This is a genomic window from Aliidiomarina taiwanensis, from assembly GCF_003987015.1.
GTDB classification, from domain to species: domain Bacteria; phylum Pseudomonadota; class Gammaproteobacteria; order Enterobacterales; family Alteromonadaceae; genus Aliidiomarina; species Aliidiomarina taiwanensis.
Genome location: NZ_PIPQ01000007.1, coordinates 1 through 57,671, shown reverse-complemented (window position 1 = coordinate 57,671; position 57,671 = coordinate 1). Strand labels below are relative to the sequence as shown.

The window sequence follows — 57,671 nt, the reverse complement described above, 5'->3', positions numbered from 1 at the left end:
AAATAGCTACCGTAGCGCCTTCTTCAACTTTTGCCGTATTGTTCACTGCACCAATACCCGTCGTCACACCACAACCGAGTAAGCATACTTCTTCAAGTGGGGCTTCTTTGTTTACTTTGGCAAGTGAAATTTCTGGAAGCACCGTGTACTCAGAGAAGGTAGAGCAACCCATGTAGTGGTAAATTGGTTTGCCGTCTTTATAGAAACGGGTGGTGCCGTCGGGCATTAAACCTTTACCTTGGGTTTCACGAATTTTCTGGCACAGGTTGGTTTTGCCGGACAAGCAGAACTTACACTCGCCACATTCTGGGGTATAGAGTGGAATAACGTGGTCGCCAACTTCAACGCTGGTGACACCTTCACCGACTTGTTCAACAATACCACCACCTTCGTGGCCTAAAATGGCTGGGAATACACCTTCAGGGTCATCACCAGACAGGGTGAATGCGTCGGTATGACAGACACCGGTAGCGACAATGCGTACTAGCACTTCGCCTTTGCGCGGTAGCATCACGTCGACTTCTTCAATAGACAGTGGCTCACCTGGGCCCCAGGCTACAGCGGCTCTGGACTTAATAAATTTATCGGTCATAAGGGTCTTCCTTCGTTGAGTTGTGCTTCAATGTTTCTAAGCGATGATTTAAGTATAGACCTATTCTTGCAAGAGATAATTTAGCTATAATGCAATACACTTTTACTGTGGAGTAATAATAGTGCAATGGGAAGGTATTTCTGAATTTGTGGCGGTTGCTGAAACCGAAAGCTTTACCCAATCAGGCCGACAGCTTGCTATTTCGACGGCTCAGGTGAGCCGGCAAGTGAGCGCGCTTGAAAAGCGCTTGCGTACCAAGCTGTTTTACCGGACAACCCGTAAAGTGACTTTAACGGAAGAAGGGCGCTTGTTCTATCAGCACTGCCGTAGCGTGCTCGATGGGCTTGATGCAGCGGAACGAGCGATTACCCGTTTGCAGTCTAGGCCTCAAGGGAAAGTAAAACTCACTGCCCCCGTTGCTTACGGAGAAAAACACATACTGCCTTTGGTGAACGACTTTGTTCAAAAGTACAGCGACGTAGAAGTAGAAGCTTACTTGAGTAACCGCCAGATAGACTTAGTGGACGAGGGCTATGATCTTGCCGTTCGCATAGGCCGGCTTGACGACTCTACTATGATGGCCCGCAAACTGAGCAAACGAACCAATTATGTATGTGCCGCGCCGGAGTATTTAAATACTTTTGGTACGCCCCACTCTATAGCCGAGTTGGCGCAGCACAAATGCCTACTTGGAACGCCAGACCATTGGCAGTTTAGTGAAGGGGGGCGTGAGCGGCGTGTGCGTATGACAGGAAGACTGCGTTACAACAATGGTTACAGTTTAACCGACGCAGCTTTAAAAGGGTTAGGGATTGCGCAGCTGCCTGACTATTATGTCGAGCATCATATAGAAACAGGGGCGCTTGTTAGTATACTGGACCATAAGCGGGCAGAAGATGAGCACATTTGGGTGGTTTATCCCCATAATCGGCATCTGTCGCCGAAAATACGAATGTTAGTGGATTTTTTCTTAAGTGCCTTAAAGTGAAGTGTTTGTAACCGCTTGATTACAATAAGAAGTTAAAAGCTCGCAGTGAGCTACAAAGTCATGTATTTTAATAACACTACTTAGCTTGTGTTGCAGCCAAGGAACTCTATGAGTGTATTGCCCTTCGTAACTGAATTTCACGACTTGAGTTTAGCCTACCAAGGCCACCATAAACCTTGGCTGGTGGCCTTGTCTCTGTTTATGGCCATTTTGGCCGCCTTCGCTAGTATGTTTCATACGGATATTATGCGCGCAGCAAAGTCGACTGCGCAGCGTAATTTTTGGCATTTAAGTGGTTCAGTCGCGATGGGGCTTGGCATTTGGGCTATGCACTTTATTGGCATGGTCAGTTATCGTATTGACGTTCCTATTTTTTACACGCCCACATTAACTGCGATTTCTGTTATTCCGGCAGTGCTTGCCGCGTGGGTAACCTTAGCTATTCTATACCGTCGAATAAACTCTTGGTGGTCCACCATTGGCGGTGGCGTGTTGATGGGAGCTGGTATTGGGACCATGCACTACACAGGCATGGCGGCCATGGAAACCGTCGCTGAAATGCGCTACGTACCAAACTGGTTTTTTGCTTCCATTGTTGTGGCTATTGTTATGGCAGTACTGGCCCTTGCTATTCGTTCTGTCCTGAAGCCCTATATTCAGCACCGTCGCTTACGTATTAGCTTAAGTGCTGTGGTCATGGGCTTAGCCGTTGCCAGTATGCATTACACAGCAATGCACGCCACTGTGTTCTTCCCAAATACCAATGCATCCTCTATAGCGGTCAGTGGGGCAAGTTCCAGTGACTTGGTGATGAGCACCTTAATTGTTGCCATGTTTATTGTGGTAATAAGCACCGTAGTGGTGGTTCTGATAAACAAACAAAAATCCCTTGAGCAGACAGCGGAGCAACGCGGGCAGAAGGTACAAGAGCTGACCGATAGGCTGCACCGCATTGCCGACCGAGTTCCTGGTATGGTGTACCAGTTATCGCGGGATGAGCACGGGGTGTTGTCGTTCAATTATATAAGTAGTGCGTCTAAGCAGCTGTTTGGGGTTGCGCCAGAAGACGCCCTTGAAAACCCGAGTGTCATCCTGCAGTTGGTACCAGCGCAGCAGCGGCTAGCTATTTTTGAAAGCTTGAATAAAAGCGCTTTTAACTTAACTCCATGGAAGTATGAATTCCCCGTGGAATTAGAACCTGGCTCTAGGAAGTGGCTTGCTGCCACTGCTCAAGTTCAGCGAGAGCAAGATGGTGTTGTCAGCTGGAGTGGTTTTATTAGTGATGTAACAGATAAGAAGACTAATGAAGAGACTATTCAGCGGCTAGCTTTTTACGATAGCTTAACCCACCTGCCAAACCGACGTATGATCGTTCGTGAGCTGAATGAGCGCATTGCAGGTACTTTGGTGAGTGCACAAGGGGTGCTGCTTTGGAATATTAACCTTGACAACTTTAAGCGCATTAACGATGTGCACGGGCAAGAGCAAGGAGATGAACTGTTAAAAGCAGCGGCAAAGCGAATTCAAGGCTGTCTGATGAACGACATGCTGTTAGGGCGCCTGACTGCAGACGAGTTTATTATTGTGACCAGCATACCGAGCAACCAACAGGAAGATGAAGTTGCAGAGTCTTTAACCCAATGCATATTAGGGGCCTTGTCGGCACCATACAAGCTGCCAAAATTACGCCAGCAAGGGACGGCCAGTATTGGCTTTGTTTCAAGTTATGACAATGAAGTGTCTGCAGAAGAATTGCTACGTCGTTCTGACTTGGCTGTGCATCAAGCCAAGCGCCAGGGCGGGAATAAGTGGCTGAAGTATCATGAAGGAATTGAACAAGAAGTAAGTGAACTGTTCGCTTTAGAAAGTGACTTGCGCGAAGCGATAGGAACGGAAGAGTTGCAACTATACTACCAGTTGCAGGTGAATGATAAGCATGAATACATAGGCGCTGAAGCGCTAACGCGCTGGATTCATCCAGAGCGGGGGCTGGTTTCGCCTGGTGTGTTTATTCCCATTGCGGAAGAAAGCGGCTTGATCATTCCTATTGGCGAGTGGGTAATACGTACGGCATGCCTGCAGCTGGCTGCATGGGAGAAGCACGAAGAAACGAAGCACATTAGCATTTCAGTCAATGTGAGTGCGCGCCAGTTCTATCAGGACAACTTTGTTGATTTGGTATTAGCAGAAGTGGAGCAGGCGGGCATTAACCCGAAAATGTTGATGCTTGAGCTAACGGAAAGCCTAGTGCTTGAAGACATGGAGCTTGTGGTTGAGCAAATGTATGCGCTGAAAAAGCATGGAATTCGCTTTAGTATGGACGACTTCGGTACGGGGTACTCGTCACTTTCTTACCTGTCGACCTTGCCATTTGACGAGGTGAAAATTGACCAAGCCTTTATTCGTCGGGCGGCTTCGCCTGAGCATGTAAAAGACTGGTCTATTGTGGAGGCTATTATTGGCATTACCAAAAAGCTTCACATGGACGTCATTGCGGAAGGCGTAGAAACCACCGCTCAGCAAGAGCGCCTGCTGGCAAGTGGTTGCACCCGTTACCAAGGTTACCTTTTCAGTAAGCCTTCGCCTATTTCAAAACTCCCATTGCCTCGATAAAGCGGCAGTAGGCTAGACTCTTCCTGTTGAGCCTTGGGTGTTTTGCTGCGCGAGCGAATGCCGTGGTAGTAAGGTATCCACTGCTCGCGCTGTAAGCGGGGCAATATGTCGGCCCAAAAAGCCGTGCTGAGCTCGCTGATAACATTGCTTTCCGCGTTCATTAATATCAGCAAGCCTATGTCTTGTTCTGGAGAGTAGGCTATTTCAGCTCGAAAACCTTTCACCCAACCGCCGTGGTAAACAATGGAGTGTTGACCAAGGTCGTACAAACGCCAACCTAAACCATAATGGGCATTGGTGAGCAAGTGTCGCCAATTCCTTCTGCGTAAGTCGCGAGTAGTGCGAATGCGCGGCTGTCTGACGTCGTTTAATACGGGTTCGGGCATGACATCGGGCCTATGGCCTAGCTGTGCTATCACCCACTGGCTTAAGTCGCGGGCCGTAGTGTTAACTCCTGCCGCCGCCGGGAAATGATAGTAATGCTCTGTTACCTGGCGCTCGTACCAGCGATTGCGGCCCTTCACATGGGGGGCCGCACGGTTTTCACTGGCTAAATAGCCGTCGATGCCTACGGACGAATGCTGCATATTCAAAGGCTGGAAAATATAGTCCTGCAGCAACTGTTGGTAGCTGCGGCCTGTTGCGCTGCTTAGTACGTTTTCGATTAAATTAAACAGTACATTTTGGTATCCGTAGCACTGCCCTGGCTCGCACAAGGGGTTGAGCCGTTGGAAGTACGGAATAATTTGTTCTGAGCTGTAATTGGCTTCAATTAAGTTGTCGTAAGCGTTTGGCACAATGCCTACGGAGTGGGCCAGCAGGTGCTGCACTTCCACTTGAGCGCTCATGTCGGGGTTGGCAAAGGCAAACTCAGGGACGTATTGGGTTAGCGGGTCGCTCCAGTTAAACATCCCGTCGTGTTGTAGCCTCGCGGCTAAGCCTGCGGCAAAGGTTTTTGAAACTGAAGCGATGCGAAAAACCGTGTCGGCGGTGACAGGCTCTGTTGAAGACTGAGCACGCACGCCATAGCTATGGATATGCTGAATTTGGTTGCCCCGCACCACAGCAAAAACAGCCCCCGGCACCTTTTCTTCTGCTAAGCGGCGCTCAAACAGCTCGGTAAATTCCGGGTACAAAGGCACAGGGCTGTCGTGAGGGTGAATGTCAGCCACCACAGAGGCACTGAACAAAGTGCTAATGCCGAAAGCTGTCTTAGCGAACCAACTCATAATTTTTCAGCGAGCACACGGTCAATAAGAAGCAGGCTGCTTAAGCTGGCTTCGGCCGCCGCATGAAAGAAGTCTTCGTCTACACGGTCTGCTGTGTCGGTCGGTTGATGATAGTCCGCATGGTCCGCTACGCCAAAGTAAAGAAACGGTATACCCTGAGCATGGAAGGGCCCGTGATCTGAAGAGAAGGTCCAGTCTGGGGTATAGCCAGCTTTACGCGCAGGTCTGTCGTGGGCGAGAATCAGTTTCACCGCACTTTCTTGCTGTACGCGTTGCAGCAATGGGACCAGCCATGGGTTATGGTAGGAACCCACCGCAAACAGTGACTGCTGTGTGTCACGGCTTATCATGTCCATGTTAATGTTGAAGGCGACCTCTTTCGGGTTTAAAAGCTGCGTGGAGAAAAGCGCGCGAGCGCCTTTCAGGCCATTTTCTTCATGGTCTAGGGCCATCAACGCAATAGGGTGACGGTTCGGGTATTGCATCAGAAAACGGGCAAACTCGAGTAAGGCGGCAGTGCCCGAGGCATTGTCGTCGGCACCGTGGTATACCTTGCCGTCACGCACTCCTAAGTGGTCATAATGGGCGGTCACCACAATAGTGCGTAAAGGCTTGCCTTTTTTGTGCTCATTGCCAGGAATAATACCAATGACATTGGCCGTGGTACCAGAACGCTCTGTGCTAAAAGGGTGTAAATAACCTTCTGTACCGCCGGGCTCTAACCCAAGCTCTTGAAAACGCTGTACAATGTATTGTCGTGTGGCGTCGCCTTCAGGGCTGCCGGCCAGTCGGCCTTGGCGTTCAGGAGCGGCTAGCCAGCGCACATCTGCCATAAGCTGCTCTTTGCTTAAGCGTTGTGGGGCGTGCTCGGCAACGTGGCTCGGTGTGATGGCGGCAATACGCTCCGCCTCTTTTTCCGTTAGGTGCTTGTAGTACATAATGCGCCCAGGCCAAGCCACAAGCACCAGCAAAACGACCAAAGTAAACCAATATGCGAAATAACGACGTAACCAAGCCATGAAAAGTCTCTTTTAAGAATACAAAAATGGCATAATACCTTGTTTGAATAGTGATGATAAGTAGTCGGAGTAATTGAAAAAGATGGGTCAGCCTCAGCAAAAGCAACCAAGTTTTTTGGTTGAGTTAGTATTTAACATTGTTATCCCTTCGCTTATTCTTATGAAATTTAGCGGGGAAGGCGTCTTAGGTCCTGTATATGGCCTGATTATCGCCTTGCTGTTTCCTTTGTGTTACGGCTTATGGGACTCGGTAGTAAGGCGCAAACTGAACCTGTTTTCCGTGTTGGGGTTAGTGAGTGTTTTGCTGACTGGCGGAATTGGTTTATTAGAATTAGACCCCAAATATATTGCCATTAAAGAAGCAGCCATACCGGCTATTATTGGTGCGGTGGTGTGGGCCAGCCAATACACCCGCTTCCCCTTGGTGCGTACCCTGCTGTTAAACCCAAAGGTGATGGACACAGAGAAGCTGGAACAACATCTTGCACAGCACCAGCAGACGGACGCTTTTAAACACACGCTGCACCGTGCAGGTATAGGTGTTACCGGCTCTTTCTTTCTCTCGGCTACACTTAACTATGTGTTAGCACGTATGATTGTAGTCAGCCCAGCCGGTACGGAAGCCTTTAACCAAGAAATAGGGCGTATGACAGCGTTAAGTTTTCCTGTCATTGTGTTGCCAACCATGATTATACTGCTAGGGTCTATTTTTTATTTGTTTTGGAAAATTAAACGTTTAACCGGCGAGTCGATCGAATCTTTTATTCGCGATAAAGAATAACACTATGTAATTTGCTAGGAGCCGTCGTTGCTGCATGTTGACCTGAAAGATAGCTTTCACTTACGTATTACGCGTGAGCTAGGTGACTTTCCTGAGCATTCCTTTGATGCTTGTTTGTTTGTGCCTGGGGAACTTGCCCTGACCCCAGAAGTACTTGAAGAGCGTGTGTTTTATCAACAGGGCATACAAATACATAGAACCTACCAAAGTACCGCCACCCTCGAACCTTTGGTGCGTAGCCGACTGATTCGGCGCATGAACCGAGAAAAAGGGCGTCCTGATCCGCAATATCGTTTGAGTATGAGTTTGTATGGTTTCCAGTATGTGACAGCCATGGAACAGGCTGTGCATAAAATTCTACAAGGCGACAAGCAAGATCTTCGGGGTGAACTAGGCGAATTGATTGAGCTGAGTAGCACGATTCTTGGGCGACTGCGCCGTAACCGGCCAGAAGATGGTACCTTGGCCCTGTACTTTACTAATATCGATAACTATGTGTCTTGGCTGACTGAACAGCAGTTTTTAAAGCTGGCTGCCGAGCTTGAGTTTCAAGAAAACGAGCTCGACTTGAAAGAGCTACTTATGCGTATTGCGCGTCGTGAGTCCAAGTATCGCGACGACTTGGAATATAACTCGGCGCGGGTGAGCCAAGACAGTATTCGGATGTCGAATAAAATGCGCTTACTGCGCCGCTTGTTAGAGCACCCTGTGTCGATGCGACGTGTGGGCATAGAGCTGGGTGAGCGAGAGCAAAAGCTTCTGCGGGCTGGTGTGACGGCTGTGGTAATGTCGTGTGTGTCGTTTTTAGTGCTGCGCACCCGCGACGCCTTAGGAGACATTACGGCTATCTTTTTACTTGTGCTGGCGCTGCTGTATGCGGTGCGTGAACTTTTCCGAGAAGACTTGCAGAAGAAGCTTTGGAACTGGCTGCGTAAAGGGCGACCAAAATGGCGCTATCAGTTTATTGATGTGAACTCGGAGCAAACCGTGGGCACGGCATTGGAGTGGTTCGACTATAAAAAATTTGAAGACTTACCCGAGCACATTCGCAGCGCACGACATAGCAGCACACAGCAGCGTGAGGAAACGGTGATTCGTTTTCGCAGTTATTCAAAAATGTTGCCAGCGCGCTTTTTAAGCGGTTATGCAGGTACGCGTGAAACCATTACCTTTGACATGTCGTTACTGCAGCCGCTGATGAACCAAAGCACCTACCCTTTGTATAAGCTGCAAGACGGTCAAGTAGAGCGGGAAGACGTGGAGCGTCGCTATGTATTCAACCTGGTAACCTGCGAGCGGGTGGGCGGGAAAAAAGAAAGCATTCAGCGCTGGAAAGTGACCATGAACTATTCACGTATCATTAGTGTGGAGCCAAGCGACACATAGCAATGTTGTGGCTAAAGCCAGCGGCGCACCTGCGTTTTGTATTGTGCATACACAGCGCCAAACTTTTTCTGCATAAAGCGTTCTTCTGGAATTATTTGAAAACGATTCATATAAAGAACAAAAACCACAAGGAAAGCAGCGGACAAAAGGCTACTTAAAAGTACAGCCCATGCACAGAGCATAAGCAAAAAGCCTAAGTACATTGGATTGCGGCTGACCTGATAAATACCAGAGGTCACCAAATGCGCTGATTGCTCTGGTACGCGTGGGTCGACGGTTGTATCTGCTTGCCGAAATGCGATAACACCAAGAGCCGCGCAAATAACCCCTGCCAACAATAGACCGACAGATAAATAAAGCGCTGCTCCGTGCAATGCGGTGCTAGTAGGCGCAGGGCTGGCAACTGCCCACATAAAAACGGCCGTGAGTACAACGAGCACCAAGGGGGGGACCTTTAACTCCAGAGCTTTCATTGGGTATTCCTTCTTACGCAGTTTATACGAGCGGACTGTAAGAGTATGTTTGTTTTTATTTAATTACAATTGGTTGCTTTTTGGGCGGTATTGGCAAGGCGAGCGTAAAGAAGCTGCAAATAGGAAGAGTTGGCACTGGCACCAATGTTAGCGTTGCTGTAAAGCAGTAGGAAAGGAGACATGCAGTGAAAAAATTATTATTGGTGGTGTTGGTTTCTAGTTTAACTTTAGCCGGATGCGAAAGCATGAGTAATGCCCAGAAAGGTGCCTCGATAGGGGCCGTTGCCGGAGCTGTGATTGGTAAAGGCACCGGAGACCATGACAAAAAGCGTTATGTGTGGGGCGCTGCTGTGGGGGCGTTAGCGGGTGGTGCCATCGGCTCGTATATGGATAAACAAGAGCAAGAGTTCCGTGAAGAGTTGGCAGACAGCGGTGTACGGGTGATTCGGGAAGGCGATAACTTGCGTTTGCAACTGCCAAGCAATATTACCTTTGCCTTTGATAGCGCAACCATTTCACAAAGCTTTGAGCCTGTATTAATTGATGTGGCAAAAGTGTTGAATAAATACGAAAAAACCACCTTGTTGGTGCAGGGGCACACGGACAGCACGGGCGCAGCCTCATACAACCAGCAGTTGTCTTTGCAGCGCGCGAATGCGGTACGTAACCACCTAGCAGGGCGTGGCGTTGACGTGCGCCGAATGACCACCGAGGGATACGGACAGACCATGCCAGTGGCGGACAACAATACGGAAGCGGGCCGCCAGCTAAACCGTCGGGTTGAGCTACGCATTGTGCCGAATAAAAATTAAACCAAAGGACCCCCCATTTATTGGTCGTAGGAACACACCGTTTGATCGTAGTGAGCTAGACATATTCTAGAAACTACTTTAAAACAAATTTATAACTAATAAATGGGGATGTTGTTATGAGTAAGTATGCAAGGTTGCTTCCTGCGCTAGGGCTTGCGGCCCTGGTGTCTGCGCTACCTACAGCCTTGGTCGCTGAAGAGTCTTGGTCGGTTGCAGAGCCGCAAGGCGAATTTAAGTCGGTACAAATTCAAACCACAGAAGGCACTTGGATGAGTGTTGATATTAGCCCCGATGGCCAATATGTGGTGTTCGACATGCTTGGTGATATTTACCGTATGCCTGCTGCAGGCGGCGAGGCTGAGCTGCTTCGCGGGGGTATAGGCTGGCACATGCAACCAACCTATAGCCCGGACGGCGAGTATATTGCGTATACGTCGGATGAAGGCGGTGGCGACAATATTTGGGTGATGAAGGCTGACGGCAGTGAAGCCTGGCAGGTGACGAAAGAAAGCTTCCGTTTATTAAATAGCCCTTCTTGGAGCCCTGATGGCAACTTCATTGTAGCTCGTAAACACTTCACTGCTCGCCGCTCTCTTGGCGCAGGTGAAATTTGGATGTACCACCGCACGGGTGGGCAAGGGGTTATGCTGACAGCCCGTCCGAATGACCAAAAAGACTTAGGCGAGCCGGCTTTCTCGCCAGACGGTCGCTATGTGTACTTCTCGCAAGACAGCACGCCCGGCCCTATTTTTGAGTACAGCAAAGACTCGGGCAGCGGTATTTATTCGATTAAACGCTATGAGCTTGAAACGGGTGAGATTGAAACGGTCCTGTCCGGCTATGGGGGTGCGATTCGTCCGACGCCTTCCCCGGATGGTAAGTATTTAGCATACGTGGCGCGTGACGAGTTCCAAACCAAACTGTATGTATACGACCTGCAAACCGGTGAGCGCACGGAGGTGTACGACAACCTTTCGCGTGATATGCAGGAAACCTGGGCTATTCATGGTGTGTACCCAGCCATGGGGTGGACCGATGACAGCAAAGACATTGTGTTTTATGCCAATGGTGGCCTGCACCGTGTGAACGTGGCCAACCAAGAGGTTGCAGCCATTCCTTTCTCGGTGGAAACCACCAAACAAGTGCAACACACCCTGCGTCAGCAGCAGCCGATAGAAGAAAGCACCTTTGATGTGCGTATGTTACGTAATGTGCAAGTGTCGCCGGCCGGTGACAAAGCTGTGTATGAAGCCCTTGGCCACTTATATGTGCGGAACCTGCCCAATGGTGAGCCTGAGCGGTTAACCCAGCGTGAAGGAAAGTTTGAACAATTCCCTTCATTTTCTCGTGACGGTCGCTACCTGGTGTACACCACTTGGCATGACCAAGAGCAAGGGCAAGTAATTGTCCGCGACTTACGCCGTGGTTCCGAGCGTGTCTTACCCACAGGCAAGGGCAAGTTTATTGAGCCTGTGTTCTCGCCGGATGGTAAGTCCGTCGTGTATCGCAAAATTCGTGGTGGGTATTTAACCAACCCTGTTTATGGGCTAGAAGCTGGGCTTTACCACTTTAACCTAAACAGTGATGCGCCAGAATTTATTGCCAAAAACGGCTCGAAACCACATTTTGGTAGCAGTAACGACCGCGTGTACGTGCAAGGTTGGAGTGCTTCAGGCCCAACGCTGGAAAGCATCGACTTGAACGACCACAGTCGCCGCACCCTATACACTTCGAGCCACGCCACGGAATACAGTGTTTCGCCTGATGGTGAATACCTAGCGTTTGCCGAGCGTTTCCGAGTGCATGTCACGCCTTTTGTTGAGCGCGGCCAACCTATTAGCATTAGCCCAAGCGACAGACAGTTCCCTGTGGAGCAAGTGTCGAAACGTGCCGGCGATAATATTTCTTGGACCCACGACAGCTCTCGTTTGTATTGGTCACTTGGACCAGAACTTTACTCGGCTTCTTTAGAAGGCATGTTCGACATTGGGGCTGGTGAGCATGAGTTAGTGGCTGACGGTACCAATATTAGCTTTAGCCAGGACGTATATGTGCCGGAACAAACCGTTGCTTTTGTAGGCGGCAAGGTGGTCACCATGAATGGTGAGGAAGTCATTGAAAATGGCGTGGTTGTGGTTGAAGGCAATAAAATTGTTGCTGTGGGTGAACGTGGCCGTGTCCGCGTGCCCCAGAATGCTCGGGTGATTGACACCAGTGGCAAAACCATTATGCCTGGCCTTGTCGATACCCACGCACATGGTGCACAGGGTGAACAGCAAATTATTCCTCAGCAAAACTGGGTGATGTATGCGGGATTAACCTTTGGTGTTACCACCATTCATGATCCGTCGAACAACACCGCACAAATATTTACAGCCAGTGAAATGCAACGAGCTGGAAGCATTGTGGGGCCGCGTATTTTCTCCACAGGTACAATTCTTTACGGTGCCAATGGACCTGGGTACACAGCCCATGTGGACAGCTTGGACGATGCTTTATTCCACTTAGAACGGATGAAGAAAGTAGGTGCCTTCTCGGTGAAAAGCTACAACCAACCGCGGCGTGACCAGCGCCAGCAAATTGTGCAGGCTGCGCGTGAGCTAGACATGATGGTGGTGCCAGAAGGTGGCTCTTTATTCCAGCATAATATGAGCATGGTGGTAGACGGGCATTCGTCGATTGAGCACTCGATTCCTGTTGCCAATATGTACAGCGACGTGAAACAGCTGTGGCAAGCAACAGAAACGGCCTACACGCCAACTCTAGTTGTTGCCTACGGGGGTATTTGGGGTGAAAACTACTGGTATGCACACACGAACGTGTGGGAGCACCCGAAACTTTCTAAGTTTGTGCCAAAACGTATTTTGCAGCCGCGCTCGGTGCGTCGTGAAATAGCGCCTGAGTCCCATTACAACCACTTCAACATTGCGCGTGGTGCGAAAGAGTTGCAAGACGAAGGCATTATGGTGACCACGGGTGCTCATGGACAACGTGAAGGTTTAGGTGAACACTGGGAAATTTGGATGTTGGTGCAAGGCGGTATGACGCCGATGCAAGCATTACGTGCGGCAACCATTGATGGGGCTCGCAGCCTGGGTATGGACCATGCCATTGGCTCTCTTGAAGCAGGGAAGCTTGCGGACATTATCGTGATTGACGGCGATGTGCTTGAAGACATTCGTCAGTCGGACCGCGTTACCCACACCATGGTGAATGGCCGCTTGTTTGACGCTGACACCATGAATGAAATGGGCCGCAATGCCAAAGCACGGCAGCCCTTTTATTTTGAAGAGTAATAAGTAAGTGTGAGACCAAAAAGCCAACCTGCGAACGAGTGCAGGTTGGCTTTTTTTATACCTGAGCGTTGCGCTCTGCCACTTCCGCCAATAAGCTGCGAAACCAGCGGTGCCCTTCGTCGTGCTGTAACAAAGGGCTCCAAATCATGCGCAGGTCTATTTCAGGAATCGCAAATGGCGGCTCGCGCAGCACAATGTCTGGGTTGTCTTTATATAAAGTGGCTGCTTGCAGGGGTAAAGTTGCTACGAGGCCTTCAAGAGCTAAGTGCATTGCCACATGGTAATTCCGGGTAAATACTTTGATTTTCCGGGTGTAGCCTAAGCGGGCCAAGGCATTGTCGACCCAGCCGAGTTTTTGCACCGCGTCTGGGGTCATACCTATGCCCACACCAAAGCCTGTTTTACTGACCCAGCTGTGGTCTGCTTTTAAGTACTCTTCCAAGGTGTAATGGCGTAATAGGGAGTGGTCTTTGTGGACCAGACAGGCAAAGCTGTCGTTCCACAAAAGCTTTTGGTGAAACGACTGAGGTAAGTCGTCAAAGCGGTTAATAGCCAGGTCGACTTTGCCGTTCTCTACGTCGTGAAAGTCCACGTCGCTTGGTGTCATTAAGTCGAGGGTAATGTGTGGAGCTTGTTCCCGTAAGGCGCTTAGCAAAGGAGCAATTAAGGTAGAAGCGGCATAGTCTGAGACCATAATACGAAACACCCGCTGGCTTTCTGCGGCCTCAAAGCTGCGCGTAGGCTGAATGACTTCTTCTACGGAGTATAAAATTTGTCGCACTTGCGACTTCATACCCAAAGCCCGCTCTGTGGGAATCATGCCTTCGCTGGTGCGCACTAAAATAGGATCGTTCAATAATTCACGCAGGCGTTTAAGGGCATTGCTCATGGCCGGCTGTGTAATATTTAGCTGTTCGGCGGCCCGAGTGACATTGCGTTCACGCAGAAGAGCGTCGAGGTATGTGAGAAGGTTGAGGTCGATTTGCCGAAAATGATTCATGGCCTTGCTGCCTTGTTTATAATTATCATTACGCTGAATTATAAAGCAGTAAAGGATAGACGCAAACTATACAGCAAGAGAAGCAGGGCTTCTTGTTCACGAAGCCCTGCTGAATGTGTTAGAACTGCTCTTCTTCCGTAGACCCGGTGAGCGCGGTTACGGACGACTGACCTCCTTGAATAACATTGGTCACATCGTCGAAGTAGCCCGTGCCCACTTCTTGCTGATGAGCTACGAAGGTGTAGCCTCTGTCGGCTGAAGCAAACTCTTCTTCTTGAAGCTTCACGTAGGCCGACATGTCGTTGCGAGCATAGTCGTAGGCAAGGTTGAACATGTGATACCACATGTTGTGCACACCCGCTAAGGTGATGAACTGGAACTTGTAGCCCATAGCGGCCAGTTCGCTTTGGAACTTAGCAATGGTGGCGTTATCGAGGTTACGCTTCCAGTTGAACGACGGCGAACAGTTATAGGCTAATAGCTTGCCAGGATATTTAGCATGAATGGCTTCGGCAAACTGGCGCGCTTCTTCTAAGTCTGGCTTTGCCGTTTCACACCACACTAAGTCGGCGTAAGGAGCGTAAGCAAGCCCACGTGAAATAGCTTGTTCAATGCCAGGTTGTACGCGGTAAAACCCTTCGGCTGTGCGCTCGCCTGTTAGGAAAGGCTTGTCGTTGTCATCCACGTCGCTGGTCAGTAAGTCGGCCGCGTTTGCGTCGGTACGAGCAACAATCAGGGTGTTTGTTCCTGCTACATCAGCCGCGAGTCGAGCAGCTATTAGCTTTTGCACCGCCTCTTGGGTAGGCACTAGCACTTTGCCGCCCATGTGCCCACACTTCTTCACCGAGGCAAGCTGGTCTTCAAAGTGAACGCCAGAGGCGCCGGCTTTGATCATGCCAAGCATGAGCTCATAAGCATTGAGCACACCGCCGAAACCGGCTTCAGCGTCGGCTACAATGGGGGCAAAATAGTCAATATAGTCGGGGTGGCCAGGGCCAATGCCTTTGCCCCATTGAATTTGGTCTGCACGCATAAAGGAGTTATTAATACGCTCAATAACTTTGGGGACAGAGTCCACCGGGTAGAGTGATTGGTCGGGGTACATGCTAGCAGCAGAGTTGTTGTCCGCAGCCACTTGCCAACCCGACAAGTAAATGGCTTGAAGGCCTGCTTTCACCTGTTGTACGGCTTGTCCGCCCGTTAACGCCCCGAGTGCATTTACATAGTCTTTGCCAAATTTGTCTTTGGCTTTACCGTTAATTAAACGCCATAGTTTTTCTGCGCCTTGCTCTGCGTGGGTGTAGCTCACTGGGCGCGATCCGCGTAAGCGAATCACGTCTTCAGCACTATAAGTGCGTTCAACGCCGGTCCAGCGTGGGTTTGTGTCCCAGTTTTGTTGTAATAGCTTGACTGCTTCTTGCATGTGCGTTGGTGTGCTCATCGTGGTGTCCTCAATGTAGTTATTTATAAGACTTACAAGTAGTTGTAACCAGGTATGGTAAGAAACTCAGTGAGTTCGTCTGTCGTGGTAATGTCGTCGAGTAGGGCTTTGGCTTGGGTGAAGTGTTCCGCCTGCCAGCGAGCGTCGCCCACTTCCTTGCGTACGACTTCTGATTCCTCGTCAAGCATGGAGCGGAATAGCTCTTTTGTGACTTGCTTACCATTTGCAAGCTGTTTGCCGTGCTGTATCCATTGCCAAATGGACGTACGTGAAATTTCTGCGGTTGCGGCGTCTTCCATTAAGCCATAAATTGGCACGCAGCCATTCCCGGACATCCAAGCAGCGATATATTGCAGTGCCACGCGTATGTTGGTGCGCATGCCTTCTTCGGTGCGCTCGCCTGCACTTGGGGCAAGCAAGGTTTCGGCGGTAATGGACGCGTCTTGCTGGCGCAGAACGTCTAGCTGGTTGGGTTTGTCACCTAAGTAAGTGCTTGCTACTTCACGCACAGTAGCGGCTAAGCCTGGATGGGCAATCCAGGTACCGTCGTGGCCATTGCTAAACTCAAGTTCTTTGTCGGCCTTTACCTTTTCTAAAATAATGTGGTTTTCTTTTGCGTCTTTGGACGGAATGAAAGCGGCCATTCCTCCCATGGCAAAGGCCCCGCGCTGGTGACAGGTTTGTATAAGTAGGCGTGAGTAGGCACTTAAAAAGGGCTGTGTCATGGTGACCACTTGACGGTCGGGGAGTATTCGGTCGCTATGGGCGCGTAAGGTTTTAATGTAACTGAAAATGTAGTCCCACCGACCACAATTTAAACCGACAATATGCTCTTTTAAGGCGTATAGTATTTCATGCATTTGAAACACAGCAGGCAAGGTTTCAATTAACACTGTACTGCGAATAGTGCCGGTGCGGACGTTAAATTTGTTTTCTGTGTAGTGAAAAACGTCACTCCACAATTTAGCTTCTTGGTGGTGCTGTAACTTCGGCAAGTAGAAATAAACGCCACTGCCATTTTGCATGCGGGTTTGGTAGTTATGAAAAAAATACAGGGCAAAGTCGACGAAAGCGCCGGGGACAGGCTGCCCGTCGAGTAAAATATGCTTCTCGGGAAGGTGGAGACCGCGCACACGGGCAATTAATAGGGCCGGGTTTTCTTTTAGCTTGTATTCCTTGTTGCGTTTTGTGTCGTAGTAGTCGATGGTGCCTAGGTTGGCGTCGCGTAAGTTTATTTGCCCCTGCACCATACTGTCCCAGGTGGGTGAAAGAGAGTCTTCAAAGTCAGCCATAAATACGTCCACATCCGCATTTAAAGCGTTGATGATCATTTTGCGCTCGACTGGGCCGGTAATTTCAAGTTGACGCTTCTGCAAGTCCTGTGGAATAGAAGCCACCTGCCACACGCCGTCGCGGATAAATTGGGTGGCAGGGTCAAAGTCAGGAAGTTGCCCTGCGTCATACTGGGCTTGGGCGAGTTCACGCTTTTCCATAAGCGTTGGCACACGGGGGCCAAACTCCTGACAGAGCTCCACAAGGAACTGCTGAGCTTCAGGAGAAAAAATGTCCTGATACTCAGGCTGAAGTGGTTGAGTAAACTGAAGTGTTGATGTGCTCATAATAAACCCCGTCTTGTTAAAATGCTGTTGAGTTCAGTATGGCGGTACCTTTTGTATTCACGCAAGACATGGCTTCTTATCTTCATCATAACCTTGGTGAATAAAGGTGTGGATGCATTTGTTACGTTTAGTTTCCAACGAGCCTATTAGCTAGGCTGCTTCTCTGTAGCGCTATCAACCAATTATCTACACGTTGTGTTATTCTTCGCACGCTCTAAGCGAGAGCCCCTTATAGCGGCTTTCCACAGCCTGTAAGGGTTGCGTTGAAAGTCGTGCTTCCCCCTATTGACGACTGGAGACCTTGTTCAAATGAAACGCAGCATACTTTTGCTCATAGTATGGTTTGCTCTATTCTTAAGCCCGTCGGCATTCGCTGCTGAAGGCGCTCCCCTCGACTTGACACACTCTATGGTTGGCTTTTTGTGTATCGGCATTTTCACTCTTGCATACCTATTGGTGATGGGGGAAGAGCGCCTACATATGCGAAAGTCGAAGCCGGTGCTTGTGGCAGCTGGTCTCATTTGGATCATCATAGGTATTGTGTATGCCCAACAAGGGTTTGATGAGGCTGCAAAAACTGCGTTTCAGCATAATCTAATGGAATTCTCAGAGCTGATGCTGTTCCTTCTAGTGGCTATGACCTACATAAACGCATTGGAAGAGCGACGCTTATTTGATGCTTTAAGGGCCTGGCTCATTCGAAAAGGCTTTACTTATAAGTCGTTATTTTGGATAACAGGTGGCTTGGCCTTCTTTATTTCACCCATAGCCGACAACTTAACCACGGCGCTCCTTATGTGTGCTGTGGTGTTAAAGGTTGCTGAAGGCGATCGCAAGTTTGTCAGCATTAGCTGCGTTAATATCGTGGTCGCCGCAAATGCGGGCGGGGCTTTTAGTCCATTTGGTGACATTACTACGTTAATGGTTTGGCAAGCGGGTGAAGTGGCGTTCCAAGAGTTTTTAGCGTTATTTGTTCCCTCAGTAGTGAACTACTGAGTGCCGGCCATGGTGATGAGCTTTTTTGTAGCCAACAAAAAACCCACCGCGCTAACGGAAGAAGTAGAGTTAAAGCGCGGGGCTTTACGCATTACCACCCTGTTCTTGTTAACTGTTGCGACAGCGGTAGCTTGTCACAGCTTACTTAACCTACCACCGGTGCTTGGCATGATGATGGGCTTAGGTTATTTGCAGTTCTTCGGTTACTTTTTGCGTATGACCCTGCCCGGCTCCCTTGCTAGAAAGCGTGCTATGGCAGAGCGTGCAGGGGATGTGGAGCGCATGAAGCGTCTAGGCAGCGTGGTCCCTTTTGATGTGTTTAGCCGAGTTGCACGAGCCGAATGGGACACTTTATTGTTTTTCTACGGCATTGTGATGTGTGTCGGCGGGTTAGGCTTTCTTGGCTATTTAAGTTTTATGTCAGAGCTCTTGTATACCCAGTGGAACGCAACGGCGGCCAATGTCACCTTAGGGGTTGTTTCTTCGGTTATTGACAATATTCCGGTGATGTTTGCTGTACTGTCCATGTCGCCTGATATGTCTCATGGTCAGTGGTTGCTAATTACTTTAACTGCAGGAACAGGCGGAAGCTTGCTTTCGGTGGGCTCTGCTGCCGGTGTGGCGCTTATGGGAGCTGCGCGCGGTTATTATACGTTTGCTAGCCATTTGAAATGGACGCCGGTTATTTTGCTGGGCTATGTCTTGAGTGTGTTAACTCACTTATGGTTAAACAAAGCCTTGTTTTTAATTTAGCAGGCTAAGGCAGGAAAGGTCGCTGGATAGGCTGCTCTAGCGAGATAAGCGTGTCTGTAGACTGCACTTCCTCGATGACTTGTAGTCGCTCTACCAACAAGCGTTGCAAGTCGTCGATACTGCGTACTAATACCTTAATAAACACACTGTATTGGCCGGTCGTGTAGTGAGCTTCAACTACTTCCGGCAATGCATTCAACTTTTCCAATGCCTTCGGATAGTCGCCTGCTTTACGCAGGGTAATACCAATAAAGCAGCAAATGTCGAAGCCTAGAGCCTTTGGGTCTACCTTCAGTTCAGTACCGGTAATAACACCGGCCTTTTTGAGCTTCTCAACACGGACGTGAATGGTCGCCGGAGAAACCGCTTGCGCTTTGGCTATTTCAGCATAAGAGCCCCGGGCATTCTTTTGTAATGCGTGCAAGATGGCTCGGTCTAAATTATCGATCATTCAGTTTAGCTCCCTTTTTTGCGAGGTTTATTAGTGGTTAGTTAATTATATTTGCTATTTGTTTAAATAAAATAACGCATATGGCTATTTTTTTTAAAGAGTATTGTATCTTCTTATGGAGTGTTTATTAATACGTTAAATGAAGTGTAACGAGGTAAGCATGAAAACAGCATTTATAACACGCCAACAGTCTGTGCGATGGATTAAACAACATTTTAGCCAAGCCTTGTGCGAGCAGCTTGCATTGGTGGAAGTGGAAGCTCCCTTATTAACGGATCCGCAACAAGGGGAACAAGACACCCTGTCGGGTAACGAAAAGGCGGTGCAAGTGCCAATAGCCGCTTTAGCGAAAAACTACGAAGTGGTGCATTCATTGGCGAAGTGGAAGCGACAATTGCTAGCCGACTATCACTTCCCTATTGGACAAGGCATTGTAACCAACATGAAGGCGTTACGGCCAATGGAAGATGTGTATAGCCCCATTCACTCTGTCATGGTTGACCAGTGGGACTGGGAACAAGTAATAGCTGAAAACCAACGTAACGCCGTGACCTTACGATTAGCTGCTGAAAGCATATTTGCAGCCTTAAAAAGCACCGTGGAGAGGTATAACCAAGCCTTTGGTGGAGCCGTAAGCCTGCCGGAAAAACTAGGGTATGTAACCAGCGAAGACTTACTACGTAAATATCCACATAAAACTCCGAAGGAGCGGGAGCATGCGATAGCGAAAGAGTATGGTGTGGTGTTTATTCAAGGCATAGGCGGGCGGTTAAGCAACGGAACCCTGCACGACACGCGAGCACCTGATTATGACGACTGGCAGCTGAACGGTGACTTATTGGTTTGGAGTTCGGTACTGCAGCGTTCCATTGAACTCAGCTCCATGGGGGTGCGGGTGGATAAGCAACGGCTGATGGTCCAGCTCACGGAATTACAGCGGGAGAAGGAAAGCCTTCAGCCTTGGCATCAGCGTTTATTAAGTGGCGAGCTGCCAGCCACAGTAGGGGGCGGCATAGGCCAGTCACGGCTGTGCATGTGGCTCATGCAAGAGCCGCATATTGGTTATGTTCAAGCGAGCGTGTGGCCAGAAGAGGTGAAGCAGCGGTACGGGTTTGTGTAAAGCGCTTGGGTTGTGCGTTATGCAGTGCATGACCTACAAAAAAATTAAAGGCTGAATTCCAAATATAAAAAAACCGCCACAAGGGCGGAGGGGTTGGAGTTGATATTTAAGGTGAGTGTTCGGGCGGCGGAATGCTCGCCCCATCCCTGGGGCTCGGCCTTCGGCCCGCACTGCGTGCGTCCAAAAATGTTCCAGACATTTTTGTCGAACCAATCGGTGGTTCTCATCCAGCCCACTGAATTCCAAATATAAAAAAACCGCCACAAGGGCGGTTTTTTTATATTTGGTGCCCAGAGGCGGAATCGAACCACCGACACGGGGATTTTCAATCCCCTGCTCTACCGACTGAGCTATCTGGGCGTGGGGGCAATTAAACGTTTTTGAGGCCGCAATGTCAAACGGTTTCTGCGAAATACTGACTGAGTGGTCAGGATTTAAACGCTTTGTTGCTTTTTTGGTTAGTTACCGCTACTTAAGTAGGTAGTGCCGGCTAGGCAGCGTTCGTAGAAGTCGGTCCAACGAACGCCTTCGCGTGGTGGTATTTTACCCTGGCGAATTTCTCGGTCGATGGATTTCTTCACTACTTTGGCCATGTAGTCGGTGTTGTACTGCATGGCTTCTAACACTTTCTCAGCGGAATGGCCTGGGACTATTTCTTCAATGTAGAAAGCACCTGGCTCTTCGTCGTGGCTGAATATATGCACTTCCGTTAAACGGCCAAATAGGTTGTGCATATCGCCCATGACGTCTTGGTAGGCGCCGGTTAGGAACATACCTATCGTGTATTCCTCATCCTTTTTTAAGCGATGCATTGGAATGTTTTCACTGATTTGGTTGTGTTCTATGTACTTACCAATTTTTCCGTCGCTGTCACAGGTGATGTCTGCGATAGAACAACGAATATTTGGCTCTTCATTCAGTCGCTGTAAGGGCACAATTGGCAGGAGCTGGCCAATAGCCCAGGTGTCGGCGGCAGACTGAAAAATAGAGAAGTTCGCTAAATACTGGCTGGCGAGCCGGTTTCCAATGTCGTCTAACTCTTGGATTTGGCGGGTGTCCTCGTCGAGGGACTGTTCAATGTCTGTCAAAATTTGCCAGTACATGGTGTCAATTTTTGCCATTTCGACAATGGTTAAAATACCAAGCTTAAAAGCTTCGTAGGTGCTTTGCTTGTAGGCTGCCGCGTCGTTGTAACGCTCTTGCGGGTGCATTTCGGGTGCATTCACCAGCTCGCGCATATTGGTTACAAGTACATGTTCGCCGTCTTCCGGGCTGATATCAAACTCGGTGCCGGTGACACTGACTTCGCCTACCACATTGGTGACCACCATGCTGTGGTGTGCTGTAATAACTCGCCCACTTTCGCTTACCAAGTTAGGGTGTGGCACCTTTTCTAGGTCACAAATTTGCTTCACACTGTAAACAATGTCGGCCACATACTCTTCCGTGGAGTAGTTTCTGGAGGAGTCAGTGGTGCTGCTTGAGCCGTCATAATCAATACCTAAACCGCCGCCGATATCTAAGTACTCCAGAGGTACGCCCATTTGGTGTAGCTTGGCATACAAGCGGGCGCCTTCAATGACGGCTTCTTTGATTTTGCGAATATCAGACAATTGGCTGCCAATATGGAAGTGCAGCAGTTTGGCACAGTGCAGCATGTCATGCTGCTTCAGGTAGTCAATGGCGTTCACAATTTCAGCAATACTCAAGCCGAACTTGGCACGGTCGCCTGACGAGCTTGACCACTTGCCAGTGCTTTTCACCATCATTTTTGAGCGCAAGCCTATCATAGGCTCAACGTTGTACTTTTTGGCTAGGCGCATGAGCATTTCAAGTTCAGAGAACTTTTCGATGACCACGATCATTTTGCGTTGCAGTTGGCGTCCTAGCAAAGCCATGGTGAGGTAGTCTTCGTCTTTATAACCATTCAAAATGGTCAGGGCGTCGGGATTGTCGTTATAAGCCATAACAGCCATCAGCTCAGGCTTAGAACCTGCTTCCAGACCATAGTTGTAGGGTTCGCCTGCGTCCAATATTTCTTCAACGACTTCGCGCATTTGGTTTACCTTAATGGGGTAAACACCAATGTACTGACCTTCATATTCAGCCTCGGCAATGGTGTCGCGAAAGGTTTCGTTTAAAATTTCCACTTGCGAACGCAAAATGTCATGAAAGCGGATAACCGCGGGGAATTGAATGCCTTCCGCCTTCATTTCCGCGAGCACTTCCGCCATATCAATCCCAACTTCGGGCTTACGGTGGTTGGGCGACACCTGGATATTGCCGTTTTCACCAATGCTGAAATACCCAGCACCCCAGCGGTTTACACCGTATAAATCTTCTGAATCTTCAATGGTCCAAGATGAATTCATGACCGACTTCCTTCTAAAGCGAGTATGACCTCGCGGACTACTTTAGCGGCAAATACATTCGAGTTTCCTGTTGGGTCAATTTCAGGAGATAACTCGACCACATCGGCCCCAACGAAGTTACGCGCACGTAATAGTTTTATTAAGGCGACAAACGAATGAAAGTCTTCACCACCTGGCTCTGGTGTACCTGTACCAGGTAAGTAAGACGGATCGAAATAGTCTAAATCGAGGGTTAGATAAATTGGGCGATTGGCCGGAATGTCGGCCACGCTTTGTAAAAAGGCCTCTCGAGAAGTTCGCACTGTTTGGTGCTTGTGCATCCACTGGTACTCGTCGCGGGTTCCTGAGCGAATGCCATACTGAATAAGCTGATGGTCTGGGCCAAAATGGTCGAGGGCTCTACGAATAATAGAGGCATGGGAGTAATGAAAACCATCGAAGCCGTCGCGCAAGTCCGCATGGGCGTCTAAATGCAGCAGCACCAGGTCGGGGTATTGTTGTAAATACTTGGCAATAGGCGCGTAAGATATAGAATGTTCGCCTCCTAATGTCAGTACTTTTATGCCGGACTCGACCAAATTAATAGGCGCAAAAATGCTATTAAAGGTGTCTGTGGCATAGCGCCATTGGCTTTCAACGTCTGTGCTATCACCTAGCTGTAAATTACCTAAGTCATAAAAAGCGTGATCTTCAAGATCTGCGTCTAGGTAAGGTGAATAGGATTCAATGTCTTCTGATACGGCGCGCAGGCCGTCGGGCCCGTAACGTGTTCCCTTACGGAAACAGGCGGTACCGTCAAATCCAAAACCAATTAAATGCGTGCTGTTTGCAGTTAACTCGGTGGCAATATCAGCACCGAAGTAACTACGTACAGGCTCATCTAAAGAAACAGTAGCTGGGATGGCGTAGGTCAAAATCCAATACCTCTCAATGAATAACAGCGCTTTCGTTTGAAGACGCGGCCATATTATCGCAGTTAGCGGCCATTTTCAGAAGTGAAATTTACGCCTTGAAGGCTAAACTGTAAGTCGACAAGGCTTTGGTCTAGGGGCTTGTCTCGTGTGAAGGTACGCGTAATGGGTACTTCCACAACATGTTCATTGGCAAAGCCTATCATCATGTCGCTGCTGCCACTTAATATAGCCGAGATAGCCGACTGGCCCAGCTGGGTCGCTAAAATTCGGTCTTGGGCATTCGGGCGGCCCCCACGCTGTAAATGCCCAAGAGGGCAGGGATGGCAGGTTATTTGAGTCGCCTGGCTTAAGTTTTCAGCTAGGCCGTGGACACCGCCTGGCCAAAGGTTTTCAGATAAAATAACGATGTAGCTGCCGTCGGGAAATTTCTTACGGGCTTGTCGAATATTATCCGCTAAGTCGCCTAGGCTAGGCTGTGGGTCGATTTCTGGCAATATCATGGCTTCTGCAGCGGCTGCTATGGCAGCATGCAAACCGAGAAAACCAGCGCGGCGGCCCATGACTTCAATAATAAATACGCGGGCCATGGCTTCAGCTGTTTCACGAATTTTGTCAATGGCTTCGACGGCATTGTCGACGGCGGTGCTAAAGCCGATGGCAACATCTGTACCGGTTAAGTCGTTGTCGATAGTGCCAGGAATACCGATGACTTGCTTCGACCAAAACTTCGATAAATGATGAGCACCACGAAAAGAGCCGTCACCACCTATCACGATAAGTGCATCGACGCCGTCGGCGTCTAGCTGCTCTGCTGCTTGAATCGCGATATCGTCACGCTGGAACTCGGGGTAGCGTGCACTTTTTAAAAAGGTTCCCCCCCGTTGGCTCACAAGCCGCATGTCGTCGGGGTGAATAGGCTGGGAAAGCCCTTCTACAATGCCTCGAAACCCATGCCGGTAACCAACAATGTCGATGCCTTCCTGCCAAGCTGTATTCACAATAGCGCGAATACAGGCGTTCATCCCTGGTGCGTCACCACCGCTGGTAATTACTGCAATTTTTTTCACATCCTTCCTCCGTTGCTTGGCGTGATCTGATAGCTTAACGAACATCAGGCCGCTGACCAAGCGGCGATTTAACGATACACTGTATTTTTCTTTGTTGGCCGGAGTTTTTATGCAAAATAATGTGCGCATTCAATACCAGGAATTGCGGAGCTGGGCTGAAAAATGCTTAGTGACCGCTGGCGCAGAAACAAAGATGGCCCGGGTGATGGCCGAGTCATTACTGGCGGGAGACCTGCTGGGCTTTCGCACCCATGGTATACGCCGCTTACCCTATAACGTAAAACAATTAGTGACAGGGAACGCCAAGGCTACGGGCACACCCACAGTGGTTAAGTCGCGGGCGGCTGTGGCCCATTGGGATGCAGAGCACTTACCGGGGCTGTATGTGATGCCCCAAGCGGTAAGTGCCGCAATTGACATGGCGCAAACTTGCGGCACAGGCACCTTGGTGGTGCGTCGAATGGAGCATGTGGCGAGCTTGGCGGCGTATTTAGAGCAGGCAACCGCCCAGGGACTTCTTATCAACATAGTGGTGTCGACTCCAGCTCAAGCCAGTGTTGCCCCCTTTGGCGCTACGTCGCGAGTATTTTCCCCGAACCCGTATGCGCTGGGCGTACCGACATCGAGCGCTCCATTACTGCTAGACATGAGTTTGTCTGTGACGGCTGCGGGCAAAGTGCGACAGGCTTACGACCACGAAGAACTACTTCCTTGGGAAGCTTTGGTGACAGCGCAAGGGGAGGGAACTAATGACCCTGCGAGCTACTTTGGTGAAGCGCCACGCAGTGCTTTATTGCCTTTGGGCGGCCTAGACTTAGGTTATAAAGGATATGGTTTGTGCTTAATGAGCGAAATATGGACGATGGCTTTGTCGAATTATGGTCGTGTACAAGGCGCGTCAGACGGCGAGTGTAATACAGCCTTTATTCAAGTCATGGACCCTGAAGCTTTTGGAAGTTCTGAGCAGTTCTTACACGTCACCGATGATTTATTACAGCGGTGCCGAGAGGCCACCCCTATAGACGATTCGGCGCCTGTGCGAATACCGGGAGAGCGTGCTGCGGCACTGAAAGCAGAGCAGCTGGCGCTTGGAGTGTCTATTTCAGGGCTGACTTGGCAAAAACTGCAACGTTGTGGCGAACGCTTAAAAATAGCCCCGCCACAAAGCGTTACCGAAGAGTAAGTTAGGGCTGTAGCCGTTGTTGCTGCCAAGTGTTGTCGGCAAGGCGGGTATACACAAACCGGTCGTGCAAGCGGGCTTTAGCGCCTTGCCAAAACTCATACTGGGTGGGCTTCACAATGAAGCCGCCCCAATGTGGCGGGCGGGGAATGCTGGGCTCGTCTTTAAAGCGCTCTTCAAGAGCATGGAACTGGGTGTCAAGAGCGTGCCTGTCGGCAATAGGTTTACTTTGTTCCGAAGCCCACGCTGCCAGTTGACTGTTGCGTGGGCGAGAGGCGAAGTAGGTGTCGTTGTCGGCGTCGGACAGTTTTTCAGCTACGCCTGAAATAGACACTTGGCGTTCGAGAGGGAGCCAAGCGAAGTGCAGGTTGCACTGAGGGGTGCTCAGTAACGTTTGCGCTTTATTGCTGTTGTAGTTGGTATAAAAAACATAACCCTCAGGGCTTGAGCCTTTCAGTAAAACAATGCGCTGGCTTAAAAAATGCTGAGGGTGATAAGTGGCCAGCAGCATGGCGGTAGGGTCGATAAGCTCTTTTGAGTTTACAGCCGCATCAAACCATAGCTTGAATTGCTCATGGGGTTCAGGGTGAAGGTGGTCTTGGTGTAAAGCGTTACGGTCATATTCACGGCGTATTTTGTCGATACTCATACAATTACTCATTTTCATTGGCATATGTTTGGGCGTGCTCGAAGGCAATGGCCGTATTGTTCATAAACATATCGAGCAGCTTTCGCTCGGTTGGGTCGAGCTCTGTTATGCCTGAAATATATAATAAATAAGAATGGTTTGCTGAAGCTTTATACATTCCATAGTAGGTATTCCCAATGATTTCGAAATCGACAGGGTTTGCCCGGAGGTTGAGTTTTTCTACCACGTCTGTATCGATGAGGTCGTGAACTGTATTGCCTATTTTTTCGATGTAAGCTCCTGTGGCTGCCACAATATGCATGGGCTGCAGCTGATCACAGGAAGCGGTGAAGCCATCAATACGGTAGTAAGCCGCAGTATTCGAGCGGGTAAGTAGGGCCACGAGCTGCTCAAGAATACCTTGGCTGAGTTGGTTCATGGAGCGGGCATTAAAAATTTCAGCCGAGGCGATAATAATGCGCTCTAGGCCTGACTTGTAGTTCTCAATGGCTTGCAGGTCACGAAAAGCACGTAAGCTAGAGTACATCAGTGTCATGAGCTTACGGTAGGTGAGCTCGGTTTTTTCTTTGTAGTCATCTATTTCGTACTTGGCAATTACTTGCTCTTCCGGAGCTTGGCCTGGCTGCCCAGTGCGCAGCACAATACGGACCATTTTATTCTTTAGCTCTTCACGGGTCCATTTGGCAAGTTCGAGTCCTGCGTGGTCGTTTTCCATCACTACATCAAGCAGCATCATGGCAAAGTCGTCTCGTTGACTGAGAATTTCACGTGCTTCAGCCGCCGAATACACTGAGGTAAATTCAAGCGAACGACCGTCAAGTTCGAAGTCGTTTAAGGCCATTTTGGTAATAACATGAATTTCTTCGTCGTCATCGACGATGAGTACTTGGAAGGGGGCGACAGAGTCCGTTTGCTCCGCTGGGTTGGTGTCGTCTGCAAAGAGAAATAAATTGTCCATGAAGTATGCGCCTTCCAAAGATTAATTATGGTTGCAGCTGATAGCGCCGCTGGCCAGCAATGTAGGTACTTAATACTTTAACACGCCATAGGTTGCTTGGCTTGATTTTGAATGGGTCTTTGTCGACGACAATAAAGTCGGCAAATTTACCAGGCTCTAAACTGCCGGTGACGTCTTCGTAATGCCCTGCCCAGGCTGCGTCAATGGTAAAGCTGCGTAAGGCCTCAGCAACTGTCATGGCTTGCTCAGGGTGCCAACCGTCGACTGGTTGGTTGTTTCTGTCTTGACGTGTGACAGCAGCATGAATGCCATAAAAGGGGTTGCTTAATTCAACGGGAAAGTCAGAGCCAGCAGCTACTAAACTTCCTTGGTCTAAAAAGGTACGCCATGCATAGGCCCCTGCCAAACGGGTGCTGCCTAAGCGGTCTTCAGCCATATTCATGTCGCTTGTCGCATGCGTGGGCTGCATGGAAGGGGTAATACCAAGCTCTTTAAAGCGCGGAATGTCGTTTGGGTGAATAATTTGTGCGTGCTCAATACGGTGACGTAAGTCTGTTTTGTCGGTACCTTGCGCTTGGAAAATACCTTCAAAGGTGTCAAGTGCTAAACGGTTTGTGTAGTCACCAATTGCGTGGTAGTTCACTTGGAAGTCGTGTTCAATGGCGAGGTTGAACAAACGCGCAACTTCAACTTCTGGGGTGACTAATAGCCCGGAGTTTTCAGCGTCGTCGCTATAGGGTTTGAGTAAAGCCGCGCCCCGGCTACCAAGTGCCCCGTCGCCATATATTTTAACGCTGCGTACTTGTAGTAAGTGGTTGTCGGTGCGGTGAGGGCCTTCCGCCAACAGGCTTTCCAGTGCAGGGTCACTGGCACTGAGCATGGCGTGTATCCGGATCATGTTGCCGGCTTCGGCATGAGCTTGGTAGCTTAGTAGGGCTTGTTTGCTTACGCCAGCATCGTGAGCTTGGGTAATGCCTTCGCTAAGCAATTGCTGAAAAGCAGCTTCTTGATAGGCCATGACTTGTTCGTCACTGGCCGCTGGTATGTGTTTGCGCACCAATGCCATGGCTGTGTCGATAAGAATACCTGTGGGCTCGCCCTGTTCATCTTTTACAATTTCACCGCCTGCAGGCGAGGGGGTGTCGCGGGTGATGCCTGCTATTTCAAGCGCACGGCTATTGGCCCAGCCAGCGTGGCCGTCAATGCGGGTCAGCCAAACAGGACGGTCGCTTAAAACCTGGTCGAGGTCTTGACGCGTTGGGAAGCTCTGTTCAGGCCATATAACTTGGTTCCAACCACGCCCGATTATCCACGGGAGCTCAATGTTCGCTTCCGCGTAATTGGCCACCTGTGCGACCGCCGATGTGCGGCTAGTGAGACCACGCAAATCAAGCTCTGATAGGTTTTGCCCAAGGCCTGTGACATGGCCATGGGCGTCAATAAGGCCTGGCAACACAATACGTCCAGCTAAGTCGACTCGCTCGGCATCAGGAGCCAATTCGAATAGACCGCTGTCGCCTGTGGCAACAATTTTCCCTTCACGCACCAGCATGGTTGTAAACCGGTTTAAGGCGGCATGTTCACCATGCCCTTCGACAAAGGTATAGCCGGTGAAGTTATGGTACAAGGTGGTGTGCGCAAACAAAGGGGCACTAAACACCAGAAACAGAAGGGTGACAGCAAAACGAACAATGTGCATAGCCTGACTCTTATTTGTGTTATGGATGCTTCAATATACGTGTTTTTTGCCAAATTTGTAGTGTGCCTCGAGAGTTTAACGTAAGGATTACACTGTCTTGAGCGTGCATGGCAATAGTGCGACTATTTTTCTGCAGCCGACGCTTGGCTTGGTAACTAGCTAGCACTTGCTGAGTCGACATATTGAAACTGAGCCAGCTGCTTTGGCCGCCGCCAATAATAAGTGTATTTTCGAGCGCTAATATACTGGCAATGTTTTGTGTGTCAGGAATTAATATAGGTTGCTGTGCTAGTGTTGGGCTTAGCTCCCAAAGCTGCAGTGTTTGTTGGCGGGCTAGCGGGCTCAGGCTTTCACGGGTTATAGCGTAGAGGGAGTACCCAATAGCGACCAAGGAATGAACGGGTTGTTCCAGAGAATACTGCTTGGCTAGATTATAATTGCTCTTTTTCCACAGCCAAACAGTCCCCTGCTGGGTCGCCACATAGAAGTGATCAGCCGTGGGCGTACCAACAGCTGACACTTTCGGTAACTGCTCAAATAAAGTTTGCGCTGGTTGTAATGTATTTGAAGTGTCAAAACCGTACCAAAGTACTTGCTGTGTTTCGGTCGCGAGAAGTAGACCGTGCTCGGAAACGGCCACGAAGCGAATACCTTCAGGCACCGTCAGTTTGTGGTTGGCGGTAGGCTGCTCGGTTAATTGTAAAAGGTGTAGGTGGTATCTGTCGTACACCCACAGGTGTGAATTGTTTTGCCATGCGAGCTGCCATATACCTTCCGGCGCAGGTAACTGGAACAAATACTTGAGGTCACCTTGTTGGGTGTATAAGCCGATGTCTTGGCTAACGCTCAGAGCAAGCTCCCCTTGCGCGGAGAACGCCGCGTCATGAATGCTCCAATCACCCAGCTGTTTTTGAGAGAAGCCTGGAGGTGCTGGCGAGCAAGCGAGCAGTGAATTTGCCAATAAAAAGCAGAAACAAAGGCGCAGTGCTAACATATGACTAATATTTTTGTTAAAGTTAGTGACCTTGTTCATATACTTACCTATGCTTATAGTTGCAGGCAGCGAATGACGTTACAGCTGCGTCAGCTGAAGTAAATCATAGAGTTATAACTCACTTAACCATAGGGTACTGGCTCGGAGTTTAAATTACGCATGAAAATTTTAATCGTAGACCCGCAATTTATTACACGCTCAGGCTTAATTTACTTGCTCACTAGTTATAGCTCCGATGTTGCTATATATGAAGCAACGGATTTAGATGTTGCACAAGGGTACTTGCAAAGTGGCGAAACGTACGACTTAATATTCTCCGAGTTAGACTTGCCTGATGCTGAGTATAAAGAGGTTGTCAGCCGTTTAGCGCAATTAGCACCCGAGGCCCATATTGCCCTGTTTACTTGGCGTCAACTTCGTTCGGATATTCAAGAGTGCCTAAGCCTAGGTGCGCACAGTTACCTGAACAAAGAAACCACCGCAGAAGAGTTTAAGTTAGCCGTGCATGGCATTTTACAGGGTAAAGCCTATGTACCTGATATGTCATCAAGTCATGGTGATCGCCTAAGAACCGATTCAGGCCGTAAGCTTTCACCACGACAGCAAGAAATTATGCAGCTTTTAGCGCAAGGGCTTTCAAACCGTGAAATAGCAAATATTTTAGGCATTACAGAAGGCACTATCCGCGTTCATTTATCGTCAATTTTCAAAGCTATTAAGGTGTCGAACCGTACTGAAGCCACCTTATGGTACCTATTAAAACAGAAAGGCTAATAGGCAGTTGGCATGCGGCTAGAAGAGTTACAAAAGCAATTAGAGCAACAACATAGGGCACCCACCGAGAATTGGAGCCCTGCTTTTTGCGGTGACTTAGATATTACCATCGAAGCCAATGGAGACTGGCTTTATGAAGGTGGTGTGATCAAGCGGATGCCACTAGTGAGGCTCTTTGCCAGTGTTTTGGTACAAGAAGAGGGCGAGTACTTTTTAGTGACGCCCGTGGAAAAAATACGAATTCAGGTAGTGGACCTTCCTTTTCTGATTACACAATGGAATAAAGTGGACTCGGACCAAGGGCCAGTTCTGCAAGTAGAAACAAATATTGGTGAGCGTTACTTATTAGGTGAGGAATACCCTGTGGTAACGGAAAAGGAGCTGCCAGCCGTAAGAATTCGAGATGACTTGCTAGCACGTGTGCACCGAAATGTATATTATCAGTGGGCTGAGATACTCGACACACACCGTGCAAATGAGGCTCCGGGATATTACTTGGAAAGTGGGGCGAGCCGCTTCAAAATAAGTGAGCTCGCTGAAAAAGGAAGAGGTAAGTAGTTTGTCTACAAAGCACAGTATTGTTGTTTGCGTTGTTTCTTCGAGCAAGGACACGGCACGTTCATTAAGTACTATTTTCAGCTTTGTTGGGGAAAAAGTTGAGCAGCTGTCGCTGGAAACCCTCGAGCACAAACTAGAACTGACTCCTCAACTGCCATTAGTTGTGGTGTTAGATGATGTGGCAGCACAACCTGGGTTGTTAAAGCACTTTCCTGGAACGCCATTTATTTTAACGGAGCGGGCCGAACAGAAGCTGCGCGAGTATAGCAACTGCATTGGTGTTTTGTCGGAAGCGCCTACCTATGGGGCTGTTATTCAACTTCTACACTTTGCGCAGGAGTACCATGCGCAAAAACCCGATCAACAGAAGACGGTGCATGCTGCACAACTGAACCAACTAACGCAAACCCTTGTTGGGCAAAGTGCGGCCATGCGAAGTGTCCGCGAACAGGTGGTGCAGGTTGCGCCCTCTAACGCGAATGTGCTGATTCTGGGTGAGTCGGGAACGGGTAAAGAAGTGGTGGCGCGTGGTATTCACGACTGTTCGAAGCGGGCCACAGGGCCTTTTGTTCCAGTTAACTGTGGTGCCATTCCAGCTGAATTGCTTGAAAGTGAGCTTTTCGGTCATGAGAAAGGGGCCTTTACGGGGGCTGTGGGCATGCGCAAAGGGCGTTTCGAGCTAGCCCAAGGTGGTACTCTTTTCTTGGATGAAATAGGGGATATGCCTTTGCCCATGCAAGTAAAATTACTGCGGGTTTTGCAAGAGCGTGAGTTTGAACGTGTGGGCGGTAATAAAACCTTAAAAGCAGATGTGCGTATAGTTGCTGCAACTCACCAAGGCCTTGAAAACCTAATAAGTGAAGGCAAGTTCCGAGAAGACCTTTTTTATCGTTTAAATGTATTTCCAATAGAAATGCCGGCTTTAAGGCAGCGCGATGGTGACATTCCCTTGCTTGTGAATGAGCTAGTGAGACGTATGCATGATTATGAAGGTGAGTCGATACGTTTTACTGAAGGCGCAATGGCTTCTTTAGCGAGGCAACGTTGGTCGGGAAATGTGCGCGAACTGTCGAACCTGGTAGAGCGCCTAACCATTACCCATGCAGGGCGTGTAGTTGACGTGGCTGACCTGCCAGGCAAGTATCGTGATGAAAGTGTTGAGCCGTATACGCCTGTATACCCAGACGAAATGCACGAGCGCGACGCCCTAAACGCCATGTTTGCTGAAGACGAAGCAGAGCTTGATAACGTATTATACGAAGAGAATGGTGGCTTTATTCCCGCGAGCTTGCCTAAAGAGGGCGTCGATTTACGTGCTTTGCTGGGCGACTTGGAAGTTGAGCTGATTCGCCAAGCGCTTGAGCAGCAAGAGTGGGTTGTTGCCCGGGCAGCGGAGCAACTAGGTATGCGCCGCACAACCTTAGTTGAAAAAATGAGAAAGTATCAGCTAACCCGCAGCGACGCTTAACCCCTTCATTTAGTTACAAACTTTCCTCCTGCCTTGTTGGCATGCCGCTTGCATGATTGTCTCTAAGAATGATTGGAGACAATATTATGGCGCAAACTTCTGCAGTGATGAATTTTACTCGCACACGAGTAATGCAAACACCTTCCCGCGAAAGGGTGGGTGTGCATGTTCGTAGTTTAGTGCAAGCGATGCCCAATGGGGTTGTGCTACTCGATGCGCGAGGCTATGTACGAGAAGCCAACCGCGAGGCGATTCGCTTGCTTGAAGAGCCTTTAGAGGGAGAACTCTGGCGGGCTGTGATTGAGCGGGCATTTAGGCCGCAAGCCGATGATGGGCATGAAGTGTCTCTTCGTTCTGGGCGCCGAGTAAGGCTTGATATTTCGTCGCTAGCGCCCGAACCGGGCCAGTTAATTGTATTGACCGATCTTTCCGAAACGCGGGCTTTGCTTGAACGTATTAGCCACCTACAACGACTGACTGCCATGGGGCGAATGGTGGCGTCTTTGGCGCACCAGGTGCGTACCCCCCTGTCTGCCGCTTTACTCTACGCAGAAAACTTAGAGCGAGGCGACTTGTCTGGCCCGCAACAAAAAAGGTTTGCAGGACGTCTAACGGCCCGCTTAAAAGACTTAGAGCAGCAAGTAAATGACATGCTGCTGTATGCCAAAAGCGGGGAACAGCAACCGGTTTCTAAAGTTAGCCTGAATGACATTCTGAATTCACTTAAAGACCAAATTGAACCTTTGGCCGAACGTGAAAACGTTACCGTATGCATTGAAAACAACGTGGAGCATGGCAGTGTGCTGGGCAACTTAAACGCATTAACGGGTGCGTTACAAAACCTTGTTATCAATGCAATTCAAGCAAGCAAGGCAGGCGACCGTGTGTTGGTGCAGCTTGAGCAACAAAAAGACACCCTGTATGTGCAGGTAAAAGACACGGGGACTGGCATTAGCAAAAGCGATTTAGAGCAAGTGTTTATGCCATTTTTTACTCGAAAAAGTCATGGTACTGGACTGGGCTTAGCGGTAGTGAAAACGGTGATGAAAGCGCACCAAGGACATATTGAGGTAGAAAGTAAAGAAGGGGAAGGCACCCGCTTTACCATTCAGCTGCCCTTAGCCAATAGCAGTGCTTTTCACTCGGATCAGGAGGTATGTTATGAGTCATCATAAAAATATTTTATTGGTTGAAGATGACTTAGCTTTACAAGAAGCCTTGGTAGATACCCTAGATTTAAATGGCTACAAAGTGCGGACAGCTAATAGTGCCGAAGACGCATTAGTTGCTGTGCAAAAGCAAATGCCCGGCTTGATATTAAGTGATGTGCAGCTAGGGGGCATATCCGGTATACAGCTGCTAGCCAGTTTGCAGCGGCAAGGCTATGACATACCCGTAATTATGATGACTGCCTACGCCCATGTAGATGATGCCGTAAAAGCAATGCAAATGGGTGCTGTTGACTATTTAAGTAAGCCATTTGTTACGGATGAGCTGTTGGACTTAGTAGCCCGCTATGCACCGCGGGTAGAAATGGACATTATTCGCCCCGTGGTTGGCGACGCGTCCAGTGAAGAGCTTCTTCGATTAGCGCAACGTGTAGCCAGTACTGAAGCCACGGTTATGGTCACAGGGCCCAGTGGTTCAGGAAAAGAGGTGCTAGCTCAGTACATTCATGCCATGTCCAACCGACGTGACGCGCCATTTGTAGCTATAAACTGTGCAGCAATCCCCGAGAATATGCTGGAGGCTACTTTATTCGGATATGAAAAGGGGGCCTTTACCGGTGCGGTACAAAGTTGCGTTGGAAAATTTGAACAAGCGAATAGCGGCACCATACTACTCGACGAAATTACCGAGATGGACTTAGGCCTTCAAGCGAAGATTTTGCGGGTTATTCAAGAGCGTAAAGTTGAACGACTGGGTAGCCGTAAAGAAACGGATTTAGACATACGAATTATTGCTACCAGCAACAGGGACGTGCAAGAAGCTGTGGCACAAGGTGTTTTTAGGGAAGACTTGTATTATCGGCTGAATGTGTTCCCGTTAAATTGGGCCGCCTTAGCAGAGCGTCCGGGCGACATATTGCCGCTAACAGAGCATTTATTAGAACGCCATTGTGCACGAGCGGGTACAGCGATACCGAACCTAAGCATGGAAGCCCGAAAGAAGCTGTTGCAATACCACTGGCCAGGGAATGTACGAGAGCTGGAAAATGTTGTGCAGCGAGCCCTGATAATGCATTTGGACGGTTGCATTGAAGCACGAGACATTATGCTCGATGCGCGCTTTCAGGCAGTTGATCAGCAGCAAAGCCGAGCCATTATGCCTGAGCAGGTACTGCCAGGCGACACGGACAAGCTTGGGAATGAGTTAAAGGTGCAAGAGCAAGAAATTATTCTTGATACGCTAACGAAGTTTTCTGGCAAACGTGGAAAAACAGCCGAGGCGCTTGGTATTAGTCCACGCACCTTACGCTATAAGCTAGCAAAAATGCGTGAAGAAGGTATTACCATTCCTTAAGCAAGCCTCAAAATACGCCACAGAAATAGTTGGCACTTTTTATGCATTAAACCTCTTATCTAAGAAGCTGTCGAAATCTTGACGCTTGCAACGGTAAGAGGTTTTTTTGTTATGAAGGTCACGAACAATCCACTTTTAGCAGATATGCAAAGCATGATCGCTGAGATGCGTGCGCAGCAAGGTGTAACTCAAATACCGACTCAGCCGAGCCAAGCTGTAGAGCCTACAGGTAATACGTCTCGAGCTGACTTTGGCGCTATGCTGAAGTCGGCAATCGACAATGTGAATGACCTACAGCAACATGCGGGCGAACTGAGAGGCCGTATTGAAATGGGTGACCCAAATGTTTCTATTGCTGAAGGTATGATTGCCGCTCAAAAGTCGAGTATTGCCTTTGAAGCGGCTGTGCAAGTACGTAATAAGGTTGTGGAAGCGTACGAAAAAATTATGCAAATGCCGGTTTAATACTGGACTGAGGAGATTGAACCATGGCTGAGTCTACAGATTTAATGGTTACTGAGAACGAACTGAGTAACGACCCAAAGAACACGGAAGAGCAAAAGTCCGGTTTTATGGAGGCTCTCGCTAATATTGATGTTATGCGACAAGTGATTATTGTGCTTGCGCTTGCCATATGTTTAGCAATTGCTGTATTCATCATGCTGTGGGCTCAGGAACCAGAGTATCGTCCGCTTGGTCGTATGGACACAGACCAACTGATTGAAACGCTAGACTTTTTAGACGCAAATCAACTTGAATATAAAGTTGAAGGTAACACTGTCTATGTGCTGGAAAGTGAAATAAACGCCATTCGCCTACGTATGACCCGCCAGGGAATTGAACCTGCGCGCAGTTCAACAGGGAACGAGCTGATTTTACAAGAGCCTGGTTTTGGTGTGAGTCAGCGCCTTGAAAGTGAGCGTTTAAAATATGCCCGTGAGCAGCAACTTGCCCGCACCATTGAAGAAATGCAGTCGGTAGCTACGGCTCGGGTGTTGTTAGCTGTACCGAAAGAAAACGTATTTACTCGCCGTGAGCGACCGCCCACAGCGAGTGTAATGATTAAAAGCCGTCGCCAGCAACTAAGCCGTGAAGAAGTGGAAGCGATTGTTGACTTGGTTGCTTCGGCTGTCCCGCAATTAAAACCAAACCAAGTAACGGTAACGGATCAAAATGGGCGTTTACTGCACTCCGGCTCACAAAATGAGTTGTCGGCTGCAGCTCGTTTGGAATATGAAATTGAGCGCCAACGTGAACGTGAGTTCATGGAAAAAATAGACACTATTCTCGCTCCTGTGCTGGGTTATGGAAATTACACAGCGCAAGTTGATGTCACCATGGACTTCACCCAAGTTGAACAAACGCAGCGTTCTTATAACCCAGACTTACCAGCTGTCCGCAGCGAAATGATTATAGAAAATAACAGTGTGGGTGGTGGTGCGTCTGGCGTGCCCGGTGCGCTGTCGAACCAACCGCCATTGGAGTCGGACATTCCTCAAGAAGTCACGGGTGGAGCAACAGCTAACGCACGTGAGGGACAAAGTCATCGCGAAGAAACTCGAAATTATGAGCTTGATCAAACCATCAGCCATACCCGCCAGCAAAGCGGCGTGTTAAAGCGCCTGAGTGTGTCGGTGGCGTTAGACCATAAGCGCGGGCAAGGTGAAAATGGTGAAGCTGTACGTGAAGCCTTTACTGAAGAAGAAATAGCCAGCATTCGCCGTATGCTGCAAGGTGGCTTAGGCTATAATATTAATCGAGGCGACTCGATAGAAGTGGTAAGCTTTCCATTCTTAGAAGCCCCTGTACTGGAAGACGCAAGCATGCCTTGGTGGGAAGAAGCCTGGGTATGGCGCTTGCTACGCTTAGTCGTGGGTGGCTTGGTTATTATTGTGCTGCTGCTGACTGTTGTTCGTCCGATGCTGAAGAAACTGATTAACCCGGATGACACGGATAAAAACGAAATGGGTCAGTTGCTTGCGTATGACCAAGACTTAGGTGACGAAACCATAGAACTACTGAGTCAGCAATTTGACTCCGACTCGATTGGTTTTGCACCAGATGGTACCTTGAAGTTACCAGACTTACATAAAGATGAAGATTTACTTAAGGCTGTACGGGCGCTCGTGGCAAATGAGCCAGAGCTTTCATCACAAGTTGTCAAAGCGTGGTTAAACGAAGATGCCTAATACTAAAGACGATATGCAGAACATGCAGGTTGCTCGAGACTCCGGGCAGCCAACATTCGATGTCAGCAAGCTCGACGGTGTTGAGAAAGCCGCTATTCTCCTGCTGAGCTTGTCAGAAGAAGACGCCGCGCAAATTTTAAAGCACCTTGAACCAAAGCAGGTACAACGCGTGGGTATGGCGATGGCTGGATTAGAAGAGTTTAGCCAGGAAAAAGTAAATGCTGTGCATAACCTCTTTCTCGACGACATTCAGAAGTTCACCACCATTGGCTTTAAGTCAGAAGAATTTGTGCGTAAGGCGCTGACGGCTGCATTAGGTGAAGACAAAGCGGGTAACTTAATAGAGCAAATAGTGATGGGCAGTGGGGCCCGTGGCTTGGACTCGTTGAAATGGATGGACTCGAAGCAAGTTGCCACTATTATTCGTAACGAACACCCACAAATTCAGACCATTGTGTTGTCGTACTTAGACCCGGAACAGTCGGCAGAAATCATGTCGCAGTTCTCAGACAAAGTGCGTCTCGACTTAATGATGCGCATTGCAAACCTAGAAGAAGTTCAACCAGCAGCACTGCAAGAGCTGAACGAAATTATGGAAAAACAGTTTGCTGGCCAGTCGGGCGCACAAGCTGCCAAAATGGGCGGCTTGAAAGCAGCTGCAGACATTATGAACTACCTAGATAACAGCGTTGAACAGCCGCTCATGGATGCTATTCGTGAGCAAGACGAGGAAATGGGACAACAAATTCAAGACCTTATGTTTGTCTTTGAGAACCTTATTGATGTGGACGACCGTGGCATACAAACCCTACTACGCGACGTGGAAGGCGAAACACTGCAGCGTGCATTGAAAGCGTCGGATAATAAAATACGTGAGAAATTCTTTAAGAACATGTCCAAGCGTGCTGCTGACTTACTGCGTGATGACCTTGAAGCTATGGGCCCTGTGCGCCTGGCGGATGCGGAGCAGGCACAAAAAGACATTCTTGCGAACGCACGCCGCTTAGCCGATGCAGGTGAAATTATGTTAGGCGGTGGCGGTGGCGACCAGTTTGTGTAACCCAGCCAGGGTAAGGAATTGAGGCGACGTATGAGCGAACGGCATTCAAAACTTTGGGAATTACCTGATATAGGGGACGAAGCTGCACCTGAGCCCGATCGCAAGAATGCGTTAAATATGCCGCTAAAGTGGGCTTATGAGCCGCCAGAGGAGCAGGATGACACACTCGTAGAAGAAAAGGTTAGTCCGCTGACAGCAGAAGCCGTAGAAGCTATTCGTGAAGCTGCACGGCAGGAAGGATTTGCCGAGGGTAAGCAAGAGGGGTTTCAAGCAGGGCATAAAGAGGGCTTTGAGGCAGGTTTTGCGGAGGGAGAGAAAGCCGGCTTTGCAGCAGGAGAAACAGCCGCAAAAGAAGCCGCTGAGGAACTACAAACGGCCTTGTCAGAACATTGGGAGTCGCTATTTGAAGGGCTTCGGCAGCCCTTAAGTCAGGTGGACCAAGCAGTTGAAAATCAGCTAGTTCATTTAAGCAAAGCGCTGGCGCGAGCAATTTGCTGGAACGAGGTACAAACGAACGATGACATTATTCGTGAAGCCTTTCAACGCGGCATTCAACAGTTGGGCATGTCAACCCAACGCGTTGAGGTGTATGCGCATCCTGAAGACTTCGCCTTGCTCGATGCCCGCTGGGACGAGCGTACCCGTCATGAAAAAGGCTGGTTTTTGTATCAAGACGAGTCTGTTACTCGTGGGGGCTGTAGAATTCAAACACCCCTAGTAAATATAGACGTTAGCCTTGAGGCTCGTATGGAGGAGGTATTTGCTCAGCTCTTAAAAGGAGTGAAAGAAATTCCAAACGAAAAGCCTCAAACTACCCCGCCCACTTCGGCGTCCGAAGCATTGAACAGTGAGAGTGAACAACAGCATGACACTGGCGAATCGGATTAAGCAGCACCAAGCACGTATTCATGACGCCCGGCCTCAAGTGTCTGGGCATTTAACCCGTGTTGTTGGTTTAACCTTTGAAGCTGTGGGCGTACGCGCATCCATTGGCTCACTTTGCGGTGTTGAAACAGCGCAAGGAGAAGTAACCGCAGAAGTGGTTGGATTTGATGACGATATTATTTACTTGATGCCCCATGACGACGCATACGGTGTGTTACCGGGTGCGCGGGTTCGTCCTTTATCGCATCAAGCGGGCATCCCCTTGGGGATGGAATTACTCGGGCGTGTCATTGATGGTGCGGGTCACCCATTGGATGGGAAAGGCCCAGTGGTTACTGCACATCATGGTCATAGTGAACGGGTGAAAATGAACCCACTCATTCGGCGGCCTATTCGCCAGCCGTTGGATGTAGGTGTAACAGCCATTAATGGCCTGATTACTGTTGGACAAGGTCAGCGCATGGGTCTATTTGCCGGCTCTGGTGTGGGTAAAAGTGTGTTGCTTGGCATGATGACCCGTGGAACAACGGCAGATGTTATTGTGGTGGGCCTCATTGGTGAGCGTGGCAGGGAAGTAAAAGAATTTATTGAGGACATTCTTGGCGAAGAGGGCATCAAACGCTCGGTGGTGGTCGCAGCACCCGCCGATCAGTCACCGCTGATGCGACTCAGAGGTTGCGAAACGGCGGCACAAATAGCTGAATACTTTCGTGACCAAGGCATGAATGTTTTGTTGCTGCTGGACTCTTTGACACGTTACGCCATGGCGCAGCGTGAAATTGCGCTCGCCATAGGTGAGCCACCCGCGACTAAGGGCTATCCGCCGTCTGTATTCGCCAAGTTACCTGCATTAGTTGAGCGGGCAGGGAATGGTGGCGAAGGGCAAGGCTCTATTACTGCTTTTTATACCGTCCTGACGGAAGGTGACGACTTACAAGACCCTATTGCTGATTCTGCACGTGCCATTCTTGACGGGCATATTGTGCTTTCCCGAGAGCTTGCCGAGTCGGGGCATTACCCTGCCATTGATGTGGAGTCGTCGGTGAGCCGAGTGATGCCGCAAGTGGTGAGTACGGAACATATGCAGCATGCAATGGTTATTAAACAACTTTATTCAACATACCAACGAAGCCGAGACCTCATTTCAATTGGGGCCTACACCCAAGGCTCTGACCCACGCATTGATAAGTCCATTCAAATGCAGCCCCTCATGGAACGTTACTTGCAACAAGGTATGCGTGATATTTCTCCTTTTGATGATTGCGTCACTGTTTTGGCGCAACTGGCTCAGCAAGCGCAGCCAGGTAGGGCTTAGGTGGTAGCTTATGCAAAATAAAGCCTTATTGATGGTGTTAGAACTAGAACAAAGCCGAGAAGAAAAACTGGCGAGGGAATTTGGTCAAGCTCGAAGTCAATTAGATATGCAGCAGCGTCGCCTGGAAGGGTTAACCAGCTACCGAACCGACTACTTACATCAAGCGAATAACAAAGCGCAGCAAGGCATAGGCTCGGCGAGTTTTGGCCGCTACCATGCTTTTGTGGGCAAGCTAGACGAAGGGATAAACCAGCAGCAGCAAAGCTTGCAGAAAATGCAAAGCCAAGTGGAGCAGTTGCGGCAGAACTGGTTAAGCCAGCAGCAACGCCGTAAAGCAATTGAACACTTAATTGACAAACGCGAGCAAGCGGCAGAGAAAAAACGCAGCCGACAAGAACAAGTGACGGCGGATGAATACGCAATGCAGGGCTTTTTGCGGAGAAAACGGGAAATGTAATCGTTGGCGCGTAATTTGCATTCATTTAGATGCAGAGCAAAAAGACAACATACGACCACCTGTAAGGTACATAACGACAATGCAGATACTGAATATAAAACCACAAAGTAAGCAAGTAGCGAACCTGGATGAGGCGGTGCTTTCTGTGCCTTCAGGTGCCCGTGAGCATATGTTTGTGGAAGTATTGAGTGAACAACAGCAGCGTCATAGCAACAAAGCAGATGCGGCAATAATTGCCACAGGTGAGGACACGCCCGTTGTGCAAGGGCAACCCGTGGACGGCGGAGATTGGCATGACTTTCTTCAGCAAGTTTATGATGGGGCTATTGAAAAACAGGGTCAAAGCAATCAGAGCGATGCCGCTCCAACCGTTGGCTTTGGCGATGAGCCCGTTGGTATTGTCGGCTTGCCGCTGACAGCAGACAGTCACTGGGCACGTGCAGATATTGAGCAAGCCATTGAATTGTTGCAGAAAGAAGGGGTAACCCTTACCGAGGCAGAGCTAAACAAGCTTGCAGCCCTTGTTGATATGCCAAAACGGCCAGGGTTGGCACAGGTTCAGCAGTTGGCTGAGCAGCTAGAACAACCGCTACCGAAAGGGGTGCAGCAAGCGTTTGCAGGGCTTCTAGCGTTAACTGATGACGCCCAGCCTGACTTAACGCCGGCATTGAATAACAAGGCGTTGGCTGACGCTGTTCGTGGAAAGACACCTCCGCAGTATCGTGGCGAAGACATTTCCGACCAAGAGACCTTACGTGCGTGGTTAGTTGAGAACCAATTATTACCGGCAAATACCACCGCCGAGATACCTCACGAAGTGGTGCAAGCCTTCACGGAGAATGACTTTAGCTTACTGAAAAGTTGGCTTGCTCAGCAAAGTGGCGCCCCTACCGAGCAGATCCTACCCATTGACGAAGTTGAGATAGGTATAACCGATGAAGCCGAGAGTGTGGCGAGTGGCGCTATAACCAAAGAAGACTTTATCGCTTGGTTGGACAGGCAGCAGGTGCCGGCTGATGCTCGTGAGGCAGCCATTGCTTTATTTGAGCAAAGCCAGCAAGTGCTTAGAGGGTCGAGTGCGCCGCAGTCTGAAGCGGTTCAGTTGGCCTTTGCCCGCTTCGTCAATAGCCTGCAAGAATTATTAGCGCAACCTGGCAATGTGCAGCAGTTAACAGCCGCATTAGAGCAAATGAAGCACCAACTGGAAACGATGGCTCCTACTATGAGTCTGCAGCCGATTCCAGAAAACAAGGTGCTACAAGTTTTTGCGGCAGCCGCACAGGAGCTAAAGCAGGCTGTTCAGGAAGTACAACGCACTGAGCTAGCACACGTGCCAATGAAAGAAGGTGCGGCACCGCGGTTAACCGAGGGGGTGAGCAGTATTCCAAACATGCCAGACGCCAATACTGTAAGTTCAGTGTCGCCCGTGTTGAATGGCCCGTTGCAACAACCGCAAGCGCAGCAAGCTTTGTTGCGACCACTCCCAACGATGGCAGCACCTCAGCCGTCTGAGACTTTATTTGAGCAAGCACGCCAGCAACAGCAATACATTGACTTGTTTAGCCCACGGGCGGCAACTCAACTAAAAGACCAAATGGCCGTTATGTTTAATAATAGGAACCAGTTTGCAGAAATGCGACTAGATCCACCGGAGCTTGGACGGTTGAATATTCGTTTGCAAATGAATGGCGACCAGCAAGCGGCGGTAACCTTTATAGTGCATTCGCCACAAGCCCGTGAAGCCGTAGAGCAGGCAATGCCAAGGCTGCGAGATATGTTGCAAGAGCAAGGTATACAGTTGAGTGACGCCAATGTGCGGGAAGAAAACGCGCAACAAGCGAAAGAGCGCCACCAACAAGCGCAGCAGAAAGGGCGTGGAAATGGACATGCTGGCGAAACAGACAGTGAAGTAGACGAGAATGCACCTATGCAGCAGGCAAATATAGCAGTGCCTGAAGGCCGGATTGATTATTACGTTTAACCGGGCTGTGATAGCCTATTGGGAAACGCAAAGGACGAGAAAGAGAGAAACGAATGGCAGCTGAAATTGAAACCCAAGAAACAGGTAGCACAGAACAGAAAGGCGCCTCGAAAAAGTTTATTTTGATTGGGGTAGCTGCTGTCGTTGTGCTTGTTGTAGGTATTGCCGCGTTTTTCTTATTGAGCTCGGGTGAGGAAGAAGTTAGTTCAGAGCAACCCAGAGGCTTAAGTGTCACGGGGCCTGCAGCGGGCACAGCGTACTATGTAAAACTTCCGCGTCCGTTCATTTTTAATGTGCCTGGGCAAACGCGTGACCGGCTAGTGCAAATTACAGCAGAGCTGATGGTGCGCGGCCCCCGTAACGACGACTTAGCGCGTCAACACATACCGAAAATTGAAGGCTTGTTGCATAAAACTTTTTCGTCGGTGACGTCGGAAAGCTTGCAAACACGCGAAGGGCGGGTCGCCCTGAGAGAAGAGTCACTACGAGTGTTACGTGAGGCTCTTGAAGAATTAACCGGAAGCCCTGTTGTTGAAGAATTGCTCTTCACGGGCTTTGTCATGCAATAGGTGGTGAGCTATGGCTGTGAGTGATTTATTATCCCAAGACGAAATAGACGCCTTATTGCATGGGGTCGACGACGTTGAGGAAGAGCAGGTTGAACTGACAGGCTCTGATGCAGACGCTATTGATTTTGACTTTTCGTCGCAAGATCGGATTGTGCGTGGGCGTATGCCAACGCTTGAAATTGTGAACGAACGATTTGCTCGGCACATGCGTATTAGCTTGTTTAATATGATGCGACGCAGCGCTGAAGTGTCGATAAACGGCGTGCAAATGATTAAGTTTGGTGAATACGTACATACGCTGTTTGTGCCAACGAGCCTTAACATGGTGCGATTTAGACCCTTAAAAGGAACAGCGCTTATTACGATGGAAGCGCGCCTTGTTTTTATTTTGGTAGATAACTTTTTTGGTGGTGATGGCCGCTACCATGCCAAGATAGAAGGGAGGGAGTTTACGCCTACCGAGCGACGTATTATTCAAATGCTGTTAAAGCTGATTTTTGAAGACTATAAAGAAGCTTGGGCACCTGTTATGGATGTGGGCTTTGAATACTTGGACTCGGAAGTGAACCCTGCCATGGCCAACATTGTGAGCCCCACAGAGGTGATTGTCATTAGTTCATTCCACATTGAGTTAGACGGTGGCGGTGGTGACTTTCATGTGGCGTTACCTTATTCCATGTTAGAACCCATTCGTGAACTATTAGATGCCGGGGTGCAAAGCGATAAAGAAGACACAGACTTACGCTGGAGTAAGGCGTTACGTGACGAAATTATGGATGTGCCAGTTGAGTTGCGTAGCAAGCTGTGTGAAACAGAATTGTCTTTAAGAGAAGTGATGGACTTGGAAGCTGGCGATATTATTCCAATTGAAATGCCGGAAGACTTAACGGTATTTATTGAAGACTTACCGACCTTTAGGGGTAAACTTGGTCGTAAAGATGACAACTTGGCAATTCAGGTGTCGTCGAAAATAGCACGGCCAGAAACGGTAAAGTCTGATATTCATATGCTAACCCGAGGTGGCCGCAGAATTGGTGGTGACGCGGAACTGCAAGAGTTAGAAAAAGACTTTGATCCAAAAGCGCGCTAAGTGCTAGGAGAATCTTATGAGCGATGACATAGACAACAAACAGGGTGATGGCGATATGGACGATTGGGAAGCGGCACTCGCCGAGCAGGCAGCCTTAGAAGGCGGCGAAGGTGAGAATGAGTCGGTAAAAGCTGCTGAGCTAGATGAGCTAAAAGACGAGTCCGCCAGTAGTGAAGAGTCGGGCCGGCTGGATGCTATTTTAGATATTCCAGTTACCATTTCTATGGAAGTGGGGCGCAGCCAAATTAGTATTCGTAACTTACTTCAGTTGAACCAAGGTTCAGTTGTTGAGCTTGAGCGTATAGCTGGTGAACCCCTAGACGTGCTTGTCAACGGCACCTTAATAGCGCATGGTGAAGTGGTGGTGGTTAACGACAAATTTGGTATTCGTTTAACCGATGTGATTAGTCAGATTGAGCGTATTCGGAAACTGAAATAGCATGCAAGAAGCACAGAGTACTACAAGCGTGGTAGGTGCGAATTCAGGCCCCATTATGTCGTGGGGCGACGTTGGCACTACCTTAGTAATGCTAATAGTTGTGCTAGCGGTTATTCTCGCCTTAGCACATGTAGTAAAGCGCTTTCATCTGGGGTTGCCAAAACACAAGAAGCAAGATGTGCAGGTTGTTAGTACCTCTATGGTGGGCCCTAAAGAGCGAGTTGTGGTTGTGCAAGTAGCCGACGTACAGCTTGTATTAGGTGTAACCGCACAGCAGGTTAGTTTGTTAAAAGAGCTGCCCAAACCGAAGGACCCGGACGTACAAGCTTAAGCGTTCCGTTTGTCAGCGAATGGACTTGTAAGCAGCAACTTTGAGGGCAATAATACCCTTATCACAACAATAACGGTGTAAAACCGAATGAAATACCTTATTTTTATAGGCTTAGCTCTTGCGGCTATACTGCTTCCTGAGACTGCTTTTGCGCAGCAAAGTGGCATAAGTGCTGTCACTGTAACCACCAATGACGATGGTTCGCAAAGTTATTCGGTAACGTTGCAAATTCTGGCCGTCATGACAGCGCTGAGTTTTATTCCGGCGCTGGTTATTATGACCACCTCCTTTACCCGCATTATTATCGTGTTGGCTATTCTGCGACAAGCTATAGGTTTGCAGTCATCACCTTCGAACCAGATTTTGCTTGGGCTGACCTTATTTTTAACGTTTTTTATTATGTCGCCTATTTTCAGCCAAATAAACGACGAAGCATTACAGCCATACCTAGCAGAAGAAATTATGCCTTTGGAAGCTGTAGAGCGGGCTCGGGCACCCATAAAAGCCTTTATGATTTCTCAAACTCGAACCTCTGACTTAGAGACGTTTCTTGATATTGCAGGGTATGTTGAAATCGATAAGGTGGAAGACGTTCCCATGTCTATTTTAATTCCCTCGTTTATTACGAGCGAATTGAAAACGGCCTTTCAAATAGGTTTTATGATTTTTATTCCATTTCTTATTATTGACCTTGTGGTAGCCAGTGTCCTGATGGCGATGGGGATGATGATGCTTTCACCCATGCTGGTGTCGTTGCCCTTTAAGTTAATGCTTTTTGTATTGGTAGACGGCTGGAGCATGGTCATGCGCACACTTGCCGGAAGTTTTGGCTTATAGGTAAGGAGCAAGTATGAGTCCTGAAGTGTTTGTTGATGTGTTCCGTGACGCCCTGTTTATGGTGGTGTTAATGGTCAGTGCCATTATAGTGCCGAGTTTGTTGGTAGGTCTGGCGGTTGCTGTGTTCCAAGCGGCGACCTCAATTAACGAGCAAACCTTAAGTTTCTTACCTCGGCTGATTGTCACCATTACAACCATTGGCTTAGCAGGTCATTGGTTTGTTCAGCAACTCATGGACTTTACCATAGGAATGTATATGCGCATTCCGCAAGTTATCGGCTAATGGACGTTACCCTCGACGTTATACTGAGTTGGATGGCGCAGCATTATTGGCCACTGGTTCGAGTGGCTGGGATGTTTAGCACCATGGCGCTGCTTTCAGGACGTTCAGTGCCCGTGCGTATTAAATTAGCCGTGGCGCTGGCCATTACCTTGGGAATAGCGCCTGCCCTGCCACCTGTTCAATATACCTTTGAAACCGTGTCACTTCTGGGCATGTTGATTACCGCCCAACAAGTATTGATTGGGATGATCCTTGGCATTGTGTCGTTAATGGTGGTGCATACCTTTGCCGTTGCCGGACAAATACTTGGAATGCAAATAGGCTTGGGCTTTGCCGCCATGGTGGACCCGAGTTCAGGACAGCAAGTTCCTGTTATAGCACAGTTTTACTTAATGTTAGCCTCGTTGATTTTCTTAGCATTAGACGGCCACCTGATGATGGTGCGTGTCGTGGTTATGAGCTTTGATGCCATTCCTATTGGACCGCGAGGGCCAGACGCAGACGCAATGTATTATATAGCCACCTGGGGCAGTTGGATGTTTGCTGCGGGCATGACCTTTGCTTTGTCAGCGGTGGTGTCTATTTTGGTGATGAACCTAGCTTTTGGCGTGATGACGCGCGCAGCACCGCAGTTGAATATTTTTAGTATTGGTTTTCCAATTAAGCTGGTGTCTGGATTGCTTGTACTTTGGTTGACCATAGGGAATTTTGTTCAGCACTTTGAAGCCCAGTGGAACAGAGGGCTTGATGCGCTCTGTTTTATTTTAAGTGGCCAGTGCTAAGGGCTTACTATGAGTGACGGTCAGGAAAAAACAGAAGAACCCACAGCGAAAAAGCAGGAGCAAGCGCGAGAGAAAGGGCAGGTTGCCCGTTCGAAAGAGCTCGGCACGTTGGGGGTTCTGCTTTCTGCTGCAATCGCACTTATTATTACTGCGCCTCAGTTTGCTCTTGGTCTCGAGTCGATAATGGCGATGCAATTTGAGCTGGACAGAAATGCCGGTTTTGACCAGATGGTAATGTTTCAGTTGTGGCCTAAAGTAGGTTCAGCCTTGCTGAAGCCAATGAGTATCTTTTTCGGTATTGTGGTGCTTGGCGCTTTTGTTGGCAATATTATGTTGGGCGGCTTTAATTTCTCGATGCAGGCAGCGTCACCGAAGCCTTCAAAAATGAGTCCTTTAAAAGGCTTTAAGCGTATGTTTGGGCCTCAAGCTATTGTTGAATTGCTGAAAGGCTTGGGAAAATTCTTTGTTATTGCTATTTGTTCTTACTTTTTGCTGAAGTGGCAATTTCCAAAAATCATTAGCTTATCGGAAGGTATTCAACCCGTTATTTTTGCCGACGCTTTAAAGCTGGTGGGCTTTATATTTGTCCTGATGGTTTTAAGTTTATTGCTGATTGTGGCCATTGATGTGCCTTTTCAAAGCCACAAACACCACAAACAGCTGAAAATGACCAAGCAAGAAGTGAAAGACGAACGGAAAAACTCGGAAGGTAACCCGCAAGTAAAAGCTAAAATGCGCTCGATGCAAATGTCGATGGTGATGCGCAGAATGATGCAAGACATCCCCCAGGCCGATGTTGTGGTTACCAACCCCACCCACTTTGCTGTGGCTTTGAAGTACGACCCTAATGGCCGTGACGCTCCACGTGTTGTCGCCAAAGGTCGCGATGAAGTGGCTGCACGTATTCGTGAAATTGCAGACGAAGCGGAGGTGCCGTTATTGAGTAACCCGCCACTTGCTCGTTCTATTTACTATACAACAGAGCTTGGACATGAAATACCCGAGGGCTTGTTTATGGCCGTTGCGCAGGTACTTGCATATGTCTACCAGCTACGTGCCTTCCACAGTGGGCGTGGCAAACGGCCGAAAAAACCGAGCAGTGAACTGCCTATTCCTGAAGACTTGCAATTCGATGAAGAGGTTGGCTAGCCCTTTCCTATTTACCCCACCCTGCTGGTTCGCTATGATCCAGCCTGCTTTTATGGACTGGAGACGAAAAGACCAATGGCGGATGATGTTTTACGGCTGGCGCTTGCTCAGCTGAACTTTAAAGTAGGCGACCTAACAGGAAACCTTGAGAAAATACGCGAAGCCGTTGCGACTGCTCCAGAATGTGACCTGGTGGTATTTCCAGAGTTAGCCCTGACAGGTTATCCCCTGCAGGACGTAGTTGACCGACCAGACCTCTATACGCAATTAGAAAGCCTCGAGCCTGCCTTGCTTGAACTGTCGTTACAAAAGCCCTTTGTGCTTGGCTTGCCCGTTCGCAACGCAGAGCAGAGTTATAATGCAATGGCTCTCTATGTCGACGGGGAGCGCGTTACGACCTACTTGAAACGAAACTTGCCTAATTATGGCGTGTTCGACGAGAAGCGTAACTTTGGTGCGGGTGAAAAAGCGACAGTGGTGCCATTTAAAGGACACAACTTAGGCTTGTTAATTTGTGAAGATGCTTGGTCTGAGGAAGTCGTGAAGCAGACAGCTGAAGCTGGCGCCGATGTTTTACTCGCCATTAATGCGTCGCCCTTTGAAGTGGGCAAGCTAAATTTGCGTAAGCAGCAAGTCATGGCACGGTGCCAAGAAACACAACGACCTTTTGTCTATGTGAATATGGTGGGAGGCCAAGACGAACTTGTCTTTGACGGTAACTCCATGGTGCTCAATGCCCAAGGCAAAGTGTGCATGCAGCTTCCCCATTGTGAAGAAGCCGTGCAGGTGGTTTCTATTCAAGGGCGCAGAGTATTGACGCAGGAAAAACCAACAGAGCTGCCTGAGCTGGCAAGCACTTACCAAGCGTTGGTGTTGGCTCTTCATGATTATGTGAACAAAAACGGATTCCCAGGCGTGTTGCTTGGTTTGTCTGGCGGCATCGACTCGGCCTTAGCGTTGGCTATTGCCGTGGATGCGCTAGGACCCGAGCGCGTTCATGCGGTGATGATGCCCTATACTTATACAGCGCAAATAAGCGTTGAAGATGCCAAGCAACAGGCAACAGATATGGGCTGTGCATTTGATATTGTGCCGATAGAGTCCATGGTGAATGCGTTTATGACAGAGCTAACACCTCTGTTCGAAAAAACTGAACGCGACACGACAGAAGAAAACCTTCAAGCGCGCTGCCGCGGAATGACGCTCATGGCCCTTTCGAATAAGTCCGGTAAACTGCTGCTAACCACAGGCAACAAAAGCGAGCTGGCGGTCGGTTACTGCACCTTGTATGGCGATATGTGTGGCGGTTTTGCACCCATAAAGGACGTGCCTAAAACCATGGTGTATGCTTTATCACGTTACCGTAATACGCTAGGGACTGCTATACCCGTGCGAGTGATCGAACGACCGCCTTCTGCAGAGTTAGCACCGGATCAAAAAGACGAAGACTCTCTGCCGCCATACGATGTACTAGATGCCATTATCGATGGGTATGTGGAGAAAGACATGAGCTTGGCCGAGCTGGTTGCGCAAGGCTATCCAGAAGAAAGCGTGATGCAAGTGGTACGTCTAATTGAGCTGAATGAGTATAAACGCCAGCAAGGCGCTGTAGGGCCTAAAGTGACAGGCCGTAACTTCCATAAAGATCGCCGTTACCCCATTACCAATGGTTATTTTTGGAATATGGCAAAGACATACGCGGCAGAAAGTTAAGGGTGCTTTATGAAAAAAGTTGAAGCAATTATAAAACCTTTCAAATTAGACGATGTGCGTGCGGCTTTGTCTGATATTGGTATAGCAGGCATGACAGTTTCAGAGGTGAAAGGCTTTGGCCGCCAACGTGGACATACGGAGCTTTACCGTGGTGCTGAATATATGGTCGACTTTTTACCGAAGGTGAAGGTGGAAGTTGTGATTGCAGACGCGGACGTGGACAGATGTCTGGAAGTGATTGTTGAAGCGGCTCAGACAGGTAAAATTGGTGACGGAAAAATATTTGTAACGGATGTGGCTCGCGTTATTCGCATTCGTACGGGTGAGGAAAACGAAGACGCCGTTTAATAGGCGTCTTCGTATACTTGGTTAACCGAAGTTCTTTTCAAGAAGGACTCTGGCGTCTTCCGACTGCTGCTCTAAGCCCATTTCATGATAGCTTTTTACCATTAACTCTAGTGCTTGTTTTTGCTCTGGTACACCAGGGTGAGACTCCACTACCTTTTTCGCACGGTTAGCAGCGGCTAAAAAAGCACCGCGACGAAAGTAATATTCGGCAACATGCAGGTCGTATTGCGCCAAGCGTGAACTAAGGCCTAGCATACGGGCTTGCGCGTCGGCTGCATAAGCACTGTTCGGGTACAAGCGTACCAGCTCGCGAAACTCATCGAAGGCGCGCTGGGCATAGAGCGGGGAACGGTCCGAGCGGTCTACACCAAACATATCTTGAAACATACTACTTTCAGCTTGTTGGTATACAAGACCCCGCATATAGCGCACGTAATCTAAATCCGCATGGTTTGAGTTCAATTGCAAAAAGCGGTCGATTTGTGAAAGGGCCTTGTCTTGGTCACCTATTTTGTACAGGGCGTAAATCAGGTCGAGTTGAACTTGCTGCGTATAAGGGCCGAAAGGGTAGCGGGTATTCATGGAAGTAAGGACTTGCGCAGCTTCAGCAAACCGACCGACATCTAAATACGTTTGCGCCGTTTCGTACATGGTTTCGACGGTGCTGCGTTCAACAACTTCTTGTTTGGGCTTAGAAGAGCACCCACTTAATAAAACGACGCTTGCAAAAACAGCGGCAACGACTAATCTCATGCTTTAATCCAACCTTTATCATTATTTCACTGGGATGAAGATGCTCATCGGGGTAAACTTAATCAACGAAGTGATTGTAACGTACCGAAACGAGGATGCACAGCGCAAGTTATATGACAAATCAAGTTCGCGAAAGCGCAATTATACCTGATGAAGCCCTTGGCCTACGTTTTGACCAAGCCTTAGCGATTATGTTCCCTGAATATTCGCGTTCACAGTTAAAAAAATGGATTCAAAGCGGATCGATTCAATTAGAAGGTGAAGTTGTCACTAAACCCCGGGAAAAAGTTATTCCGGGCATGTCGGTTGCCATAGAGGCAGAGCTAGAAATAGTTGAGGAGCCAGTGGCCCAGCCAATTGACTTGAACATTGTCTATGAAGATGACGATGTGATAGTGATAGACAAACCCGCGGGACTTGTCGTTCACCCAGGTGCTGGAAACACCGATGGGACACTCTTGAATGCATTGCTGCACCATTGTGCAGAGCTTGAAGCTCTTCCACGCTCAGGTATTGTGCACCGCTTAGATAAAGAAACCAGTGGTTTAATGGTGGTGGCAAAGAATGCCAACGCATATACCAGCCTAACGGAAGACCTCAAAGCACGAGAAGTAGTGCGAGAGTATGAGGCCGTGGTGATGGGGGTGATGACAGCTGGTGGTACAGTGAGTGCTCCGATTGGTCGACACCCCACCAAGCGTACCCATATGGCAGTTGTGCCTACAGGAAAAGAAGCGACCACTCATTACCGAGTGATTGAACGCTTCCGAGCTCATACGCATTTAAGATTACGTTTAGAAAGTGGCCGTACACACCAAATACGTGTGCATATGGCGCATATCAAACATGGCCTTGTGGGTGATCCACAATACGGTGGTAGACCACGCCCGCTAGCAAAGTCGAGTGACGAGCTAGCTGCACTATTGCGTCGTTTCCCAAGGCAAGCGTTACATGCTGTGCATCTTTCTTTTGTACATCCTGAAACATACGAGTCGATGAGCTTTTCATCTCCTCTGCCAGACGATGTTATTACCCTCATTAAAACCCTACGTGAGGATAGAGAGGAAAACCTAGCTTGATAGAGACCGTCGCGCCTCGTTGGCAAGTAAACTCTCGCGTGCATGGGTTTACCACGTTGCGCAGTGGCGGGGTTAGTACTGGCCCATACGCAGCTTTAAACCTTGGCTTGCATGTGGGCGACAATGAAGCAGCGGTGCGCGAGAACCGCTTGCGGGTAAGCAAATATTGTCATTTGCCCCCAGAGGTTCATTGGTTACAGCAAGTGCATGGCACGGATGTCGTGCACGTTTCTCAAGCGCCACAGCTGGTGCCTGAAGCAGATGCAAGTTATACCCGAACGCCTCAGCAGGTATTGGCCATCATGACGGCTGACTGCCTTCCCTTGTTTATCGCTGACCATGCGGGAACAGAAATCGCGCTCCTTCATTGTGGCTGGCGCAGTGTTGCTGGTGGTATTATTGAACGCACATTAGCGTCGTTTCAAACACCAACAGGCGGACTACATGCTTGGCTTGGTCCTGCAATTGGTCCCTTGGCATTTGAAGTGGGTGACGATGTTGTGCAAGCAATGGTGCAAATGCAGCCTAACCACTTAAGCCATTTTAAAGCTTCTGGTAACCGTTGGTTACTGGACCTGCCGGCTTTAGTAACTGCAGAGCTTAGCCGGCATGGTGTTTACCATGTTTCTTCGAGTGGGCAGTGTACCTATTCAGAAAGTGAACGTTTTTTCTCCTACCGCCGAGACGGCCAAACAGGTCGCATGGCTTCTTTTCTTTGGCTTGCAGCACCTCCTGCTGAATAAGACAAACTTAAATTGATTAGAATTCAACCTTGAATTAGCAGCTTTCCGTGCCCATATAGCAAGTATAAGCAGTGGGATAAGGAAACAAATTCATGCGATTAGATAAATTTACAAGTAAGTTCCAGCTTGCTCTCTCAGATGCTCAGTCATTAGCACTTGGCAGAGATAATCAATATATAGAACCGGTTCATTTAATGACTGCCTTGTTAAACCAGGAAGGCGGTTCGGTGCGTCCATTGCTCCAACTTCTTGGTGCTGACTTGAATCAAATACGGGCAGAGCTTTCAAAAGCCATTGCTGCACTGCCGCAAGTACAAGGCATTGGTGGTGAAGTGCAGCTTTCTGCGGCTACCGGCAACTTATTAAATTTGTGCGACAAGTATGCTCAAAAACGAAAAGACAGTTACATATCAAGTGAGCTGTTCGTTTTAGCTGCGACAGAAGACCGAGGCAAGCTTGGAGAAATACTAAAACAGAACAACCTAACAGCGAAAAATATCGAAGAAGCCATTGATAATATACGCAATGGGCAAAAAGTAGATGACCAAAATGCTGAAGAACAGCGTCAAGCACTTGATAAATACACGGTGGACTTAACCGAGCGTGCTGAGCAGGGCAAAATAGACCCAGTGATTGGCCGTGATGAAGAAATTAGACGTACCATTCAAGTGTTACAGCGTCGGACCAAAAATAACCCTGTACTTATTGGCGAGCCAGGAGTTGGTAAAACCGCAATTGTGGAAGGGCTAGCGCAGCGCATAGTAAACAACGAAGTCCCTGAGGGGCTAAAAAACAAGCGGGTGTTGTCGCTTGACTTAGGCGCGTTACTAGCTGGTGCAAAGTACCGTGGGGAGTTTGAAGAGCGATTAAAAGCTGTATTGAATGAATTGCAACAAGCGGAAGGCCAAATCATCTTGTTTATAGATGAAATGCACATGGTTGTTGGCGCAGGGAAAGCGGACGGTGCTATGGATGCTGGTAATATGCTGAAGCCAGCTTTAGCCCGCGGTGAGCTTCACTGTGTCGGTGCTACGACCCTGGATGAATATCGTGAATTTATTGAAAAAGATGCCGCTCTAGAGCGCCGTTTCCAGCGAGTATTGGTAGAAGAGCCTACGGTTGAAGACACAATTGCTATTTTGCGTGGCTTAAAAGAGCGTTACGAGTTGCATCATTCTGTTGAAATTACCGACCCGGCAATTGTTGCGGCTGCGAGTTTGTCACACCGTTATATCAGCGACCGCCAGCTGCCCGACAAAGCCATAGACCTAATTGATGAAGCGGGCTCTAGTTTACGTATTCAAATAGACTCGAAACCAGAAGAGCTTGATCGTGTCGAACGTCGCATTATTCAGTTGAAGCTTGAAAGCCAAGCGTTGAGTAAGGAAAAAGATGAAGCCAGCAAGAAGCGCCTAGAAGTGTTAGAAGCTGAAATTGCTGAACACGAAAAGACATTCCAAGAGCTTGAAGAAATTTGGAACACAGAAAAAGCTGCATTGCAGGGGCATCAGCATATTAAAGGGATGCTAGACCAAGCCAGAACGGACTTAGAAATAGCACGACGGGCGGGTGACTTAAACCGCATGTCCGAGCTTCAATATGGCCGCATTCCAGAATTAGAGCGAAAATTAGACTTTGCTCTGCAAGCTGAAATGCAAGAAATGAACTTATTACGGAACCGTGTAACGGAAGAAGAAATAGCTGAGGTGTTGGCGCGTTGGACCGGTATACCCGTGAATAGAATGTTGGAAGGTGAACGCGACAAGTTGTTAAACATGGAAGATGTGCTGCACGAAACCGTGGTTGGGCAGCGCGAGGCGGTTGTGTCTGTGGCCAATGCTATTCGCCGCTCCCGAGCAGGGTTAAGTGACCCGGCCCGGCCTATAGGTTCGTTTTTGTTTTTAGGTCCAACGGGTGTAGGTAAAACAGAACTGGCAAAAACCTTAGCGCGCTTTATGTTCGATACTGAAGAAGCCATGGTGCGCATTGATATGTCCGAGTTCATGGAAAAGCATGCGGTTGCACGTTTAGTTGGTGCACCACCCGGTTATGTAGGCTATGAAGAAGGAGGCTACTTAACAGAAGCAGTTCGTCGCCGTCCTTATTCTGTCATTCTATTGGATGAAATAGAGAAAGCGCACCCAGATGTATTCAATATACTTCTGCAGGTACTAGACGATGGCCGCTTGACCGATGGCCAGGGGCGTACTGTCGACTTCCGGAATGTTGTTATTATCATGACGTCGAACTTGGGCTCTGAACTCATTCAAGAAAAGGCAGGGAGCATTGAATATACGGAAATGAAAGAAATGCTTAACGAAGTGTTAGCACACTCGTTCCGCCCAGAGTTTTTAAACCGTGTAGATGAAACCGTGGTGTTCCACCCACTGGGTGCGGACCATATTCAACGCATTGCGAAGTTACAAATAGACCGTTTAGTGGAACGCTTAGAAGAGCGCGAGCTGACCCTTGATATAAGCGATGATGCACTAGCTCTCATAGGGGAAGTGGGCTTTGACCCATTGTTTGGTGCGCGACCGTTGAAACGAGCCATCCAAAATGAGCTAGAAAACCCGCTAGCACAGGCTATATTGCAAGGCGAATTTGCACCGGGCGACACCATCAAAGTTACGCGAGGAGAACAAGGGCTGTTAATTAGTTCTTAAGAGTAAGGTTGATCCCCTTCTTCAAAGACTGTGATACTCTTATAGGGGTATTACAGTCTTTTTATTATGGGAATTTATATGTCAGAGCAACAAGAACGGGGCCGCACACACCGCGGAATCTATTTATTACCTAACCTGTTTACTACAGCAGGTTTATTCTCTGGCTTCTATGCCATCGTTGCGTCGATGAATGGCGACTTTCAGCAGGCGGCCATTGCAGTTTTTGTGGCGATGATTTTTGACGGCCTTGATGGACGCGTTGCCCGACTGACGAATACGCAGAGCGAGTTCGGTGCTGAATACGACAGCATGGCGGACATTGTTTCATTTGGAGTGGCACCAGCGTTAGTTGCTTATAACTGGGCGCTACATGACTTAGGTAAGTTAGGTTGGCTGGCGGCATTTATTTTTGTAGCAGGTGGTGCCTTAAGACTTGCTCGTTTTAATGCATCGCTAGGTACTGCTGATTGTAACTTCTTCCAAGGCCTTGCTATTCCAAGTGGTGCAGCCATTGTTGCAGGCATTGTGTGGGTTGGAGCTCGCTACGAGATAGAACCAACCAGCATTGATATATTAGTTGCACTATTAACGATAGTGTCTGGCTTACTTATGGTGAGTAACTTTAAGTACCATTCCTTTAAGGATGTAGACTGGCGCGGCAAGGTAAACTTTTTAGTTATCCTTCTTATTGTTTTAGTATTTGTCGTCATTGCCACAGAGCCAGCATTGGTATTGTTTATCTTGGCTGTGGTGTACGCAGCATCAGGGCCTATCTATACCATTCGCAAATCGGGTCAGTTAAAGCTCAAAGATGTACTAGGTGATGAGATTGATGACGCGGACTTCAATGATAAAACACATGAAGAGAAGCAAGAAGAAGAAAGCAAGAAGTAAAGTATAAGAGTGTATATAGTTGAGAAAGGGCTGAAACCTCAGGTTTTAGCCCTTTTTTTGTGCGTGTTGGCTGTATTTTAGGCAGTCGAAACTAATTTTGAAAATAGTGGTTGATCTAATGAAAATGATCTCTATAATTCGCATCCGTTGTCAGGCACAAACCGGCAACAGCCAAGAAAAGAAGCGCTAAGAAAAATAAATTTAGCCCTTGACTTTACTGGCCGGAAGCGTAGAATACGCTTCCCTGCTTCGGAACGAAGCAACGCTCTTTAACAATTTATCAAGCCAAGTAATCTGTGTGGGCACTTGCAGACAAAAGCATCAACATAAAGACCAACTTCGGTTGGCAATAGTTGAACTTTTGAATGGAAGAGCCTTACAAA

Annotated in this window: 50 protein-coding genes, 1 tRNA gene and 1 pseudogene (1 of these 52 running past the window's edge); 35 read left to right on the top strand and 17 right to left on the bottom strand. The window is 48.8% G+C overall.

The genetic code is table 11. The features are described 5' to 3' along the window. A protein-coding gene (locus tag CWE15_RS10000) for an S-(hydroxymethyl)glutathione dehydrogenase/class III alcohol dehydrogenase (RefSeq protein ID WP_126757947.1) crosses the window boundary here: on the bottom strand, positions 1–592 show its 5' portion. The gene continues 539 nt to the left of window position 1, outside the view; the window shows 592 of its 1,131 coding nt (coding positions 1–592); the start codon lies at positions 590–592; its stop codon lies beyond the left edge, outside the window. Positions 593–713: 121 nt separating this feature from the next. Here CWE15_RS10000 and CWE15_RS09995 point away from each other — a divergent pair, with 121 nt between their 5' ends. Beyond that, positions 714–1,580 carry a LysR family transcriptional regulator gene (locus CWE15_RS09995; RefSeq protein ID WP_126757946.1) on the top strand — a complete coding sequence of 289 codons (867 nt, stop codon included), beginning with the start codon at positions 714–716 and terminating at the stop codon, positions 1,578–1,580. 108 nt (positions 1,581–1,688) lie between these two features. Next, on the top strand, positions 1,689–4,193 hold the full coding sequence (locus CWE15_RS09990) for a bifunctional diguanylate cyclase/phosphodiesterase (protein ID WP_126757945.1): 2,505 nt from the start codon (positions 1,689–1,691) through the stop codon (positions 4,191–4,193). Here CWE15_RS09990 and CWE15_RS09985 read toward each other — a convergent pair. Both CWE15_RS09985 and CWE15_RS09980 read right to left on the bottom strand, forming a co-directional pair. Next, a complete protein-coding gene (locus tag CWE15_RS09985; RefSeq protein WP_126757944.1) occupies positions 4,142–5,422 on the bottom strand; it encodes a serine hydrolase domain-containing protein in 1,281 nt (426 codons plus the stop codon). The genes CWE15_RS09990 and CWE15_RS09985 overlap by 52 nt on opposite strands. Next, the gene (locus tag CWE15_RS09980) at positions 5,419–6,441 is read right to left on the bottom strand and encodes a M28 family peptidase (RefSeq protein WP_126757943.1); all 1,023 of its coding nucleotides are present in this window, start codon (positions 6,439–6,441) and stop codon (positions 5,419–5,421) included. Before CWE15_RS09980 ends, CWE15_RS09985 begins: the two co-directional genes overlap by 4 nt. An 82-nt stretch (positions 6,442–6,523) precedes the next feature. Between CWE15_RS09980 and CWE15_RS09975 the strand changes: the two genes are divergently transcribed. Both CWE15_RS09975 and CWE15_RS09970 read left to right on the top strand, forming a co-directional pair. Then, a complete protein-coding gene (locus CWE15_RS09975; protein WP_126757942.1) occupies positions 6,524–7,222 on the top strand; it encodes a VC0807 family protein in 699 nt (232 codons plus the stop codon). Positions 7,223–7,249: 27 nt separating this feature from the next. Next, positions 7,250–8,608, top strand: coding sequence for a hypothetical protein (locus tag CWE15_RS09970; protein ID WP_126757941.1), 1,359 nt, complete (start codon positions 7,250–7,252; stop codon positions 8,606–8,608). Positions 8,609–8,619: 11 nt separating this feature from the next. Here the strand turns inward: CWE15_RS09970 and CWE15_RS09965 are convergent, their stop codons facing one another. Then, the gene (locus CWE15_RS09965) at positions 8,620–9,081 is read right to left on the bottom strand and encodes a methyltransferase family protein (protein ID WP_126757940.1); all 462 of its coding nucleotides are present in this window, start codon (positions 9,079–9,081) and stop codon (positions 8,620–8,622) included. A 185-nt stretch (positions 9,082–9,266) separates the two neighbouring features. Between CWE15_RS09965 and CWE15_RS09960 the strand changes: the two genes are divergently transcribed. Further along, entirely contained in the window at positions 9,267–9,893 is a 627-nt protein-coding gene (locus CWE15_RS09960) for a YiaD family glycine zipper/OmpA-like lipoprotein (protein WP_126757939.1), read from the top strand. Positions 9,894–10,009: 116 nt separating this feature from the next. Then, the gene (locus tag CWE15_RS09955) at positions 10,010–13,189 is read left to right on the top strand and encodes an amidohydrolase family protein (RefSeq protein ID WP_126757938.1); all 3,180 of its coding nucleotides are present in this window, start codon (positions 10,010–10,012) and stop codon (positions 13,187–13,189) included. 55 nt (positions 13,190–13,244) lie between these two features. On the opposite strand, the gene CWE15_RS09950 is transcribed toward CWE15_RS09955, so the two are convergent. The 3 genes from CWE15_RS09950 to aceB all read right to left on the bottom strand — a co-directional run bounded on the left by CWE15_RS09950 (position 13,245) and on the right by aceB (position 17,249). Continuing rightward, positions 13,245–14,189, bottom strand: a complete 945-nt coding sequence (locus CWE15_RS09950; RefSeq protein WP_126757937.1) for a LysR family transcriptional regulator — start codon at positions 14,187–14,189, stop codon at positions 13,245–13,247. A gap of 118 nt (positions 14,190–14,307) precedes the next feature. After that, positions 14,308–15,630 (bottom strand): isocitrate lyase, encoded by a 1,323-nt coding sequence (gene aceA, locus CWE15_RS09945; protein ID WP_198675012.1) that lies wholly within the window; start codon positions 15,628–15,630, stop codon positions 14,308–14,310. A gap of 32 nt (positions 15,631–15,662) precedes the next feature. Continuing rightward, on the bottom strand, positions 15,663–17,249 hold the full coding sequence (gene aceB, locus CWE15_RS09940) for a malate synthase A (RefSeq protein WP_126757936.1): 1,587 nt from the start codon (positions 17,247–17,249) through the stop codon (positions 15,663–15,665). Between the two features lie 309 nt (positions 17,250–17,558). On the opposite strand from aceB, the pseudogene nhaD reads away from it, so the two are divergent. Further along, positions 17,559–18,998 (top strand): annotated as a pseudogene (gene nhaD / locus CWE15_RS09935) (sodium:proton antiporter NhaD). A 4-nt stretch (positions 18,999–19,002) separates the two neighbouring features. On the opposite strand, the gene asnC reads toward nhaD, so the two are convergent. Further along, positions 19,003–19,449 carry a transcriptional regulator AsnC gene (asnC, locus tag CWE15_RS09930; protein ID WP_126757935.1) on the bottom strand — a complete coding sequence of 149 codons (447 nt, stop codon included), beginning with the start codon at positions 19,447–19,449 and terminating at the stop codon, positions 19,003–19,005. 160 nt (positions 19,450–19,609) lie between these two features. On the opposite strand from asnC, the gene asnA reads away from it, so the two are divergent. Next, positions 19,610–20,569 carry an aspartate--ammonia ligase gene (gene asnA / locus CWE15_RS09925; protein ID WP_126757934.1) on the top strand — a complete coding sequence of 320 codons (960 nt, stop codon included), beginning with the start codon at positions 19,610–19,612 and terminating at the stop codon, positions 20,567–20,569. A 284-nt stretch (positions 20,570–20,853) separates the two neighbouring features. Here asnA and CWE15_RS09920 read toward each other — a convergent pair. The 4 genes from CWE15_RS09920 to CWE15_RS09905 form a co-directional block, all read right to left on the bottom strand. Next, a tRNA-Phe gene (locus CWE15_RS09920) sits at positions 20,854–20,929 on the bottom strand. Between the two features lie 98 nt (positions 20,930–21,027). Next, positions 21,028–22,941 carry a biosynthetic arginine decarboxylase gene (gene speA, locus CWE15_RS09915; RefSeq protein ID WP_126757933.1) on the bottom strand — a complete coding sequence of 638 codons (1,914 nt, stop codon included), beginning with the start codon at positions 22,939–22,941 and terminating at the stop codon, positions 21,028–21,030. After that, positions 22,938–23,855, bottom strand: a complete 918-nt coding sequence (speB, locus tag CWE15_RS09910; RefSeq protein ID WP_241971886.1) for an agmatinase — start codon at positions 23,853–23,855, stop codon at positions 22,938–22,940. Before speB ends, speA begins: the two co-directional genes overlap by 4 nt. Before the next feature lie 62 nt (positions 23,856–23,917). After that, entirely contained in the window at positions 23,918–24,922 is a 1,005-nt protein-coding gene (locus CWE15_RS09905; RefSeq protein WP_126757932.1) for a 6-phosphofructokinase, read from the bottom strand. Between the two features lie 109 nt (positions 24,923–25,031). Between CWE15_RS09905 and CWE15_RS09900 the strand changes: the two genes are divergently transcribed. Next, positions 25,032–26,105 (top strand): Ldh family oxidoreductase, encoded by a 1,074-nt coding sequence (locus CWE15_RS09900; RefSeq protein ID WP_126757931.1) that lies wholly within the window; start codon positions 25,032–25,034, stop codon positions 26,103–26,105. Between the two features lies 1 nt (position 26,106). Here CWE15_RS09900 and pdxH read toward each other — a convergent pair whose 3' ends face one another. From pdxH to CWE15_RS09880, 4 genes are read right to left on the bottom strand one after another with little or no spacing between them, the layout of a single operon-like run. Next, on the bottom strand, positions 26,107–26,751 hold the full coding sequence (gene pdxH / locus CWE15_RS09895; RefSeq protein ID WP_126757930.1) for a pyridoxamine 5'-phosphate oxidase: 645 nt from the start codon (positions 26,749–26,751) through the stop codon (positions 26,107–26,109). A 4-nt stretch (positions 26,752–26,755) separates the two neighbouring features. Then, positions 26,756–27,709, bottom strand: coding sequence for a DUF3369 domain-containing protein (locus CWE15_RS09890; protein WP_126757929.1), 954 nt, complete (start codon positions 27,707–27,709; stop codon positions 26,756–26,758). A gap of 25 nt (positions 27,710–27,734) precedes the next feature. Continuing rightward, positions 27,735–29,408 (bottom strand): amidohydrolase, encoded by a 1,674-nt coding sequence (locus tag CWE15_RS09885; protein ID WP_126757928.1) that lies wholly within the window; start codon positions 29,406–29,408, stop codon positions 27,735–27,737. Between the two features lie 19 nt (positions 29,409–29,427). Then, positions 29,428–30,441 (bottom strand): hypothetical protein, encoded by a 1,014-nt coding sequence (locus CWE15_RS09880; protein WP_126757927.1) that lies wholly within the window; start codon positions 30,439–30,441, stop codon positions 29,428–29,430. 120 nt (positions 30,442–30,561) lie between these two features. Here CWE15_RS09880 and CWE15_RS09875 point away from each other — a divergent pair, with 120 nt between their 5' ends. From CWE15_RS09875 to CWE15_RS09770, 22 genes are all read left to right on the top strand, one after another. Beyond that, positions 30,562–31,176, top strand: a complete 615-nt coding sequence (locus CWE15_RS09875) for a LuxR C-terminal-related transcriptional regulator (RefSeq protein ID WP_126757926.1) — start codon at positions 30,562–30,564, stop codon at positions 31,174–31,176. A gap of 12 nt (positions 31,177–31,188) precedes the next feature. Further along, a complete protein-coding gene (locus CWE15_RS09870; RefSeq protein ID WP_126757925.1) occupies positions 31,189–31,734 on the top strand; it encodes a DUF1285 domain-containing protein in 546 nt (181 codons plus the stop codon). A gap of 1 nt (position 31,735) precedes the next feature. Continuing rightward, entirely contained in the window at positions 31,736–33,202 is a 1,467-nt protein-coding gene (locus CWE15_RS09865; protein WP_275065513.1) for a sigma-54 dependent transcriptional regulator, read from the top strand. Between the two features lie 86 nt (positions 33,203–33,288). Beyond that, positions 33,289–34,377, top strand: coding sequence for a sensor histidine kinase (locus tag CWE15_RS09860; RefSeq protein WP_241971885.1), 1,089 nt, complete (start codon positions 33,289–33,291; stop codon positions 34,375–34,377). Next, positions 34,364–35,725, top strand: coding sequence for a sigma-54-dependent transcriptional regulator (locus tag CWE15_RS09855; protein WP_126757924.1), 1,362 nt, complete (start codon positions 34,364–34,366; stop codon positions 35,723–35,725). Before CWE15_RS09860 ends, CWE15_RS09855 begins: the two co-directional genes overlap by 14 nt. Before the next feature lie 111 nt (positions 35,726–35,836). Then, the gene (gene fliE / locus CWE15_RS09850; RefSeq protein ID WP_126757923.1) at positions 35,837–36,190 is read left to right on the top strand and encodes a flagellar hook-basal body complex protein FliE; all 354 of its coding nucleotides are present in this window, start codon (positions 35,837–35,839) and stop codon (positions 36,188–36,190) included. A 23-nt stretch (positions 36,191–36,213) separates the two neighbouring features. Then, complete coding sequence (gene fliF / locus CWE15_RS09845) at positions 36,214–37,914, top strand: flagellar basal-body MS-ring/collar protein FliF (RefSeq protein ID WP_126757922.1); 1,701 nt, start codon at positions 36,214–36,216, stop codon at positions 37,912–37,914. Further along, positions 37,907–38,974: a flagellar motor switch protein FliG gene (gene fliG / locus CWE15_RS09840; protein ID WP_420807756.1), complete on the top strand. Its 1,068-nt coding sequence runs from the start codon at positions 37,907–37,909 to the stop codon at positions 38,972–38,974. Before fliF ends, fliG begins: the two co-directional genes overlap by 8 nt. 30 nt (positions 38,975–39,004) lie before the next feature. Further along, on the top strand, positions 39,005–39,862 hold the full coding sequence (locus CWE15_RS09835) for a flagellar assembly protein FliH (protein ID WP_126757921.1): 858 nt from the start codon (positions 39,005–39,007) through the stop codon (positions 39,860–39,862). Next, on the top strand, positions 39,840–41,174 hold the full coding sequence (fliI, locus tag CWE15_RS09830) for a flagellar protein export ATPase FliI (RefSeq protein ID WP_126757920.1): 1,335 nt from the start codon (positions 39,840–39,842) through the stop codon (positions 41,172–41,174). The genes CWE15_RS09835 and fliI overlap by 23 nt, the downstream gene beginning before the upstream one ends. Positions 41,175–41,184: 10 nt before the next feature. Further along, complete coding sequence (fliJ, locus tag CWE15_RS09825; RefSeq protein ID WP_126757919.1) at positions 41,185–41,631, top strand: flagellar export protein FliJ; 447 nt, start codon at positions 41,185–41,187, stop codon at positions 41,629–41,631. Between the two features lie 79 nt (positions 41,632–41,710). After that, positions 41,711–43,612 (top strand): flagellar hook-length control protein FliK, encoded by a 1,902-nt coding sequence (locus tag CWE15_RS09820; RefSeq protein ID WP_157980748.1) that lies wholly within the window; start codon positions 41,711–41,713, stop codon positions 43,610–43,612. Positions 43,613–43,665: 53 nt separating this feature from the next. Further along, positions 43,666–44,181, top strand: coding sequence for a flagellar basal body-associated protein FliL (gene fliL, locus CWE15_RS09815; protein WP_126757917.1), 516 nt, complete (start codon positions 43,666–43,668; stop codon positions 44,179–44,181). A gap of 16 nt (positions 44,182–44,197) precedes the next feature. Next, on the top strand, positions 44,198–45,271 hold the full coding sequence (gene fliM, locus CWE15_RS09810) for a flagellar motor switch protein FliM (RefSeq protein WP_126757916.1): 1,074 nt from the start codon (positions 44,198–44,200) through the stop codon (positions 45,269–45,271). Between the two features lie 16 nt (positions 45,272–45,287). Beyond that, positions 45,288–45,710, top strand: coding sequence for a flagellar motor switch protein FliN (gene fliN / locus CWE15_RS09805; protein WP_198675011.1), 423 nt, complete (start codon positions 45,288–45,290; stop codon positions 45,708–45,710). 1 nt (position 45,711) lies between these two features. Further along, positions 45,712–46,041 carry a flagellar biosynthetic protein FliO gene (gene fliO / locus CWE15_RS09800; protein WP_126757915.1) on the top strand — a complete coding sequence of 110 codons (330 nt, stop codon included), beginning with the start codon at positions 45,712–45,714 and terminating at the stop codon, positions 46,039–46,041. 87 nt (positions 46,042–46,128) lie between these two features. Then, entirely contained in the window at positions 46,129–46,878 is a 750-nt protein-coding gene (fliP, locus tag CWE15_RS09795; protein ID WP_126757914.1) for a flagellar type III secretion system pore protein FliP, read from the top strand. Between the two features lie 13 nt (positions 46,879–46,891). After that, a complete protein-coding gene (fliQ, locus tag CWE15_RS09790) occupies positions 46,892–47,161 on the top strand; it encodes a flagellar biosynthesis protein FliQ (protein WP_126757913.1) in 270 nt (89 codons plus the stop codon). Continuing rightward, the gene (gene fliR, locus CWE15_RS09785) at positions 47,161–47,943 is read left to right on the top strand and encodes a flagellar biosynthetic protein FliR (protein ID WP_126757912.1); all 783 of its coding nucleotides are present in this window, start codon (positions 47,161–47,163) and stop codon (positions 47,941–47,943) included. Before fliQ ends, fliR begins: the two co-directional genes overlap by 1 nt. A gap of 9 nt (positions 47,944–47,952) precedes the next feature. Then, positions 47,953–49,092, top strand: a complete 1,140-nt coding sequence (gene flhB / locus CWE15_RS09780) for a flagellar biosynthesis protein FlhB (RefSeq protein ID WP_126757911.1) — start codon at positions 47,953–47,955, stop codon at positions 49,090–49,092. A gap of 75 nt (positions 49,093–49,167) precedes the next feature. Continuing rightward, on the top strand, positions 49,168–50,805 hold the full coding sequence (locus CWE15_RS09775) for an NAD+ synthase (protein ID WP_126757910.1): 1,638 nt from the start codon (positions 49,168–49,170) through the stop codon (positions 50,803–50,805). Between the two features lie 9 nt (positions 50,806–50,814). Next, on the top strand, positions 50,815–51,153 hold the full coding sequence (locus tag CWE15_RS09770) for a P-II family nitrogen regulator (RefSeq protein WP_126757909.1): 339 nt from the start codon (positions 50,815–50,817) through the stop codon (positions 51,151–51,153). Positions 51,154–51,174: 21 nt separating this feature from the next. Here CWE15_RS09770 and CWE15_RS09765 read toward each other — a convergent pair whose 3' ends face one another. Continuing rightward, the gene (locus CWE15_RS09765) at positions 51,175–51,906 is read right to left on the bottom strand and encodes an outer membrane protein assembly factor BamD (RefSeq protein ID WP_126757908.1); all 732 of its coding nucleotides are present in this window, start codon (positions 51,904–51,906) and stop codon (positions 51,175–51,177) included. Between the two features lie 113 nt (positions 51,907–52,019). Between CWE15_RS09765 and rluD the strand changes: the two genes are divergently transcribed. The 4 genes from rluD to pssA all read left to right on the top strand — a co-directional run bounded on the left by rluD (position 52,020) and on the right by pssA (position 57,288). After that, positions 52,020–52,985, top strand: a complete 966-nt coding sequence (gene rluD / locus CWE15_RS09760) for a 23S rRNA pseudouridine(1911/1915/1917) synthase RluD (RefSeq protein WP_126757907.1) — start codon at positions 52,020–52,022, stop codon at positions 52,983–52,985. Further along, positions 52,982–53,728, top strand: a complete 747-nt coding sequence (pgeF, locus tag CWE15_RS09755; protein WP_126757906.1) for a peptidoglycan editing factor PgeF — start codon at positions 52,982–52,984, stop codon at positions 53,726–53,728. The genes rluD and pgeF overlap by 4 nt, the downstream gene beginning before the upstream one ends. A gap of 92 nt (positions 53,729–53,820) precedes the next feature. Then, positions 53,821–56,394: an ATP-dependent chaperone ClpB gene (gene clpB / locus CWE15_RS09750; RefSeq protein ID WP_126757905.1), complete on the top strand. Its 2,574-nt coding sequence runs from the start codon at positions 53,821–53,823 to the stop codon at positions 56,392–56,394. Positions 56,395–56,472: 78 nt separating this feature from the next. Next, entirely contained in the window at positions 56,473–57,288 is an 816-nt protein-coding gene (gene pssA / locus CWE15_RS09745; protein WP_126757904.1) for a CDP-diacylglycerol--serine O-phosphatidyltransferase, read from the top strand. The last annotated feature ends 383 nt before the right edge of the window (positions 57,289–57,671 follow it).

What these genes read in the sequence shown, in the direction of transcription:
- fliJ (WP_126757919.1), top strand. Translation starts at nt 41,185, where the DNA reads ATGCAAAATAAAGCCTTATTGATGGTGTTAGAACTAGAACAAAGCCGA.
- CWE15_RS09775 (WP_126757910.1), top strand. Translation starts at nt 49,168, where the DNA reads ATGGCGGATGATGTTTTACGGCTGGCGCTTGCTCAGCTGAACTTTAAA.
- CWE15_RS09875 (WP_126757926.1), top strand. Translation starts at nt 30,562, where the DNA reads ATGAAAATTTTAATCGTAGACCCGCAATTTATTACACGCTCAGGCTTA.
- fliI (WP_126757920.1), top strand. Translation starts at nt 39,840, where the DNA reads ATGACACTGGCGAATCGGATTAAGCAGCACCAAGCACGTATTCATGAC.
- fliQ (WP_126757913.1), top strand. Translation starts at nt 46,892, where the DNA reads ATGAGTCCTGAAGTGTTTGTTGATGTGTTCCGTGACGCCCTGTTTATG.
- pssA (WP_126757904.1), top strand. Translation starts at nt 56,473, where the DNA reads ATGTCAGAGCAACAAGAACGGGGCCGCACACACCGCGGAATCTATTTA.
- aceB (WP_126757936.1), bottom strand. Translation starts at nt 17,249, where the DNA reads ATGAGCACATCAACACTTCAGTTTACTCAACCACTTCAGCCTGAGTAT.
- CWE15_RS09985 (WP_126757944.1), bottom strand. Translation starts at nt 5,422, where the DNA reads ATGAGTTGGTTCGCTAAGACAGCTTTCGGCATTAGCACTTTGTTCAGT.
- CWE15_RS09900 (WP_126757931.1), top strand. Translation starts at nt 25,032, where the DNA reads ATGCAAAATAATGTGCGCATTCAATACCAGGAATTGCGGAGCTGGGCT.
- CWE15_RS09890 (WP_126757929.1), bottom strand. Translation starts at nt 27,709, where the DNA reads ATGGACAATTTATTTCTCTTTGCAGACGACACCAACCCAGCGGAGCAA.
- CWE15_RS09770 (WP_126757909.1), top strand. Translation starts at nt 50,815, where the DNA reads ATGAAAAAAGTTGAAGCAATTATAAAACCTTTCAAATTAGACGATGTG.
- fliN (WP_198675011.1), top strand. Translation starts at nt 45,288, where the DNA reads ATGAGCGATGACATAGACAACAAACAGGGTGATGGCGATATGGACGAT.
- CWE15_RS09980 (WP_126757943.1), bottom strand. Translation starts at nt 6,441, where the DNA reads ATGGCTTGGTTACGTCGTTATTTCGCATATTGGTTTACTTTGGTCGTT.
- CWE15_RS09880 (WP_126757927.1), bottom strand. Translation starts at nt 30,441, where the DNA reads ATGAACAAGGTCACTAACTTTAACAAAAATATTAGTCATATGTTAGCA.
- fliP (WP_126757914.1), top strand. Translation starts at nt 46,129, where the DNA reads ATGAAATACCTTATTTTTATAGGCTTAGCTCTTGCGGCTATACTGCTT.
- CWE15_RS09975 (WP_126757942.1), top strand. Translation starts at nt 6,524, where the DNA reads ATGGGTCAGCCTCAGCAAAAGCAACCAAGTTTTTTGGTTGAGTTAGTA.
- CWE15_RS09820 (WP_157980748.1), top strand. Translation starts at nt 41,711, where the DNA reads ATGCAGATACTGAATATAAAACCACAAAGTAAGCAAGTAGCGAACCTG.
- flhB (WP_126757911.1), top strand. Translation starts at nt 47,953, where the DNA reads ATGAGTGACGGTCAGGAAAAAACAGAAGAACCCACAGCGAAAAAGCAG.
- CWE15_RS09860 (WP_241971885.1), top strand. Translation starts at nt 33,289, where the DNA reads ATGGCGCAAACTTCTGCAGTGATGAATTTTACTCGCACACGAGTAATG.
- asnC (WP_126757935.1), bottom strand. Translation starts at nt 19,449, where the DNA reads ATGATCGATAATTTAGACCGAGCCATCTTGCACGCATTACAAAAGAAT.
- fliR (WP_126757912.1), top strand. Translation starts at nt 47,161, where the DNA reads ATGGACGTTACCCTCGACGTTATACTGAGTTGGATGGCGCAGCATTAT.
- CWE15_RS09965 (WP_126757940.1), bottom strand. Translation starts at nt 9,081, where the DNA reads ATGAAAGCTCTGGAGTTAAAGGTCCCCCCCTTGGTGCTCGTTGTACTC.
- clpB (WP_126757905.1), top strand. Translation starts at nt 53,821, where the DNA reads ATGCGATTAGATAAATTTACAAGTAAGTTCCAGCTTGCTCTCTCAGAT.
- fliG (WP_420807756.1), top strand. Translation starts at nt 37,907, where the DNA reads ATGCCTAATACTAAAGACGATATGCAGAACATGCAGGTTGCTCGAGAC.
- fliE (WP_126757923.1), top strand. Translation starts at nt 35,837, where the DNA reads ATGAAGGTCACGAACAATCCACTTTTAGCAGATATGCAAAGCATGATC.
- rluD (WP_126757907.1), top strand. Translation starts at nt 52,020, where the DNA reads ATGACAAATCAAGTTCGCGAAAGCGCAATTATACCTGATGAAGCCCTT.
- CWE15_RS09855 (WP_126757924.1), top strand. Translation starts at nt 34,364, where the DNA reads ATGAGTCATCATAAAAATATTTTATTGGTTGAAGATGACTTAGCTTTA.
- CWE15_RS09870 (WP_126757925.1), top strand. Translation starts at nt 31,189, where the DNA reads ATGCGGCTAGAAGAGTTACAAAAGCAATTAGAGCAACAACATAGGGCA.
- CWE15_RS09835 (WP_126757921.1), top strand. Translation starts at nt 39,005, where the DNA reads ATGAGCGAACGGCATTCAAAACTTTGGGAATTACCTGATATAGGGGAC.
- aceA (WP_198675012.1), bottom strand. Translation starts at nt 15,630, where the DNA reads ATGAGCACACCAACGCACATGCAAGAAGCAGTCAAGCTATTACAACAA.
- CWE15_RS09990 (WP_126757945.1), top strand. Translation starts at nt 1,689, where the DNA reads ATGAGTGTATTGCCCTTCGTAACTGAATTTCACGACTTGAGTTTAGCC.
- pdxH (WP_126757930.1), bottom strand. Translation starts at nt 26,751, where the DNA reads ATGAGTATCGACAAAATACGCCGTGAATATGACCGTAACGCTTTACAC.
- CWE15_RS09885 (WP_126757928.1), bottom strand. Translation starts at nt 29,408, where the DNA reads ATGCACATTGTTCGTTTTGCTGTCACCCTTCTGTTTCTGGTGTTTAGT.
- speA (WP_126757933.1), bottom strand. Translation starts at nt 22,941, where the DNA reads ATGAATTCATCTTGGACCATTGAAGATTCAGAAGATTTATACGGTGTA.
- CWE15_RS09950 (WP_126757937.1), bottom strand. Translation starts at nt 14,189, where the DNA reads ATGAATCATTTTCGGCAAATCGACCTCAACCTTCTCACATACCTCGAC.
- fliO (WP_126757915.1), top strand. Translation starts at nt 45,712, where the DNA reads ATGCAAGAAGCACAGAGTACTACAAGCGTGGTAGGTGCGAATTCAGGC.
- fliL (WP_126757917.1), top strand. Translation starts at nt 43,666, where the DNA reads ATGGCAGCTGAAATTGAAACCCAAGAAACAGGTAGCACAGAACAGAAA.
- fliF (WP_126757922.1), top strand. Translation starts at nt 36,214, where the DNA reads ATGGCTGAGTCTACAGATTTAATGGTTACTGAGAACGAACTGAGTAAC.
- asnA (WP_126757934.1), top strand. Translation starts at nt 19,610, where the DNA reads ATGAAAACAGCATTTATAACACGCCAACAGTCTGTGCGATGGATTAAA.
- CWE15_RS09955 (WP_126757938.1), top strand. Translation starts at nt 10,010, where the DNA reads ATGAGTAAGTATGCAAGGTTGCTTCCTGCGCTAGGGCTTGCGGCCCTG.
- CWE15_RS09765 (WP_126757908.1), bottom strand. Translation starts at nt 51,906, where the DNA reads ATGAGATTAGTCGTTGCCGCTGTTTTTGCAAGCGTCGTTTTATTAAGT.